Raw genomic sequence first — 49142 nt, forward strand, 5'->3', positions numbered from 1 at the left:
ACGCCTTGTGCGCCGGTTCGCGGTGCCTAGTCGAGCTTACAGAGGGCAGCCAGTCGCCCTTGGACCAGCCGGTGCGCCGGCCCAGGTGGGTCAGCTGGATCATCACTGCGCAGCCGTGTTCGTGGCAGGCGTCGGTCAGGTTCCTGATCCACGGCACGACCTCGTCCTTGTAGGCCAGGATGTTGTTGAACACCGGCGGGCTGTCACGGCTGACGGCGGCCGATCCTGCCGTCATCGCCAGCGCCACACCGGCGCGCGCCCGCTCGGCGTGATAGGCGGCGTAACGCTCTTTCGGCATCCCGTCCTCGGGGTAGGCGGGTTCGTGCGAGGTGGTCATGATCCGGTTGCGCAGCGTCAGGTGTTTCAGCTGATAGGGCTGCAACAGGGGGTCGTTGGACATTCTCTTTCTACCTTGCTCAAGTCTTGCTCAGTACCAGGCGTCGGGCATGCCGGCCTTTTTGCGGGCGATAAAATCCTTCAACGCCTCGTCGGTGGCCTCATTCATCGGCGGCGCCTCATAGGCGGCCAGAATACCCTTCCACCGCGCGTTGGCGCGTCTGGCACTGTCGATGCTGCCCTGTTCTTCCCATGTTTCATAGGGCTGATCGTCATTCAGTGCGCTGTCCCAATAGGCGGTTTGATAATGGCGCAGGGTGTGATCGGTGCCGAACAGGTGCTCGCCCGGTCCGTTCTGCGCCAGCGCCTCGATGCCGAGCGTGTCGTCGTTGACCTCGATCCCCGCCAGGTAGGCGTGCAGCGCCCCGGCCATGTCGCAATCCATCACGAATTTCTCGTAGGACATCGACAGCAGCCCGTCGAGGAAACCGGCGGTGTGCAGGATATAGTTCGCCCCGCCCTGGATGGCCGACATCATCGACATCATCGCCTGTTGCATTGCCTGCCCGTCGGGCCGTTTGGAGGTGCTGAAATTGCCCGCGCAGCGCAGCGGCAACTGCAGCCGCCGCGCCAGTTGGCCCATCACCAGCGACCCCAGCGCCGGTTCGGGCGTGCCGAATGTCGGGCTGCCCGAACGCAGCGACATCGACGACAGGAACCCCGCCAGGATCGCCGGTGCGCCGGGGCGGACCAGCTGCGTCAGCGCGGCCGAGGCCATCGATTCCGCCAGGCATTGCGCCACCGATCCGGCCATTGTCAGCGGCGACACCGCGCCGCCCAGCAGGAACGGCAGGTGGATAGAGCCCTGTCCCGCCCCGGCATAGGTGCGGATGCCGGCGGTGGTGACCCCGTCCAGGACCAGCGGCGAGGTGGTGTTGAAATTGCCCATGATCACGCAATTCTGGTCGACGAAATCCGCCCCGAACAGGATGCGGCACATCTCGATGCTGTCGGCGGCGCGTTCGGGCGCGGTGATCGAGCCCAGAAAGGCGCGGTCGGAATAGCGCATATGGGCATAGACCATGTCGAGGTGGCGTTTGTTCACCGCCACGTCGGTGGGTTCGCAGATGGTGCCGCCGGAATGATGCAGCCAGGGCGAGGATTGCGCCAGTTTCACCAGGTTCTGGAAATCCTCGATGGTGCCGTAACGGCGCCCCTTGTCGAGATCCATCACGAAGGGCGATCCGTAGGCGGGCGCGAACACCATCGCATCGCCGCCGATTTCGACATTGTTGGCGGGATTGCGTGCGCATTGGGTAAAGCGGGCCGGCGCGGTGCGCAGGATCTCGCGCAGCATGCCGGGTTCAAACCGGATGTTCCACGCCTCGCCCGATGCCGGGCGCACCTCGGCCCCGGCGTCGCGGTAAAGGCGCATCGCCTCGGCATCCTCGCGCAGCTCGATCCCGATCTCGGCAAGCATGCGGTCGGCGGCGGCCTCGATCCGGTCCAGTGCGTCTTCGCCCAGCAGGTCGTAGGGTGGGATCTTGCGGGTGATGAAGGGCACGCGCAGATGTGTGTTCTGACCGGGTGCGGCGCTGCGCATGCCCCGGGTCCGGCCCCGGCGGGTGCGGCGGGCGGCGCGCTGGGCCGTCTGGATTTCCGACATCGGCGGGGTCCTTTCAGGGGCGGGTCCTGGCCCGTGGTTTCCGGCGGCGCGGTGACCGCGAATGGGGCACGATCCCGCGCGAAGGGCGGTTTCGCAATTGCCAAAAAATTCATGATGGATTAGAAGAACTAATGCACAAAAATGCACTATGACGACAATAAAGCGCTGAAACCGACATCATGAGCGACTTGTAGTGAGGTCAGCTTGCCCCAACGTCCCTATGGCCTGCCCCCGATGAGCGCGCTCGTGGCGTTCGAGGCCGCTGCCCGGCATGTCGGCTTCAAGGCCGCCGCGCGCGAGTTGAACGTCACCCCCGCCGCGATCAGCCACCAGGTCAAGGCGCTGGAGACAGAGCTGCGCTGCCTGCTGTTTCACCGCAATCACCGCGGGGTCGAGCTGACCGAAACCGGGGCCTATCTGCTGGTGGCGCTGCAGCGGGGTTTCGAGGCGATGGGCGACGCGGTCGATCAGCTGCGCAAGCGGTCGAACCGCGCCTCGGTCACGATCGGGGTGACGACGGCGGTCAGTTCGCTGTGGCTGACGCCCAAGCTGGCCCAGTTCTGGAAGGCGCATGGCGACGTTTCGGTGGCGCAGATCGTCAGCGACACGGGCGGGCAGGTGCCGGCGGATTGCGATCTCAGCATCCATTACGGCGATATGGCGCGCGACAGCGGCGGGTGCAGCGTGCTGTTTCACGACCGGATCATGGCGCTGGGCAGCCCGCGCTTCGCCCGCGCGCATCCGGTGTCGGATGCCGCCGAACTTGCGGCGCTGCCGCTGATCCATTTCGATTCCGGCGTCACCGGCTGGACCGACTGGCCCGGCTGGTTTCGCGTGCGGGGGCATGATGGGCCCGTGAACAGCAGCCACCGCGTCAACAACTACGTCATCGCCCTGCAGGCGGCGCGTGACGATATGGGCGCGGTGCTGGGCTGGGTCGGGCTGACGCACAACTATATCGACAACGGGCAACTGGTGCCGCTCTTGCCCGACGAGGTGGAAACGGTCGAGGACTTTTATGTCAAGCTGCACCCGCACGCGTCAGAGCGGGCCAAGCTGGTGCATGACTGGCTGCTGGCCTCGGCCTGACGGGGGCGTGCGTGTGTCAGTTGCCCGGAACCTGCCGTTCGAACCGGCGAAAGATCAGCGCGATCACCCCGGCGATGACCATATAGACCAGCGCCAGCAGCAACAGCGGCTCGTAGACGATGAAGGTATCCGAGCGCACGCGTGGTGAGACCGAATAGATCTCGACCACGGTGATTGTCGCCACCAGCGGGGTCGCCTTTAACTGCAGGATCGTTTCGCCCCCCAGCGTCGGCAGGACATTGCGGATGGCCTGCGGCAGCCAGATAGGGCGAAAGATGGTAAGGCGCGGCATGCCAAAGGCGCGCGCTGCCGCCGGTCATGTCGTTCAGACCACGCCGAGGGCGCGCATCGCCTCGGCCACGCGCACGAAGCCGGTGATGTTGGCCCCAAGGACATAATCCCCGGGGGCGCCGTATTCCTCGGCTGTTCTGGCGCAGCGGTCATGGATGCCGTCCATGATCTCGGCCAGCCGCTCTTCCGTCCGCTCAAAGGTCCAGCTGTCGCGAGAGGCGTTTTGCTGCATTTCCAGCGCCGAGGTGGCCACGCCGCCGGCATTCGCCGCCTTGCCGGGCGCAAATAGTGTGCCGGCCTCGCGAAATGCCTGCACGGCCTCGGGGGTAGAGGGCATGTTCGCGCCCTCGCCCACGGCAACAACGCCGTTCTTGATCAGGGCTTTCGCATCCCTTCCGGACAGCTCGTTCTGGGTCGCGCAGGGCAGTGCCACCTCGCAGGGGACATCCCAGATGGAGCCGCCGTCGATGTAGTGCGCGCCTTTCCCCTTTAGCTGGGCGTATTCGGAAATGCGCGCGCGCCGGACCTCCTTGATCTGCTTGACCAGGTCCAGGTCGATGCCGTTTTCATCGACGACATAGCCGTTGGAATCGGAACAGGCGACGATCTTTGCGCCGAACTCCAGTGCCTTTTCCATGGCGTAGATGGCGACGTTGCCCGTGCCCGAAACGACGACGCGGCGCCCTTCAAAGCTTTCTGACCGGGTGCTCAGCATCCGCTGGACGAAATAGGCGGTGCCATAACCCGTTGCCTCTGTGCGGGCGCGCGAACCGCCGTGGACCAGCGCCTTGCCGGTCAGAACGGCGGCCTCGTAGCGGTTGGTCAGGCGTTTATACATGCCGAACATGTAGCCGATCTCGCGCCCGCCCACGCCGATATCACCGGCCGGAACGTCCGTGTATTCACCCACATGGCGGTGCAATTCGATCATGAAGGACTGGCAAAAGCGCATGATCTCGCGGTCCGAGCGCCCGCGCGGATCGAAGTCCGACCCACCCTTGCCGCCGCCGATCGGCAGGCCGGTGAGGGCGTTCTTGAATATCTGCTCGAAACCCAGAAACTTGACGATGCCCAGGTTGACGGAGGGGTGAAAGCGGATGCCGCCCTTGTAGGGACCCAGCGCCGAGTTGAACTGCACGCGGAAACCGCGGTTGATCTGCACCTGCCCGTTGTCGTCGATCCACGGCACGCGAAAGATGATCTGGCGTTCGGGTTCGCATATCCGTTCGATCAGCGCGTCTTCGGCATAGCCGGGGTGCTTGGCCACCACGTGGCCGAGGCTTTCCAGAACCTCCCTCACTGCCTGGTGAAACTCGGCCTCGCCGGCGTTGCGTTGCAGTACCACATTCAGGATCGGCTGCAGTTTCTCGTCAATCTGGTTCATCCCATCTCCTAAATTCTGTCCTATGGGTGTGCCTGGCTGGCGAACGGACACGCCGAAGGCCGGACGACCCCGCGTTGCTGACCGAAATGCCGGCCGCAAGTTATGAAATGTCCGTGTCACCATATTGCCGTCAAAAACCGGGGCGCGGGTGTTGCCAGACGCAGAGCACCTAATCCAGAGACGTCGGACCGCCAAGACCGGGTGGCCCGATATTCGCCGTTTGGACGTCAGTCAGAATGACGCAGGGCGGGCGCCTGGGAATAGTCCGTTCGTCACCCTGACGCGGTTGCCGACACGTGCGATCTAGTGCTTGGTGCCGGTGCCGATACGAAAGAGCCGGGTGACGATCATGAAGAAGAGCGGAACAAAGATCGTGCCCAGCACCGTGGCCGAGATCGTCCCGCCCAGCACGCCAGAGCCGATCGCGTTTCGCCCGCCAGAGCCCGCGCCGGTGCTCAGCACCAGCGGCAGAACGCCCAGAGAGAACGCCATCGACGTCATGACGATGGGCCGGAAACGCTGACGCGCGGCGGTAATCACCGCGTCGATCACCCGTTCGCCCGCCTCGTGGCGTTCGCGGGCGAATTCCACGATCAGGATCGCGTTCTTGCCGGTCAGCCCGATCACCGTCAGCAGGCCGACCTGAAAGAAGACGCCGTTCTCGAACCCGCCCAGCCAGGCGCCCAGCAGCGCGCCCAGCACGCCGATGGGCATCGCCAGCATCACGGCGAACGGGATTGACCAGCTTTCATACAGTGCGGCGAGGGACAGGAACACCACCGCCAGCGACAGCGCGTAGAGCAGCGGTGCCTGGTTGCTGGAGTCGCGCTCCTCCAGCGAAAGCCCGGTCCAGGCCACGTCGTAGCCGGGGCCGAGTTGGGCCGCCAGGCGTTCTATCTCGGCCATCGCCTCGCCAGAGGTGACGCCGGGGGCAGGCGAGCCCTGGATCTGCATCGAGGGCGTGCCGTTGTAACGGTAAAGCCCCTGGGCGCCGTATTCCCAACTGCCTTCGGCGAAGTTGGAGAACGGGACCAGCCCGCCGTTTGCGTTGCGCACGCGCCATTTGTCGATGTCCGATGGTGTGGCGCGGTCATCGGCCTCGCCCTGGACGTAGACGCGCTTGATGCGGCCCTGGTCGATAAAGTCGTTCACATAGGTGCCGGCCCAGGCGACCTGGAGCAGGTTGCCGACATCGGTCGGGGTCAGCCCCATCGCGCCGGCCTTGCGCCAGTCGATATCGAGATTGAACTGCGCTGCGTCCTCCAGCCCGCTGGGGCGGACAGAGCCGATCAGGGGGCTTTGGGATGCCATCCCCAGCAGCTGGTTGCGGGCCGTCAGCAGGTCGGCGTGGCTCTGACCGCCGCGCGCCTGCAGGAAGAAATCAAAGCCCGAGACGTTGCCCAGTTCGATCACCGAAGGCGGCACCACCGGAAAAACCATCGCATCCCGGATTCCCATGAAGGCGCCGAATGCCCGGCCCGCCAGCGCCTGAACGCTTTGCTGGGGCAGGGGGCGCTTGTCCCAGTCCTCGAGCTTGACAAAGGCGATGCCCATGTTCTGCCCCTGGCCGGAAAAGCTGAATCCGACGACGCTGAACATCGACTTTACCATGCCCTCTTCCTGGGTGAGGTAATAGTTTTCGACCTGCTTTACAGTCTCCCGCGTCCGCTCGGCGGTAGAGCCGGTGGGCGCCTGTATCAGGGTGAAGAGAATGCCCTGGTCCTCGTCTGGCAGAAAGCCGGTCGGGGTCCGGACGAACAGGAACGCCATCGCGGCCGCAAGCATCAGGTAGATGGCCACGACGCGGAAGGGGCGGCGCACGCTCCAGCGGACGGTGCCGGTATAGCCGTTGGTCAGCCCGGCGAAGAAGCGGTTGAACCAGCCGAACGGGCCGCGCCGCGTCTGCACGGTCTTGGGCTTGAGCAGCGAGGCGCACAACGCCGGTGTCAGGGTCAGCGCGACGACCACCGACAGCACCATGGCCGAGACGATGGCGATGGCGAATTGTCGATAGATTACACCGGTCGAGCCGGGAAAGAACGCCATCGGCACGAACACCGCCGACAGCACCATGGCGATGCCAATCAGCGCGCCGGTGATCTGGCCCATCGATTTGTGGGTGGCCTCGCGTGGCGAAAGACCCTCTTCCTCCATGATGCGTTCGACGTTCTCGACCACGACGATCGCGTCATCGACCAGCAGACCGATCGCCAGCACCATGGCCAGCATCGTCAGGGTGTTGATGGTAAAACCGGCCACGGCCAGCACGGCGAAGGTGCCCAGCAGAACCACCGGCACCGCCAGCGTGGGGATCAGCGTGGCGCGCAGGTTCTGCAGGAACAAGAGCATCACCAGAAAGACCAGAACGATGGCCTCGAACAGGGTCTTGACCACCTCCTTGATCGAGATCTCGATAAAAGGCGTGGTGTCGTAGGGGATCACGTATTCGACCCCCTCGGGGAAGAAGCGCGCGAAATCCGCCATCCGGTCCTTGACCACCTGGGCGGTGTTCAGTGCGTTGGCGCCGGGGGCCAGGCTGATGGCCATGCCCGCGGCCGGGTTGCCGTTGAACCGGGCGATGGTGGCATAGTTCTCGGCGCCGATCTCGACCCGGGCGACATCGTCCAGCAGAACCAGCCCGCCATCGGTTTCGGCGCGCAGGACGATCTGGCGAAAATCCTCGGGCGTTCTGAGCAGCGACTGCGCGGTGATCGTGGCGTTCAGTTGCTGGCCCTCGCTGGCGGGGCGGGCGCCGAACGAACCGGCGGTGATCTGGGCGTTCTGCGCCGATACCGAGGCGACCACGTCAGCCGGCGACAGCTTGAACGCGGCCAGCTTGGCCGGATCGAGCCAGATCCGCATCGCGTATTGCCCGCCAAAGACGTTGACCGACCCCACGCCCTGGATGCGGCTCAGCTCGTCCACGAGGTTCGAGACCATGTAGTCGGCCAGATCGACCTGTTCGAGCTTGCCGTCGCTGGAAATCAGACCAACCACCATCAGGAAGCCAGCCGATGATTTTTCGACCTGCAGCCCCTGACGCTGAACGATTTCCGGCAGCAGCGGCGTGGCCTGGCTCAGCTTGTTCTGAACCTGGACCTGCGCGATGTCCGGGTCGGTTCCGGTCTCGAATGTCAGCGTGATCTCGGCCCGTCCCGACGATGTGGAACTGGACGACAGGTAACGCAACCCGTCAAGCCCGGTCATCTGCTGTTCGACGACCTGGGTGACGGTGTTTGCCACGGTGTCGGCCGAGGCGCCAGGATAGGTGGCGCTGACCTTGACCGAGGGCGGTGCGATCTGCGGATACTGCGCCACCGGCAATAGCTGGATCGCCAGTGCGCCGATACCCATGATCAGGATCGAGATGACCCAGGCAAAGACGGGGCGGTCGATGAAAAAGCGGGCCATTTCAGACGCTCCGGTTTCTGGGTATCATTCCGACGCGTCCTGGTCAGAGGCCGGCGCGCTTTCCTGTGCGTTGACGGTCGCGCCGGGGGCGGTCTTTTGAAAGCCCTCGATCACGATCCGGTCTCCCGCCGACAGCCCATCGTTGATCACCCAGTCGGTGCCGCGATCCTGCAGGATCGACAGCGGCCGTTCCTCGATGACGCCATCGGCGTTCACGACCCAGGCGGTGGGCCGGTCGCGGCGGTCACGCACCAAACCCTGTTGCGGCAATAGGAACACGTCCCGGGCCACGCCCACGGGCATCTCGACCTGCACATACATGCCCGGCAGCAACAAGAGGTCGGGGTTGGCGAACTGCATTCGCAGGGTCACGACGCCGGTCAGCGGGTCGACATTGGGTTCCGCCGCCTGCAGGTGGCCGGTATGGCCGTAATCCGAGCCGTCCGCGAGCATCAGCCGCACGGTGCGGTCGGCGCCGGTCAGCAGTTCCTCGGTCTCACCGCGCCGCCAGCGCAGCAGGTCGGCGGCCGATTGGGTCACGTCGACATTGACCGAGTCGATGTTGCGGATCACCGCCAGCGGTGTTGCCTGGCTGGCAGTGACCAGCGCGCCCTGGCTGGTCTGCGACAGGCCGATCTGCCCGGACAGCCGGGCGCGGATGGTGGTGTGCGACAATTCGATTTCGGCCGAATTCAACTGCGCCTTTGCCAGTTGCAGCGCGGCAACGGCTGAATCCCGCGCCGACAGCGCATCGTCGAGCGCCTGCTGGCTGGCGACATTGCGGGCCTGCAGCTCTTTCAGGCGCTTTGCCTCGCGTTCGGCGGCGCGCAGCTGGGCTTCGGCCTGGGCGACGCCGGCGCGGGCCTGCTGAACCGCGGCCTCATAGCTGGCCGGGTCTATCTTGTATAGCGGGTCGTTCTCGGCCACCTGGGCGCCCTCTTCAAACAGCCGTTCGGTGATGATGCCGTTGACCTGGGGCCGCACCTCGGCCTGGGCCGAGGCCGCGACGCGCCCGGGCAGGGTGGTGGTCAGGGTGATCGTCTCGGGCTGGACCGTGACGACGGTGACGGTCGCGGGCGGCATTCCCTGCTGCTGGGCGGATGCAGCGGAAACGAGCCCGATGCTGGCGGCGAGGGCCAAAAAGATCCGTGCGGGGGATGTCATGGCGATGCTCTCCCAAAGCGTTAGGTGCGGGATGCCAGACGCCCTGGGACATCTCGCAATCATGTCGAGATAAAGAGGGCGTCATTGAATGGCAAGTTCCGAGTCGAAGCGATAGCGCCAAGATGAAACGACGTTCGTAACAGTTTCGTGAGGTGCCGCAGGCCCCGGCCGGATCGAAAGCCCGGTCATTGCGTCGTTCAGGCAGCCTTGTTCTGGCTGACTCATATTAATAGGAGGCCTATGGAAAACTCATGACCAATGAAACGTCACCTTCTCACCTTCTCACCTTCTCACCTTCTCACCTTGTTGCCGGCTTGTCGCCGGAGCTGTCCGTCGCGGGGTGGCCCAAAACGCCGCAACCTTTGTCGCTGCGGGGTCCGCCGGCGGCGGAGCATCAACCGGCGGTCAGTTCGGAGGCGGAAAGACTGACGTTCTCTTGACGGTGCTGTAGACGAAACTGGTGTCGATAGAGGCCACGCCCCCGATGGGATGGATGCGGTTTCGGATGAAATCCTCGTAGGCCTTCAGATCGGGCACCAGCACACGCAGCTGGTAATCCATCGCGCCGGTCAGGATGTGGCATTCGAGGACCTCGTCGATCATGCGCACCCTTTGTTCGAATTTCCTGACGTCGGGTTCGTTGTGGCGCTCCAGCCGGATGCGCACGAAGATGGTGATCGGCAGCCCGTAGGCGACGGGATCCACATCGGCGCTGTAGCCCTGGATGACACCCGACGCTTCGAGGTTTCTGACCCGGCGCAGGCAGGGCGACGGCGACAGGTTCACCGCCTCTGCCAGGTCCTGGTTGGTCATCCGCCCGTTGCGTTGCAAGGCGCGAACGATATCGCGGTCTTTCTGGTCCATGATTTCCTCCGATTGGCAGGATATGCCAAAATTGTAACTTCCACTGGCAAAGGTCGCAATTCAATGCCCAGAAGTCCGGCGTATTATGGCGCAAACCGAAAACAGGAGCTTGCCATGTCCCGTCCCACCGGCTTTGCCACCCGCGCCATTCACCACGCATATGACCCGCAGGACCACGAGGGCGCGCTGACGCCTCCCGTGCACCTGACCTCGACCTTTGCGTTCGACTCCGCCGAGGCCGGCGGAGAGATGTTTGCAGGCGAACGCCAGGGCCACATCTACAGCCGCATCTCGAACCCGACCTGCGACCTGCTGGAACAGCGCATCGCCACGCTGGAGGGGGCCGAGGCCGGGCTGGCCCTGTCCAGCGGCATGGGGGCGGTGACGGCGGTGTTGTGGACGCTGCTGTCGCCCGGCGATCAGGTCATCGTCGACATGACGCTATATGGCTGCACCTTTGCCTTCATGCAGCACGGACTGGCCAAGTGGGGCATCACCATCACCCATGTCGACATGACCGACCTGGACAATCTGCGCGCCGCCATGACGGACAAGACCCGCGTCGTCTATTTCGAAACCCCCGCCAACCCGAACATGCGGCTGGTCGATATCGCCGAGGCCGCGCAGATCGCTCATGAGGGGGGCGCGCAGGTGGTGGTCGACAACACCTATGCCACGCCCTACCTGACCCGGCCGATCGAGCTGGGCGCCGATATCGTCCTGCATTCGGCCACCAAGTACCTGGGTGGACATGGCGACGTGGTGGCAGGGCTGGTCGCGGGCCGGGCCGAACAGGTTGCCGAAATCCGGCTGGTCGGGATGAAGGACATGACCGGCGCGGTCATGGCCCCGTTCAACGCCATGCTGGTCCTGCGCGGGCTGAAGACGCTGAACCTGCGCATGGATCGCCACTGCGCCTCGGCCCGCACGGTGGCCGACTACCTGGCCGCCCATCCGGCGGTGCGCACGGTTTACTATCCGGGCCTTGCCGATTTTCCTCAGCGTGACATAGCCGAGCGGCAGATGGACCAGCCCGGCGCCATGATCGCCTTTGAGGTCGAAGGCGGCATGGCTGGCGGTATCGCCATGATGAACCGGCTGCGGATGATACACCGCGCCGTGTCGCTGGGGGATGCCGAAACGCTGATCCAGCACCCGGCGTCGATGACCCATTCGACCTATACCCCCGAGGAACGTGCCGAGCACGGTATCAGCGACGGCCTGATCCGCCTGTCGGTGGGGCTGGAAGATGTCGAGGATATCCTTTCTGATCTGGACCAGGCGCTGCCCGGCCCTGTACGGTACGCCGCAGAGTAAGGGAACCTGACCATGCGCGCGCAAACAGACCACCTCAAGACGATCGAACAGCGGCTCTTGTGGCTGTCGCACTGGATGATCCACCACGCCAACCATGTCCGCCCCAAGGTGGACGGGATCAAGATCGGCGGGCACCAAGCCAGCTCGGCCTCGATGGTGTCTATAATGACGGCGCTCTATTTCTCGGCGCTGCGGCCCGAGGATCGGGTGGCGGTCAAGCCGCACGCATCGCCCATCTTTCACGCGATGCAATACCTGATGGGGAACCAGACCCGCGAGCGCATGGAAAACTTTCGCGGCTATGGCGGGGTGCAGAGCTATCCGAGCCGCACCAAGGATATCGACGATGTCGATTTCTCGACCGGGTCGGTCGGGCTGGGGGTGGGCATCACCGCGTTGGCGTCGCTGGTGCAGGATTTCATTGCCGCCAAGGACTGGGGTCAGGACGTGCGCCAGGGCCGCATGGTGGCGCTGGTGGGCGATGCCGAACTGGACGAGGGCAATGTCTATGAGGTGTTGCAGGAGGGGTGGAAGAACAACCTGCGCAACACCTGGTGGATCATCGACTACAACCGCCAATCCCTTGACGGCATCGTGCGTGAGGGTTTGTTCGAACGGATCGAAAAGATATTTGCCGCCTTCGGCTGGGACGTGGTCCGCGTCAAGTACGGAGCCCTGCAGCGCGCCGCGTTCGAGGAACCGGGCGGCGCTGCCCTGCGTGACTGGATCGACGCCTGCCCCAACCAGGAATATTCCGCGCTGACCTACATGGGCGGGGCGGTCTGGCGGCAGCGGTTGATGGATGACCTTGGCGATCAGGGCGACGTCACCGCGCTGATCGAGCGGCGCAGCGATGCCGAGCTTGCCGCGCTGATGGAAAACCTTGGCGGCAACTGCGTCGAGACGATGGCCGACACGTTCGCCGCCATCGACCATGACCGCCCGACCTGTTTCCTGGCCTACACGATCAAGGGCTGGGGCACGCCGATCGCCGGGCACAAGGACAACCACGGCGGGCTGATGACCAAGGCGCAGATGGCCGAGTGGCAGGCGCATATGGGCGTGCCGGAGGGGCAGGAATGGGACCCATTCGCCACCGTCGAGGATGTCGAGGGCCTCAAGGCGTTTCTTGGCCAGGTGCCCTTCTTCGCCGAGGGCATACGCCGCTACACCGATGCCAGGCTGACGGTTCCCGCCATTGCCTTTTCCAGCGACCGCGAGATTTCGACCCAGGCGGCCTTTGGCAAGATCATGGATGAACTGGGCAAGAGCGACAGCGACCTGGCCGCGCGGATCATGACGACCTCGCCCGATGTGACGGGCACCACGGGGCTGGGCGCGTTCGTCAACCGGCGCAAGCTTTTCGCCCGCGACGCGCTGCGCGATGCGTTCATCGAGCACCGCATTCCCTCGACCGCCAAATGGGATTTCACGCCAGAGGGCCAGCATCTCGAACTGGGCATAGCCGAGATGAACCTCTTCTTGCTGCTGGGGGCGGCGGGCTTGGCGCACAGCCTGTGGGGCAAGCGGCTGATCCCCATCGGTACGGTCTATGATCCCTTCGTGCATCGCGGCCTCGATGCGCTGAACTATGCCTGCTACCAGGATGCGCGGTTCATGATCGTGGGTACGCCCTCGGGCGTGACGCTGGCGCCCGAGGGCGGCGCGCACCAGTCCATCGGCACGCCGCTGACCGGCATGGCGCAAGACGGGCTGGCCGCGTTCGAACCGGCGTTTGCCGACGAGTTGGCGGTGATCATGGAATGGGCGTTCGACTACATGCAGCGCGACGGCGAGGGCGACCCGGACGAACGCACATGGCTGCGCGATGAAACCGGCGGTTCGGTCTATCTGCGTCTGACCACCAAGCCATTGGAACAGCCGGGAAAACGCGTGGATGACGCGTTTCGCCAGGGGGCCATAGACGGCGCCTACTGGCTGCGCAAGCCGGGCCCGAACTGTTCGGTCGTGATCGCCTATCAGGGCGCCGTCGCGGACGAGGCCATTGCCGCCGCCGGCATGATCGGCGAGACCCGCCGCGACGTCGGCGTGCTGGCCGTGACTTCTGCCGACCGGCTGAACGCGGGCTGGACCGCGGCGCAGCGCGAACGCGCGCGCGGCAATACGAACGCCCGGTCGCATATAGAACGGCTGCTGGGCGATCTGCCCCGCCACTGTGCCATCGTGACGGTGATCGACGGACACCCCGCCACGCTGGCCTGGCTGGGGTCGGTCGCGGGCCACAGAACCATCTCGCACGGGGTCGAACATTTTGGCCAGACCGGCACCATCGGCGATCTTGCGCGGCACTTCGGCATCGACCGAAAGGCCCTGGTTCAGTCGGTAAGTCGCCTTACAGACGGCATGGTCATCGCCTGAGCATCGCGGCCGTCAGGCGGCACCCCGGACCCGGTCGAGAGACCGGGCCGGCGTGGCGATCAATGGCCGTTTTCATGTGAGTTGGTGAGGTTCCCAATAAAGTGACGGGCCAGGGCGAATCCGTTGCCCGTCGATTGGTCATCCTGACCGCGCTTTGTGTAAGTGTATGAATTAGTTGCCGCGGTGAACCAGAAATCCTCCGTTATGAGAACTTCAAATCTGTCCCACAGGCGCTGACGTCAGACTCATTCTCATGCGGCATCGCGGGATCACGGAAAGAGAGGCCTACGACCTGATACGAAAACAGGCGATGGCCAAGCGAACGACCACGACAGAGATCGCGCAGTCCATCATCAATGCCGAGAGCATTCTCAGCACCATGGGAGGGACCTGACCGCCGCGGCGGTCAGTCCCCGACCGGGCCCTGCGCCGAAATGGTGCAGTATTCCATCGCCTTGCTATCCGCCTCACAAGCGTCGGCCTCGACCGGGCGCAGCACAAAGCCGTCGCCCAGATCGGTGCCTTTCAGCGTGACGTGATAGTGCCAGCGCATGTCGGCGGTGCTGTGGCCGTGTTTATAGGGGGTCAGCGCCAGATCGGTTTCGCCGCAGCGCATCGCCTCGATGGTATAGCCGGCGCCGGTCAGGACCTGCCCCACGACGTCGGCCTTGGCCTCGCAATCCTCCATTGTCTCGGCCTCGCTCAGCGCCATGTGGATGGCGCCGCCATTGCCGAGCGTCAGGATAAGTAGTGCGGTCGTCAGCATGCCGTATCTCCGTTTCCGAATGTCTCAGAACCGGGCCGTGAGAACAACATCGACGCTGCGCCCGGCACCCGGCATCTGTCCATAGGGCTGATAGGGCTTGTCGAAGAGATTGTTAAGCTGAACCGTGACCGAGGCATGTTCATTCACCTCCAGCGATCCGCGCAGATTGATCGTGGTCCAGGCACCCGCCCCGGCCGTGACGGCGCCGGTGTTGTCGCGCAGCTTGGTCCCGGTTTCGCCCGTGGCATACAGATCGAACGATGCGGGCATCCCACGGAATTCAAAATCCCTGCGCACGCCGATGGTGCCGGAAAAGTCGGGTGTGCCGCTGTCAGAGGTGTTGAAACCATTGCCATATTGCAGTTCGCGGCGCATCAGCGCGGCTGAAACATAGGGAACCACGGCGTTGCCGAGATCGTGCTCGGCATAGAGTTCGATTCCCACCGTTTCGGCACCATCGACGTTCTGGTACTGGGCGCGCGGCGTCGGACCCAGCGGCGGCAGCGCCTGCCGGACGATGTAATCATCGGCCTTGGTATGGAACAGCGTGGCGTCCAGGACGGTCATGCCATTGTCGAACCGCGCGCCCAGCTCGAAATTGTCCGCCGTTTCGGGTTTCAGGTTTGGGTTCGGCAGCGTCAGCGCCCCGCCTGCGGTGGTTTGGGTGAACAACTGGTTGAGCGTCGGATAGTTGTAACCTTGCGAGAACAGGCCGCGCAGCGCCCAGTTGTCGGCAGGGGTCCAGACAACGCCGGCGCTGGCCAGGAAACGGTCGTCGGAATTTCTGCTGAGGGCTGCGGTGTTGCTGGCCTCAAGATCTGCCTCGACGTTGTAGTAACGCCCGCCGAAATGCAGTGCCAGTTGTGGCGACAGCGTGATCTCGTTCTGCATGAAGACCGAGGTCGTGACGATGCTGGCCTTGTCGAACCCGATTGTGGGCGTGGGGGGCGGTCCAAATGGTGGCGTGACCAGGCTGGTGGAATTTACCTCCAGCGCGTCATCCTCGTACTGCGCGCCTATGATCGTGCGGACATTGTCCCAGAACTGCAGCTCGGCCGAGATGTTCAGGCCGAATGTCTCTTGTTCGTCGTTGTTGCTAGTGTCGATTGTCGGTGCGAACGGTCCCAGCACGATATTGTTGACGAATTCCCGGTCGATGGTCTGGTGGAACGCGTCGATCTTGAGAGAGGTAAGCCACGGCGTAAGGTCGGTGCCCTCGTAAAAGGCGCCCAGCTTGCGCAGGTCGCGCTTGGGCAGGTCGATGGTGAAGCCGGGTATGCCGGTATAGACCTCGGATGACAGGTCGTATGCCTGTGCCTCGACCCCGAAATAGTGGTTGCCGGTCCCATAACCCATGTAGGCGGACCAGTTTTCGTCCTCCACGCCCGATGGCACCAGTTCGCCAAAGCCGGCGGCGTGGCGGTTGCCCAGGTCGGACTTGCCCTGGCTGAGCCGCCAGGTGAAACCGCCCTGCCGCCCGGCGATGGAATTCGACAGTCGCCAGCCCTCGGTCGCGCCGAAATAGGACAGGGTCGAGGTGGCCTCGAACGGCTCGTCGGTGGCGCGCTTGGTGATGATGTTGATGGTGCCGCCGATGGCGCGCTGGCCGCTGATCACCGAGGACGCACCGCGAACCACCTCGATGCGTTCGACGGTGGAGGGGTCGACCACCACCGGCGGGCCATAGGTGGTATGGTCGGTGATCGCCTGGCCGTTGATCAGGATGCGCACGCGCCGTGCCTCTTCGCCGCGGATCCGGATGCGGGTAATCCCCGCCTCTTCGATCATCACGCCGGGAATGTCCTTGAGAAAGTCGGCCACGCGCGCGGGTGGAACCTTGGAAATCTCTTCTTCGTCGATCACGGTCACCGCCGAGGGGTTCTCGAAAACCGTGGTTTCCAGCCCCGTCCCCAGCAGCGTGAGCGTGCCCAGGAAGGTGTCGTCGCTATCCGCCTGTTGCGCTGCTGCGCCATGGGCAATCGCAGCCATTGCCACGCCAGCCAACAGGCGGGCCAGCCGGCGGTTTCTACCGGTAAGTTTCGTCATTGCCTTTTCCCTCTGTCCGTTTCCACGGCACGCGCGGAAACTTGTGCGCAGGTGTCACGGCTGGCGCAGGGCTGGCATTGACTTAGTTTTTTAATCAGATTTGGGGTGAATGCCGAAACATGAATGCAAAGTCAAGCAATTCGCGGGTATTCCGGGCCTTACATCCGGCTGTTGTAACGGGACAACGGCTGTGACTGGTCTTGCTGGCATGGAGCAGGCTGGTGGGCCTATTCGGCGGCGGCGATATCGGGCGGGGGTGCGATGGGCGTGACCGCTTCGGGCACCGAATCGGGCTCTGACAGGGCTGTGCTGGCGGTCGCCGTGGCTGGTGCAGCGGTGAAATATGGCCAAAAGACCGCCAGCCAAGTCAGGTACCCCGCTGCCCAGGCCAGGGATGCACCCGCATGCACCGGCCCGGGTATGTCCAGGCCGAGGTCAGGCGCCAGCCGCAGCGCAACCGATCCGGCCAGCGCCAGCGCGCCCAGCCTTACGGCCCAGTTCAGGCCCAGCGGACGGTTGGTGTGCATCAGCCCGGCGATGCAGAAGATCGCGTAGATTCCCAGCCCCAGCCCGCCCATGAAGGCGGCGTGCAGGCCGGTGACCTGCGTCCAGGGGGCGCCCAGCGCGGCGGCGCCGGCCATCATCAGCCCGGTCCCGGCCAGCGTACTGGCCCCCGCCAGCAGCAGGATCTCGGCCCGCAGCGCATCGCGCCCGACAAAGGCCTCGGCGATGCGGTCCATGAAGGCGGCGCCGGCGGCGAGCATCAGATACCCCGTCACCGCCGGCGACAGGCCCGCCACCTGACCGGCCATCGCCACCAGCACAAGGCCGGGTGCCAGGTTCAGCCGCCCGGGGTGGGGCCGAAACGGAGAGCTTTTCTCGGTCGGGTCGAGGATGAGATTGGTCACCGGCACCGTGACCCGGGAAAGGACGATCCCCAAGAGGCCGAGAAAGGCAAAGCCGACCAGATGGACAGCCATCGCCGCGCGCGCCACGTCCCCGAGGACGAAGGAAACCCGTGTCGCGGCAGTGCAGGCCATCAGCACGCCGATCCAGAAGACGAAAACCAGCAACCGGTCGGTGCGTTTCGACCACGACAGGCGCAGCAGATAGGCAAACAGCACCCCCATCCATGCCAGATCGGCCAGTGCGCCCAGGGCGCTCATCCCGTCCCATCCCAGGAGGCCGACAACGCGCCCCGCGCCCCAGAGGGCGGCCAGCAGCCACAGCGGGCGGCCACGCAAGGGTTCGGTATCCGTCCATTCCGCCGCGGCAGTCGTCAGGAACCCGATCAGTGCCGCGCCGAAGGCCCCGATCAGCATTTCGTGCGCGTGCCAGATCGAGGGCGGCACCGTGCGCGCCAGCGGCAGGTCGAACCCCATCGCCAGCACCCAGAACAGCGGAAAGACGGCCGCGTAAACCGCCGCGAGCGGAAAGAACAGCCTGAATCCCTCGTCGGCCAGCATCCCGGCGCGGGTCGTCGGCAGCGCCCGTTCGGGCCCGGATGCGGGGGCGCAGCTCATGCGATCTGCCTTTCGTCGACGTCGTGGATATGGCGAAACAGAGGATCGCGGCTTAGCGCGGCGGCGACCCATTCCTGTACCTGCGTGTCGCTGCGGCTGCCGGGGCGGCCGGGCAGGGAGCGGTCGCCCAGGATGCCGGCGCCGTAGGTGTCCAGCACCATGACGCGATGGGCGATGCGGGCCGCCTCGTGCAGGTCATGGGTGATAAAGAGGCCCGACAGCCCGGCATCGGCACAGTTCGAGATCGCCACGTCTTGCATCCGGCGGCGCAGGGCTACGTCGAGCGCGGTAAAGGGTTCGTCAAAATAGATGAAATCGGGCCGTACCGCCAACGCCCGCGCGATGGCGACGCGCTGGCGCATGCCGCCAGACAGTTCCACCGGGTACTTGGCCAGGTCGCCGGGTTCCAGCTCTGCCCGTGCCGCGGCCTCTGCAACACAATCTGCCCGCTGCCGCCGGGGCAGGCGGGACAGCCGCAGGCCAAAGGCGATGTTCTGCGCCGCCGTGGCCCAAGGCAGCAGCGACGGGTCCTGAAAGATCATCGCGTGGCGGCGATAGCGTCGCTCGATGCGGCCAGATTTCGGTTCCAACAGCCCGGCTGCGACGTGGGCCAGCGTTGACTTGCCGCATCCCGAGGGGCCGACCAGCGCGACGATTTCCTGCGCACCGACGGTCAGATCAACGGCCTTGAGCACCGACCGGCCCAGATAGGCGTGCTCGACGCCTGCAAGGGACAGCACGCTCATCGTTTCACCCCCCAGGGCTGTGCCGCGCGGCGCCAGCGGTCGATCTCGCCCTTGACGGGATGGACCAGCGTGTATTCCACCGCGATCAGCAGCAGAACGGCGATCAATACCCAAGCCAGCGCGGTGGCGATGTCCAAGTTGATCCGGGCATTGGCCAGCGCCCCGCCGATCCCGCCGGCATTTGCCAGTAGCTCGGCCATGACGGCAACCTTGAAGGCGGTGCCAAGTGCCAGCACCTGCGCCGGAAACAGCGTCGTCGTGGTCTGCCGCAACCCCACCGTCAGGAAACGCCGCACCGGCCCGGCGCCGAATGCCTGCGCCATACGGTCAAGGCCGCGGTCGCGGGTGGCGATGCCCTGCGCCGCGCCAAGGAACACCACCGGCAGGGCCGAGACCACGATCACAGTGCGTACCGTGGCGTCGGACCCGCCGAACCAGATCATCGCCAGCACGATCCAGGCGATGGGCGGCACCCCCATCAATACCGTGATCAGCGGCTGCGCCAGGCGCATCGTCGCGGGCGAATACCCGGCGATCAGACCGATGGTGATGCCCGCGCCGCTGACTAGGGCAAAGCCCGTCACCGCGCGCTGCAGGGTCAGCCCCGCCACCGCCCAGGCCGCCGGATCGCCCGCCAGCCGCCAGACTGCCGCGACCGTTTCCTGTGGCGAGGTCAGGATGAAGGGGCCATAGGCCTCGTGCCCGGCCTGCCAGATCGCCGCCAGCAGAAAAAGCGCCGCCAGCCCGGCCCAGCCCGACCACAGGAATTCCAGCACGCGCCCGGCGCGCTCAGTCAGGCGGGTCGTGATGGGGGGGCTGAGGCGGGCGGTCATTGCTGGCACCTTCGGGCTGGCCGGGCCGGGGCGTTTTCGGCAGGTCGGGTCATAGATAGAAACCGTCATCGGGCAATCGGCCGTTGATCGCGGCCATGTCGGCACCGGTCATCGCGGTCAGCATCCGCTCAATATCGGCGCGGGCCTGGGTCGCGGTCCGCGCGACAAGGTTGCAATGGGGGATCGACGCGGCCAGCAGCGGCGCGGGCATGCTCAGCGCCCCGGTGGCGTGGCTGGCGGCTGTGGCGGGGTCGGCCAGCACCTCTGCCGTTGCGGTCTCGATCCCCGCCATGATCAGCGGCAGGGCGTCGCCATGCTGGTCCAGCCAATCGCCGGTGATCGCCAGTCCGGCCTGCGGCAACACCCCGGCGGCGCCTGTCATCTCGCCCCAGGCGGCCTGCATGTCGATGGCGCGGCGGATGTTCCGGCCGGCCTGCCGCCCCTGGATGACGGCGGCGGTGGTCGCCGGTTCGGCATTCAGCGCCGCCTCGACCCGGCCGGCGAGCAGCAATTGCATCGCCTCTATAGGCGAGCCGGCATAGGTGATCTGCATATCTGTCGCGGCGTCCAGCCCGTGATGGGTCAGCAATTGGCCGAACAGGATCTCGGGCGTGTCGCCGCGAAATGGGACGGCGATGGTGCGCCCCTTCAGATCGGGGATCGTGTTGATGGTGTCGTCGCCGGTGGCAACATACAGCAACCCGTCGGTCATGACGTTGGCCAGCCGGATCGGAAAGCCACGGTTGTAGAGGTTCGCCGCCGCCTGAACCGGCACGATGGACAGGCTGATATTGCCCGAGGTCAGCCCGGCGCGCAGCTCATCCGGTGTGCGCCAGGCGCTCATGCTGGCCGCTTCGGCGATATCGGCAAAGCGGTCCGTCGCCACAGCATGCGCCAGCGTGACAGAGGGGCCGGCGGGCGGGCCGGAAAATGCCAGCGCGCCGATGCGGGGCTGTGCCCGCAGCAGGCCGGGCGCCGCCAGAACTGGCGCGCAGGCAAGCGCCCCCAGCAGCAGGGCACGGCGGTTGGGCGGCTGGTGGGGTGTCATGGCGAACTCCTTTCAACGGGGGCGGTGGGGCGGAAAAATGCCTCGCGCAGCGCCGAACCACCAAGGATCGGCAGAGCAGTCGGGATTGCGTATAGGGCCACAGCGCCCCAAACCCCGAGCGTATCAAGCGGTACGAACCCCAGGCCGGGGCCGAATGCCCCATGCAGCGCAGTCATGGCCAGCACGGCCACTGGCCAGAACACCAGCCGCAAGCGCGCCCGTGGCAGAAACACGGCGAACAGGCCCAGCGCCAGCACAGCCGGCCACCATGCGATGGCCAGCACCGCGATTCCGCCCAGGGCAATCAGTACTGAAAAGCGCAAATCAAACGGCCACAGGCCGCCCGCGAACGTGGCCTGCACGATGGCGGCAACCAACAGCACCACAAGGACCAAGAGGTGCAGCACAAGGCGCGTTCCACGGCTTTGCTTGCCCGATGTGGTCGTTGTGCGGCTCATGACAGCGCCCTGAATATGTATTTTGAATATGGATACGACGAAGGGTTTTGCCGTGCAACGCATTATTGACAGAAATGCTCGGAAATATTGTCGCGGTGGATTCCACGATCTTGCGCAGGTTACGATGATTGCGCGCCCTGCAATGTCGCGGCATGGGGCAGCACCCAGGTGCCGCCCGACGGCGGCTGATGATTGACGCGCAGGTTGCAGCCATAGGCGTGCGACAGCGTGGTATCGGTCAGCACCGCCGCCGGGGCGCCGTTGGCGATGATCCGGCCGCCATGCACCATCGTGACGGCATCGGCGAACATCGCGGTCAGGTTCAAATCGTGCATCACCGCGATCACCCCGCCGCCGCGTTCGGCATAGCCGCGCACCAGCTCCATCACCACCAGCTGGTGACCAATGTCGAGGCTGGAAACGGGTTCATCCAGCAACAGCCAGCGGGGTTCGCCCCCCTCGACCGGGTCCCACACCTGCGTCAGCACGCGGGCCAGTTGCACGCGCTGCTGTTCGCCGCCCGAAAGCTCGTGATAAAGCCGCCCACCATATCCTGACAGGCCGACCGCATCGAGTGCACGCAGGGGCAGGTGGTCGCGCCCGGCCGAGATGCCCGCGCTCAGGCCGAGGCGGACGACCTCGATCACCGTAAAGGAAAAGGCGAGCGTGGCCGATTGCGGCAACACCGCGCGCATGGCAGCCAGTTCCCACGCTTTCAGATGCGCAGTATCATGGCCGTTGATCGTGACGCGGCCCGAAAAGGGCACCTCGCCGCAAAGTGCGCGCAAGAGCGTGCTCTTGCCCGACCCGTTCGGCCCGACGATGGCAGTCAACCGCCCGGCCTCGGCGGTGAAATCGACGCCGTGCAGGATGGCGCGGCGGCCAAGGCTTACGCCTATGTCATGGGCGCGAAAGCTCATGACTCCACCACCATCCGGTTGCGCAGCAGGATCCACAGAAAGACCGGTGCGCCGAGGATGGCCGTGACGATACCGATGGGCAGCTCGGCCGGGGCGATCACCACGCGGCTGATCATGTCTGCCCCCAACAGCAGGCCGGCCCCCAGCAGCGCGGCATTAGGCAGCAGCATCCGGTGGTCGGGCCCTGACGCCAGCCGCAGCAGGTGCGGCACCACGATGCCGACAAAGCCGATGCCACCCGACACCGCGACCGCCGCGCCGGTGGCGGCGGCGACGGCCAGAACCGACAAGTTCTTGACCCGCTGGACGGGAACGCCCAGGTGCCCGGCCGCCGCCTCGCCCAGTGCCAGCGCGTTCAGTCCGCGCGCCAGGAACGGTGCGCCCAGCAACGCCACCACGATGATCGGCGCGGCGGCCATCAGCTTGGCCCATGTCGCACCGGAGAGCGATCCGAGCCCCCAGAATGTCAGGTCGCGCAGTTGCTGGTCGTCGGCGGCATAGACCAGCAGGCCCGAGAGCGCCGCCGCCAGTGCCCCCAGCGCGATACCGGCCAGCAGCATGGTCGCGACCGAGGTACGCCCGCCGCGCGTCGAGACGCGGTAAAGCAGCAGCGTCGTGGCCCAACTGCCGGCAAAGGCGGCCAGCGGCACCAGGTGCGCGCCAACCAGCGCCATTGCCCCCGCCGGCAGGGCAGAGCCCAGGACGATGGCGCTGATCGCGCCCAGCCCGGCCCCGGCACTGACCCCGACCAGCCCCGGATCAGCCAGCGGGTTGCGGAAAAGCCCCTGCATCACCGCGCCCGACACTGCCAGCGCCGCCCCCACCAGCACGCCCATCAGCGTGCGCGGCAGGCGGATGTTCCACAGGATCGTTTCGTCCACGGATGACAGCGGCCGACCCAGCGCCAGGTCGGCCAGGGTCGACCACAGCGACGTGCCTGCAGCACCGATGGCCAGGCTTGCCGTCATTGCCGCGATCAGCCCCAGCGCCAGCCACAAGGTCAGTCGCCTTGCGGCCGCGGCGCGGTCGGGCAGCGCGGCATCGGCGATCTCGTTACAGGCTGCCAGGGTCATCGTCCCGTTCACCGTAAAGCGCATCCGCCAGGTCCTGCACCGCCAGCGCCGTGCGCGGGCCAAAACCCAGCAGGTACTGCCCGCCCATACGGATCACTGTGCGGGACTTGCCCGCCGGCGTGGCCGCGATGGCGGGCATGGCGAAAAGCGTGTCGTCGTCGATCAGCGCCTGCCCGCCGCGCGTCATCATAAGGATGGCGTCCGGCGCTGCCGCGACGATGGCTTCGTCGCTGACAGGCTTGTAGCCGTCGAACCCCTCCAGCGCGTTGACCGCACCGGCCATTTCGATCACGGCGGCGGCCTCGGTGCCCTTGCCGGCGGCCAGAATCCGCCCGCCCTGACCGCTGAGCACGAACAGCACACGCTTTCTGTCCTCGTCCGCAATCGCGGTGGCGCGGGTGGCGGCATGGTCAAGCTGGGCGGAAGTCTCTGCCTCCAGCGCGCTTGTATCGACCTTCAGCGCCGCACCCACGGCGCGGACCTTGTCGAGGATGCCGGTGCCTGACGGCGCATCCGGGATCAGCACCAGCGGCACCTGCGCCTCGTGTAACAAGTCCAGCGTTTCGGGTGGGCCGACATCGGCCTCGGCCAGGATCAGGCCGGGGTCCAGCGACAGAACGCCCTCGGGCGACAGCGCGCGGACATAACCCACGTCGGGCAGGTCAAGCGCCGCGTCGGGATAGTTCGACGTCGTGTCGCGGGCGACCAGCCGGTCCTGCTGGCCAAGCGCATAGACGATTTCGGTGATCGACCCGCCGACCGAGATGACGCGCTCGCCCGGGTCCGGGAACACGGGCGAGGCGATGGTCATCAGGGCCGCGAAGGCCGCGATACCCGCGCGGCGAATGCCCCCCATCAGGCGACCCCTTCACCGGCGAGGTCGGGCAGGGCATCGACCACCTTCTGCCAGTCGTCGCGGCTGTCGGGCATGTCGCGCCCGGCGGGCACCGGGAAAATCTGAAAGATCAGCCCGCCCTCGGCGTCGAATGCCTCGACCGAAACTGCCGGCCCGCGCTTGGTGGGTTTGGTCACTTCCCAGACTTCGGCGATATGATCGAGCCGCAGGTGCAGGTTGAAGCCGGGATCAAGGATGTTCTGCCACGGCCCCATTGGCTTGAGCGTCTCGATGGTGCCGGAACGGATCTGGATGCAACCCTGGTTGCCCACGAAGATCATGATCGGAAAGCCGCCATCGCGCACGGCATGCAGCATCTGGTCGACCGCGTCGGTCTGCAAGGCGCGGGCATAGGGTGCACCGACGATCCGGTAGGCGCCCAGTCGGTTCATCTTAAGCCGGTTGGCCATCGCATAGAACTGGTGCGTGTCGGTCATCGCCGCCCACCCCTCGCGCAGGGCGTCCAGCTTGGCCGGGTTGGACTTGGCCGGTTCCACCGGCTCGCGCGGCTGAACGTCCTGCCCGTCGGACTGGTCTTCGTGGCGCAGCGTCTCGACCGCGCGCGCCCAGGCGTCGAGGTCGGACCCATCGCGCAGGAAGATCTTGTTCACGGCGTCACCCGCCTTGTCGAAAACCTGCAGGCTGCGGCGGATGCCGTTCGCGGTGGGTTTCTCGACGGCAAAGGCGCTGGCCCACCGGCCCGGAAAGATGCGCAGGTCGATGGGGTCGTTCAGCACCATCGCGGCATGTTTGCCGGGCTTGTAGTTGCCGTAGGTGCCGACCACCTCGCTCACGCACGACTCGTTGCGGGTCAGGGCCATTACCTCGCCCAGGGTGCAGGCGGCAGTATTGATGCCGTCAGGGTGGGGGTTCAGCCTGGTGGCGCCTGCGCCGACATGGGCGGCGACAAGCTGTGCCTCGGTAATGCCCAGCCCGTCGGCCAGGTCGCGTTCGCGCAAATCGGGGCTGTCTGCCCGTGCTGCGCGGATGTCGTTGGGTGAAAGAGGGGTGTCCAGGGCCATATGAGCCACCTTTGCTTCAGTAAATCGTTTTTGGGGGCGGTATCTGGCTTGGGCGCGGTGGCGCCTGTCGCTGGATAATGCGCGGCATCAGGTCGCGCGCATGTTGTTGACATTTTTAGTCGGAATCAATATCGACTGCAAGCAATAAGGCGGAGCGGGCAACGCCCCGATCCGCAGACAGCCAGCCTAGTGCCAGCCGGAAAATCGCAGGATTTCGTGCCGACCGGGGGTTGACCGGCGTCGTGCCGGGCTGTCGTCAGAACGCCCAGCCGCCATCGCCTCGCAAACCGGCACACCGACAGGAGGCCTGGCCCGTGCGTTCACTTTCCTTGTCCCTTGGTGCGTTTGTGCTGGCTGGTCTGGCCTGCATGGCCGCGGCCCAGGAACAGCCCGGCGATACAAATACCGGCCTGAAGATCGAGTTGAACTCCGCCACCGACACAGACGGCGCCTGCCGCATCAGTTTCGTGGTGGAAAACGCGCTGGGCGCGGACCTGAGCGAAGCGGTGTTCGAAACCGTGCTGTTCGATACAGCGGGCTCGGTCGAGCGGCTGACGCTTTTCGACATGCGCGACCTGCCTGACGGGCGCCCGCGCGTGCGCCAGTTCCAGATAGACGGCATTGCCTGCGACGGCATCGGGCGCATCCTGTTCAACGGCGTTCAGGCCTGCACCGGCGAGGGGCTGGATGATGGCGCCTGCATGGACGGGCTGGGCCTGAGTTCGCGCACTGAAATTGAGGTGTTGGGATGATCGGGGAATTGCAGGCGGCGCTGGCGAACATCCTTGACCTGGGTGGCCCGGTCGTCGCGGTTCTGGTCGTGACATCGGTGCTGACACTGGCGCTGGTTCTTTACAAGTTGTGGCAGTTCCACGCCGCCGGGGTGGGACGACACCGGGCGCTGTCGGCGGCGATCGACAGCTGGGACGAGGGCGAGCGCGCGCAGGCGGCCCGCCACCTTGCGGAAAGCACCAGCTACCTGGCGCCGGTGATCGACCGGGCCATGACCCAGGCCGATGCCGGCAACGCGCTGGTGTCCCAACGGCTGGATGCCGAGGCCGAGGCGCGGTTTGCCCGGCTCGAGGCCGGGTTCAAGGTGCTGGACATGGTCGCGCAACTGGCACCGCTGCTGGGGCTGTTCGGCACCGTTCTAGGCATGATCGAGGCCTTCCGAGCCCTGCAGGATGCGGGCAGCGCGGTTGATCCGTCGCTGTTGGCCGGGGGCATCTGGGTGGCGCTGCTGACCACCGCTGCCGGGTTGGCGGTGGCAATGCCCGCGGCGCTGGTGCTGTCGTGGTTCGAGGGGCGGATGCATGGCGAGCGGGTGTTCGCGGAACGCGGCCTGCGGATCATTCTCGCCCCGGCGGGGCAATCGGATACGGGCACGCGGGCCCATGCCGCTTGAGATATCCAAACCCCGGCGCAGGTCGCTTTCGCTGACGTCGCTGATCGACGTCATCTTTCTGCTGCTGCTCTTTTTCATGCTGACCTCGACCTTTTCCCGCTTTGGCGAGGTGGAGCTGTCGGGCGCCGCGCGAGGGCAGGGCGCGGCACAGGATGCACCGCTGTTCCTGTCGGTGGACGAGGACACGCTGCGCCTGAACGGCGACGGAATAGGCCTGGATCGGTTGGCAGACGCGATCGAGGGGCGCGACGCGGCGCGCCTGCTGGTCAGCCTGGCGGGCGATGTTCAATCGCAGCGGCTGGTCGATGTGCTGGCGGTGCTGCGCGGCATCGACGGGCTGACGGTAACGGTCCTGCAATGAGCCGCCTTTCGCGTCAGAAACCCGGCCAGGTTCGGGAACCAACCATCGCGCTGATCAACGTGGTGTTCCTGATGCTGATATTTTTCATGATCGCCGGCACGCTGGCGGCCCCCATGGATGGCGATCTGAACCTCGTGCAGACCGAAGCGCTGGAAGGGCGCGAGCCCCCCGATACGCTGGTGGTTCACGCCGATGGGCGGCTTAGCTGGCGGGGCGAACCTGTCGCCTCGGTCGCGGATTTCGTGGCGGAACAGGCCGAGCGCGGGCAAGGCCAGACCCTGCGCATCGTGCCTGACCGGGCGCTGCCGGCGAAAACGCTGGTGCGTCTGTCGGGCGAGATGCGCACCGCCGGCGCGGCGCGGGTGATGGTTGTGACCGAAAGGGCGCTGCAATGATCCCCCGCTCGCCATATGTCGCCGTTGTCAGCCTTGGCCTGGCCGGGGCGCTGCACGCGGCCATCGCGGTGGTGCCGGGCGGGCAGGTCGAGGTGACGGCGATCGAGGGCGGGGGCGGGGCGACCATTTCGACCCTGGGCGACAGCTTTGCCGACATGGCCGCGGGGGCGGAGGTGCCGGAACCCGAAACGGCAATGCCCGCAGAGGTCGCGGAAGCCCCGCCGCCGCCTGTCAGTGAGACGCCCCCGGCCGAAACCACGGCCGCAGCGCCCTCGCCGGAGACCACGCAATCGCCGCCGCCACAGGCGAAAAGGCTGGCCGCCCTTGCCCCGATGCAGGACAGCGCGCCGCCCGTGCCCGAGCGCGCCGCGCCGGTCGAACAGGCCCCGGCCCCGACGCCCGAGCCCGCAGAGCGGATCGTGGCTGAGCCCGAAACCCCCGCCCCGCAGGTTCCCGCCCGCCCGAAGGCGCGGCCCGAGCGGCCCCAGCCGGAACAGCCCCGGCAGCAGGCGACGCCGCCGCCGCAAAGGACGGTCCAGCAGCAGCCCGGCAATAGCAAACGCGATGCCCGCGCTGGCGATGCAAGCGGTCGGGAAACCGCGCAACAACAACAGGCCGGCCCGGCGCGCACCGCCGCTGCGCGTTCGGGCAATGCAGCGGTCACGAATTATCCCGGCCAGGTCATGCGCCGCATTCAGCGCACCCGGCGCGAACGCGTCAACGTGCGGAGGGCGGCGCAGGTCAGCTTTACCATTGCCCCGAATGGCGGGTTGGCGGCTGTCGGGATCGCCCGCAGTTCCGGGTCGGCGCAACTGGACCGGGTCGCGTTGCAGCAGATCCGCCGGGCAGCCCCCTTTCCACCGCCCCCCGCCGGGGCGCAGCGCAGTTTTACGCTAAGGATCGCGGGCAGATGATTTTGAAGCCGCTCCTGTGCGCCTGCCGTGTATGGCGCTTTGGTCCGCATGTATCTTCGGGACAGGCCGAGCATCGCGCCGGTCCGTGCCGGGCGCAGGATGTCGAGGCGCTGGAACAGGCGTGCCGCTGCGGGGATGCGGCCGGTGTCGGGCTGGAAACACTGCTGGATCATGTGAGGTGCAGACGATGAAATGCCCTCTTTGTGGCAGCCCGGCCAAGCCGGATACGCAGGATGGATTCCCGCTTTACGATGTGCGGGCCCTGATCGCGGAGGGGATCATGGCGAAACTCGTGCTCGACGGCCAGGTTTACACCCTGCGGATCACCCGGGCCGGCAAGCTGATCCTGACCAAGTGAGCCGGCGTATGCCCCTGAATTGACGACCTGAAAACCGCCAGTCTGCGGAGATGGGCGTTGGGTGCGGCAAGATGCGTCAAAGTTGACAGTTTTAATTGGTATAATTTATGCTAAATCAGGCGCGCGACGGGACCATCTGATGATTCCATCGGGATAAACGCCAGCCTCGCGGTTTTCGCGTCTCGCCAGCCTCAACAACAACAAGATCAGCCCAGTCCAGTTTCGGCTGTGGTTTCGTGCGTCGGCAGTGCCTGACGCATGGGGCCGCCGGGCGGAAAGGGGCTGCGTTCTGCCGGGCGATTCGTCCGGTCCAAACGCGAGAGGAAAAGGGACATGACACACCGACCGAGGGCCTTTTGGCCCATTGCCGCGGCGCTGATTGCGGGCGGCACCGCTTTATCCGGCGCGGCGGCGCTGGCGCAGTCCGCGCAGCCTGGCAGCGGCAGCTATTTCGACCTTGGCACGCTGGAGCTGGACCTCGGCGGGCTGGCCGAACGCCTGCGCGAACGCATCGCACAGTCGGGCGAGGCGGCCAGCGTCGTCGGCAAGCAGGATTTCGACCAGGTTCCCAGCCCGACCGTGGCCGATGCCGTGGCCACCGAACCCGGCGTGATCGTGCAGGAGTTCTTTGGCAGCAACGACCAGCCGCGCATCCAGATCCGCGGCTCCGGCCTGCAGCAAAGCCCGACCGAACGTGGGCTGTTGGTGCTCAAGAACGGGATGCCGGTGAACCGCGCGGACGGGTCATATATCGTCGGGCTGGCGGCCCCCGGCACCGCAGAGGCGATCGAGATATGGCGCGGCGCGGCGGCCAACCGGCTGGGCGCCTCGGTGCTGGGTGGAGCGGTCAATTTCATCTCACCCCTCGCCGCGACCGCCCCGGGATCGCGGCTAAGCTTCAACGCCAGCAGCTTCGGGCAGTACGGCGTTTCAGGCCAGACCGCGTTCGAGGGCGAAAGCGTGGGCACGCTCTTGCAGTTCGAGCTGAGCCGCAAGGATGGCTTTCGCGACATCAACAACGACTCGCGGCGCGAATTCATCGAGGCGAATACCGAGATACGCCACCGCAATGGCGCGACGACGCAGTTGTTCCTGTCGGCCACCAACCTGGAATTTGACGTGCCCGGCCCGCTGACCAAGGCGGCGCTGTCGTTCGATCCCGGCCAGAACCATGCCGGACCGGTGGTGGTCGGTCCCGGGGTGGTCGCCAATCCCGGCCCGAATGTTTATCGCGACCGGCCACAGCGCAGCTCGTCGCAGGTGCTGGCGGGGGCGCGCACCGTCTTTGACGTGGGCGAGGGGCGTTTCGACCTTGGGTTCAGCCTCAGTCAGACCGATGACAGCTTTCGCTTTCCCATCGCCGCCGGCGAACGGGTGACGAACGGCTGGGATACCAACTTGTCGGCGCGCTATGCGTATCAGCCGGACACGGTAAACGGGTTGCCGAAATTCGAGGTGACGTTGAACACCGCGTTCGGCCGTGCCGACCGCAGCTATTATCACAATGTTGGCGGCGTGCGCGGGCCGCAGTTCGGCGCCAACGATCTGGAGGCATCGACGACATCGCTGCATCTCGGCGCCAACCTGCCGCTGAGCGACAGCTTGGTGCTGTCGCCATCGCTGTCCTACACCTATGCCACGCGCAAGAATGCCGATGAATGGGCATTGGCGACGCGACCGACGGTGGCGTTCAACCCGGGTGCCCCTTTTGCACCGCTGCCGGCCGGGGCCGTGCCGACGGTTTCCAACAGCTATGACCGCGATTACTCGGGCTGGAGCCCGCGCATTGCGCTGACCTGGATGCCGAGCGAGCGGCAAACCGCCTGGATCGCCTATTCCCACGGGTTTGAGCCGCCCACCCATGACGACCTGCTGGCAACCACCGGCGGCACGCCCAATTCCGGCCCCGGCCGCCCCAATCCGGGTGCGCCGGGGCTGGCTGCGCCCGCATTCGCCGTCGCCAACCTGAGCGCGCAAGAGGCCGACACGATCGAGATCGGCTGGCGCGGCACCGCGATGTCGGGGTTCAACTGGGATGTCACCGCCTATCATTCGCGCATCAGCAACGAGATCCTGTCGCTGCGCGACGTCACTGGTTCGCCGCGCGGGTCAGTCAATGCCGACAAGACCATTCACAACGGGCTGGAGGCCGGCATCGGCGGGCCGCTTTCCGGCAGCCTTTATGGGCGACTGGCCTGGACATGGCAGGATTTCCGTTTCGACAATGACCCGCTGCGTGGCAACAACCGGCTGGGCGGCGCGCCCCGGCACCTGATCAACACCACGCTGGCATGGAACGCGACCGAGCGGCTGACGCTCTTTGGTTCGGCCCGCTGGGTGCCGGAACGCATCCCGGTGGACAACATGAACACGCTTTACGCCGACCCCTACGTGGTGGCCGATCTGCGGGCAGAATACCGGCTGAACGACACGGTCAGCTTTCAGGCCGGGGTGACCAACCTGTTTGACGAGAAATACGCCTCATCGACGCTGGTCGTCGATGTTGCCCGCCCCGATCAGGCGGCGTTCATCCCGGGCGAAGAGCGGGCGTTCTATTTCGGCACCACCTTCGATTTCTGAAGGTGCTGGCAGGGCATCATGTCGATGCCCTGCCGCTGTTATCTGTAGACAAGCTCCGGCAGCTAGGTGATGACCTGCGGCGCCAGCATGCAAATCGTCAGCCCGACAACCTGCAACAGCAGGAACGGGATTGCTGCGCGGAAGATGTCTGACATCGGGATCGATTCAGGCGCCACCCCGCGCAGGTGGAAAAGCGCATAACCGAACGGCGGTGACAGAAAGCTCATCTGCATGTTGACGAGGTAGAGCACCCCGAAGGACAGCAGCAGATCGTCAGGATTGTCAAAGCTGAACACCGCGGCACCGAGCAACTTGATCAAGATGTCGAGACCCATGTATCAGGCTCCCCTTGCGATGGTTCGGATGTCTTTCGGCAGCTACGACACGCCCTGCAGGACCAGCAGCATGCCACCGGCGAACATCATCCATTTTATCGGCTAAAGCGGAACTTCCCATTCGTTGAGGCTGATTTCGCCCCAGCGGATTGCCGGATCGGTCCAGTCTTTCAACGACAACCCGCGCAGCATCTCGCCAAATCCCACCTGGCCGCGGACCCGGTCGGAGATGATCGAGTTGCCGGACGGCATCGCCACCTCGGTGATCAGTTCGACGTGGTCCTGGCTCAGCCGGGTGGCCTCGGTCCCATCGGCCTCGAACTTTTTCCAGGCGTCATGGTCGGCCTTATGGATTTCCGCGTAGTGATGGACCGAATAAGATTTCGTCTCTATCTCCACGAATTTCTGCATTTGCGGGCTCAGCGCGTTCCAGGGCGACATCCCGACGGTGATATCCATGAGGTCGACCGCCGGGCCGACATATCCGCCGCGCGATCGAATGCGAACTGGTCTGGATCGGCAGCCACATTGAGAAGCCCGAACCACAGCCGATGGCCCCTATCTTGCGAGAGGCACCGCCGAGCTGGGCGCAGGCTGGCGCGCGCCGGCCCTGGTATCATTGACAGTGCGTGGTCCGCTGCTGTCCGGATCGTGCCTTCAAAGGCACGCCTCGAGCAGCTTCCTGGTGTTCTCCGGCGTCATTTCGATCGGATTGCCGCCTGTCGAAGGGTCGCGCAGCGCGGCCTCTACCAGGGTGTCGATGTCGGGGTTCGTGACGCCCAGATCGGTCAGCGTCTTGGGAATGCCAAGGCTGTTGTTGAACTGGTCCACGAAGGCGCAGAAGCCATCGAACCCGCCCTCGATCCCCAGATATGCAGCCGCCGGGCCAAAGCGGTCGCGGATTGCGGGCGCGTTGAACTTCAGCACGGCGGGCATGCAGACAGCATTGGTGGTGCCGTGGTGGGTGTGGTGATGCGCGCCGATCGGGTGCGACAGGGCGTGAATGGCGCCCAGCCCCTTTTGAAAGGCCGTCGCACCCATGGCGGCCGCGCTCATCATGTTGGCGCGGGCCTCGATATCGGTGCCATCGGCATAGGCGCGCGGCAGGTGGTCCTTGACCAGGCGCATCCCTTCCAGCGCGATGCCTTGGCTCATGGGGTGGTAATGCGGGCTGGAGAAGGCCTCGACACAATGCGCAAAGGCATCGAGCCCGGTGCCGGCCGTGATGTGCCTGGGCATACCGACCGTCAGTTCCGGATCGCAGATCACGACCGAGGGCAGAATCTTGGGGTGAAAGATGATCTTTTTCTCGTGGGTCTGCGAATTGGTGATGACCGATGCGCGCCCCACCTCGGAGCCGGTGCCGGCGGTCGTGGGGACGGCCACGATGGGCAGAATTCCATCGGGGTCCGCGCGGGTCCACCAATCGCCGATATCCTCGAAATCCCAGATCGGGCGGGTCTGACCGGCCATGAAGGCGAGCGTTTTCGCCAGATCGAGGCCCGACCCGCCGCCAAAGGCGATGACGCCGTCATAGCCGCCGTCGCGGCAGACCTTCAGCCCCTCTTCGACATTCACGTCCGAGGGGTTGGGGTCGACCTCGGCAAAGAGCGCGCGGCCAAGACCGGCCTCTTCCATCAGGTCCAGCGTTCTGGTGGTGATGTCCATCGACTTCAGGCCACGGTCGGTAACCAGAAGCGGCTTGGACATGCCCGCAGCGCGGCAGGCATCGCCGATCTCTTTGATGCGCCCGGCACCGAAGCGAATGGATGTGGGATAGGACCAGTTGCCTGTAAGAGCCATGTCAGACCTTCTTGAGATGATAGGATTTCGGCCGGGTAAGGGCCTGATAAGCGAGCTTTGACAGCCCCGCCCCGCGACCGGTGTCCTTGCAGCCGGTCCAGCACAATGCCGGGTCGAGATAGTCACAGCGGTTCATGAAAACCGTGCCGGTTTCAAGCTGGTCGCCGATGCGTTCGGCGGCGGCGATGTCGCGTGTCCAGACCGAGGCGGTCAGGCCAAAGCGGCTGTCGTTCATCAGGCGGATCGCGGTGCCGTCATCGGCCACGGGCATGATGCCGACCACGGGGCCAAAGGATTCGTCCCGCATCACCCGCATGTCATGGGTGACATTCGTCAGAACCTGCGGTGTCACATAGGTGTTTTCGCCGTCATCGGCGTCCATGCGTTCGATATGGGCGGTCGCCCCGTCTGCCATGGCCTCGGCGATCTGGGCGCGCACCTCGCGGGCGAAACGGATATTGGCCATCGGTCCGAGGGTGGTTTCCGGATCCAGCGGATTGCCGAGCTTCTGGGCCTTGGTCCAGGCCACGGCCCTTTCGACGAAGGCGTCGAACAGGCTTTCGGCGACATAGATCCGTTCGATCCCGCAGCAGCACTGGCCGGCGTTGAAGATTGCGCCGTCCATCAGCGTGTCGACGGCTGCATCCAGGTCGGCATCGGCGCGCACATAGCCCGGATCCTTGCCGCCCAGTTCCGTGGATACGGGAATGAAGGTTCCCGCCGCGGCGCGTTCCATCGCCTGGCCCCCGCCGACCGAGCCGGTGAAATTCACGAAGTTCACCCGGCGCTCGGAGATCAGCGTGTTGGTGGTATCGTGGTCGATCACCAGGTTCTGGAAGACGTCCTCTGGCACGCCGGCCTCGTGGAATGCCTCGGCCAACCGTTCCCCGACCTGCAGCGTCTGGCTGGCGTGTTTCAGGATCACGCTGTTGCCGGCGATCAGGGCCGGCGCCACCGTGTTGATGGCCGTCATGTAGGGATAGTTCCATGGCGCCACGACCAGGACGACACCCCAGGGCACGCGTTTGATTATGCGCTGAAAGGCGTCGCTGTCCTCGATCACGTCGGGTGCGAGGCCTTCGGCCGCGATGTCGGCCATGTGGGTCAGGCGTTCACTGAAACCGCCGAATTCCCCGCCATAGCGCACCGGGCGCCCCATCTGGTGCGCCAGCTCGACCGCCATGCGGTCGGTATCACGCCCGACGATCTCGTTGGCCTTGCGCACGATGGCGATGCGTTCATCAAGCGGCTTTGCGGCCCAGTCGGCCTGTGCGCGGCGCGCCTTTTCGGCGGCCTTGATTGCCTCGTCGCGTGAAAGAACCTTGCGCGAAAGATAAACCGATCCGTCGATCGGAGATATGAGGTCGATAGTCTTGGTCATGGTCAGGCCCTTTCAAATCCCCGCGCGATTTCCCAGTCGGTCACGACGGCATCGAACGCCTCCTGTTCGACTTCGGCGGCGCGGGTGTAGTGATCGACCACCCAATTGCCCATGGTCTTTCGCAGCATTTCCGAGTTGCGCAAGGTTTCGGTCGCCGCCCGCAGCGTATGGGGCAGCACGGGGATATCGTCCATCTTGTAGATGTCCCCGGTGACGGGCGGCGTCAGTTCCAGCCCTTCCTCGATACCCGAAAGACCGGCAGCCAGTTGCGACGCGCAGGCGAGGTAGGGGTTGATGTCTGAACCCGGCGTGCGGCACTCGATCCGCACGCCCTTGGTTCCGTCGCCGACCAGGCGATAGCACGCGGTGCGGTTGTCGATGCTCCAGGCGATCCTAGTGGGGGCAAAGGTGCCCGGCATGAGCCGCTTGTAGCTGTTGATGTAGGGGGCGAGGAAATAGGTGATGTCGGTGGAATATTTCAGCAGGCCCGCGACATAGCTTTTCATCGTGTCCGACATGGTCAGGTCCGCGTCGGGGTCGTGGAAAGCGGGCGCATCCCCCTTGAGAAGCGATTGGTGAATATGCGCGGCAGAGCCGACCTTGTCGTGGTGCCACTTCGGCAGGAAGGTCGCCGCGTGCCCGTGCTGGTTTGAAATCTCCTTGATCGCCTGTTTCGCGATGGTGTGATGATCGGCGCAAAGCAGGGCATCGGCATAGCGGATGTTCAGCTCTTCCTGTCCGGTCTCGGCCTCGCCCTTGGAGTTTTCCACCGGCACGCCCGCCTCGACCAACAGATTGCGGATCGGGCGCATCACGTGTTCTTCCTTCGTGGTCTGAAGGATGTTGTAGTCTTCGTTGTAGCCGCTGATGGGGGTGAGGGGCCTGTACCCGTCGCGGCGAATTTCATCGTATGTCTTTTCGAACAGAAAGAATTCGAGCTCGGTCGCCATCACGGGGTCGAACCCCATGGCGCGGGCGCGCGCGACCTGCGCCTTCAGGATCTGGCGCGGGCTGTGCGGGACGGGTTCGTGGGTGTGGTGATCCATGATGTCGCACAGCACCAGCGCGGTGCCTTCGAGCCAGGGAATGCGGCGCAGCGTCGAAAGATCGGGCTTCATCACATAGTCGCCGTATCCCTGTTCCCACGATGTTGCGGCGAAACCGTCCGGTGTTGCCATCTCGAGATCCGTGGCCAGCAGGTAGTTGCAGCAATGCGTTTCTTCGTGTCCGGACTCGATGAAGTTCGTCACATGGAACCGCTTGCCCATGAGCCTGCCCTGCATGTCGACAAGGCAGACAAGAACCGTGTCGATCTCGCCCCTGGCGGCAAGTTCCTTGAGGGCGGCGAAGCTGAGATTGGCGGTCATTTGTGGTCTCCGTGACAGAATTGGAGCGCCCCGTTGCGGGGCGCTCCGGCTCTTTTGGGTGTGGCTTATTCGAAGTTGTAGGGAACCCCGGCCTGGTTGATGACCGAGTTGTAGTCGCGGAAGATGCCGATGATCTTTTCGTGCACCTCGCCCTCTTGCGCGACCTCGTTCCAGAACTCCTTGGCGGCGTTTTCCACCTCGGCCCATTCGCCCGGCGGCACCGAGCGCAGCTCCAGCTGGTCGCCATTGGCGCGCAGCGCGGCCTCGCCGCCCCAATACCACTGGTTGCGATAGGTGTGGCTGGCCTCGATCCCGGCCATCACCACGGATTTCAGGTGATCGGGCAGTTCGGCCCACCGTTCCTGGTTGGCGAACCAAGATCCGATCCATGCGCCCGAGATGTTGTTGGTCAGGAAGTAGTCGGTGACGTTCGCCCACCCCACGGTGTAATCCTCGGTGATGCCCGACCATGCCATGCCATCCAGTTCACCGGTCTGAACGGCGACCTCGGCATCCTCGTAGGGAATGTTCACCGGGATGACGCCGAACTTGGCAAGGAAACGTCCCGCGGTCGGGAAGGTATAGAGCTTGAGACCGTCCAGGTCGGCGACCGAGGTGATTTCCTTTTTGGTGTTGAAGTTGCACGGGTCCTGCCCGGCGGCCGAAAGCCATTGCACGCCGACCTTGGCGTATTCATCGCGCCAGATATCAGCCAGCCCGTACTGGTTGAACAGCACCGGCACATCCAGGATGTGCTTGGTGGCAAAGGGGAAATAACCGCCAAAGACCCGCAGCGGCGTGGGTGAGGCCATCGAGTCGTCGTCCGAGTGAACACCGTCGATCGTGCCGCGCTGAAGCGCCTGGAACAGCTCGCCTGTCGGTACGATCTGATCGGCATAAAACAGCTCGATCTCGAGTTCGCCATTGGCATTGGCGTTGATGTAGTCGATCGCAGGCTTGGTCACATGCTCGCCCAGCGCGCCGCCGGCATAGGTCTGAAAGCGCCACTTGATTGCGCTTTGCGCCTTGACGATGGCGGGACTGGCCAGGGTTGCGGCCCCGGCAACGCCGGCCGTTCTCAGAAAATTGCGTCGTGTCGTCATTTTCGTACCCTCTCTGTTAGGTTCGGATGCTCGACTGCCTTTTGACCGAGGTCTTTTTTTCTAGTTTCCATAGACATACCCCGGCAACCAAAGCGCGATCTCGGGGAAGACCATGATTATGGTCAACGCGACCACCATCACCAGCACGAAGGGCAGGATGGAGGTATAGATATCCCTCAGCGTAATCTCTGGCGGCGCCATGGCGCGCATCAGGAACAGGTTATAGCCGAAGGGCGGTGTCATGTAGGCAATCTGCGTGGTGATCGTGTAGAGCACACCATACCATATCAGGTCGAAACCCAGTGCCCCGACCAGAGGCACATAGAGCGGCGCCACGATGACCAGCATGGCTGTATCGTCCAGGAAGGTGCCCATGACGATAAAGGAAAGCTGCATCAGGATCAGGATGACCCAGGGGCTGAAACCCAGCTGTTCGGTGAACAGGCTTTCGATTGCCTTGACCGCGCCCAGCCCGTCGAACACCGCGCCAAAGGCGAGGGCGGCCAGGATGATCCACATGAACATGCACGATATGCCAAGCGTCTTGCGCACCGAGGCTTCGAACACCCGGCGTGTCATGCGCCCCTTGAAGACGGCAGCCAGGAATGCCGCGATCGCGCCGATGGACGACGATTCAACCAGCGATGTCCAGCCATTCACGAAGGGCACCATCATCGTAAAGAAGATGAACAGCGGCAAAAGCCCGGCGCGAAGCAGCCTGAGCTTTTCGGCCATCGGAATGTCGCGCTCTTCCTTGGGCAGGATCGGGCCGAGTTGCGGGTTCAGCCGGCAACGGATGACGATGTAGAGAACGAACAGCCCCGCCATCATCAGCCCCGGCAGCACCCCTGCCAGCCAGAGCTGGCCAACCGGCTGGCGGGCGATCATGGCGTAAAGCACCAGCACGACCGAGGGTGGAACCAGGATGCCAAGGGACGACCCGGCCTGTATCACGCCGGTGACCATTCGCTTGTCATAGCCCCGTTTCAAAAGCTCGGGCAACGCGATGGTCGCACCGATGGCCATGCCTGCGACCGACAGCCCGTTCATGGCTGAAATCAGCACCATCAGCCCGATCGTGCCGACGGCCAGCCCGCCGGACAGCCCGCCCATCCAGACATGGAACATGCGGTATAGATCGTCGGCGATGCGGCTTTCGGACAGGACATAGCCCATGAAGATGAACATCGGCAGCGTCAGCAGCGGATACCATTTCATCAGCTTGATCGCCGCCGCGAAGCCCAAGTCATAACCGCCCCGGTCCCCCCAGAGGAAAAAGGCCGCCATCACGGCCACAAAACCGATGGCGCCGAACACGCGTTGCCCGGTCAGCAGCATCAGCATCATTGATGCAAACATCAGCGCGGCGATAGCTTCATAAGGCATCAGGCGTCGTTCCCCGTGGTCTCGATTTCGCCGTGATCGACGTCCTTCGGCCCCATGTCATATCCCCTTATCCTGAGGATATCCTTGAAGAATTCGCTGACCGCCTGGAGGAGCATCAGGAAAATGCCGATGACCATGATCGTCTTGATCGGCCACAGATAGGGCCGCCAGACGCTTGAACTGCGCTCGCCGCCGTATTTGAAGGAATACATCAGGCTGTCCCAGCCGCCCCAGAGCAGAAAGAAGAGGTAAACGACCAGGAACAGAACGGTGATGGCATCGACCTGCGCCTTGCGCCGTTCGCTCCATTCGCCGTAAAGCAGGTCCATGCGCACGTTCGACCCCATCTGGATCGAATAGGGGCCGCCGAGAATGTAATAGGCGACCATCGCGAACTGCGCCATCTCCAGCGTCCAGAGTGAGGGGTTGATGCCAAAGCCCATGTCGCTGCCGACTTTGGTAAGGGACGACCAAAGCAGGATCGCCATCATCACGAAGATGCCGTACATCACGATGCGCCCGATCCATCGGTTGATGCGGTCGATCACCGCGACGTATTTCAGCATCAATCGGGTCATGCTGCCGTGGCTTCCAGGTCAAGTGATGTGACCAGCATTTCGGCGAGGAGCGAAGAGGTTTGCGTCACCTCGGCCTCGCTGCCAAGAAGGTCGTTGCGCACCTCGATCATCACGTTGTCCAGCCCACGGGCTATGGCATGACGTCTGAGGGTATGGGTCACCCCGTCGCTGGCCGAATAGGGTTCGTTCAGCTCGGTCAAGAGCGGGGTATCGGCATTCTCCAGCATTGCCTCGGCAAGGCGGGCGTCGGCATCGTGCAAAAGCCCGATCTGCGTCTTGCGGTCCTTTCCGTCCCAGACGGGCGTAAAGCTGTGAACCGTGACGAGGGTCGGCGGTGCATCGAACCCATCAAGCACGTCGGAAACCGTCGCATGAAACGGCTCATAGACCTCGGCCGTGCGTGCGGCCCTGTCGGATTCTGACAGATCGCGGTTTCCCGGCACCGGGATTTCGCCACTCTGGACGGGCATCGAACCGGGCGCTTCGGGCGGGCGGTTCAGGTCATAGACCAGCCGTGAGACCCTTGCGACGACAAGGGGGGCGTCCAGCCTTCGAGACAGGTCCCGGGCCAGCAACTCGGCCCCGATGTCCCACACGGCATGGGAAAACCGATGCTCTTCGGCCAGCCCGAGCGTGCCCAGAGAGGGCGGGATAAAGGCGCTGGCGTGTTCGCAGACAAGACAGATCGGAGCCCGGCCGCCGGCGTTGACGATTTCGGCGGGGTGTCCGTCTTCGGGCGTCAGAATCTGGCCTGCGTTTGCTTCGGTCATGACGTGACATTAGTGGCGTCCACCCAAAGGCTGTCAAGAATTTTTGGTAGATGTTTTTACGATGGCGATCTACTTTGTAGCAAATGCTTCAAAAAGGGGCGAATGTGAAACGCACCGTGGTCGTCAAGGACAGGCTCAAGGATCAGGCGGGCGCGCTGACACCCGCCGAGCGCCTGCTGTCGGACGTGCTGTTGCGCGACTATCCGATGTCGGGGTTGCAATCGATCACCAAACTGGCGGACGCGGCCAATGTTTCGACACCCACCGTTATCCGGCTGGCGCGCAAGCTGGGATTCGATGGTTTCCCCGAGATGCAGGAGGCCCTGCGCGAAGAGGCGTCGGCCCAGATCAAGAGACCGATCCTGAAGCGCGAAGGCTGGCCGCAGGGGCGCAAGGATTCCCCGGCGTTCCGCAGCTTTGCCGAAGCCGTGTTCGACAATCTCAACCAGACCATCGAACGCCTGGACCCCGCGACATTCGACGCCGTGGCCAGGATCCTGGCCGACACGAGGCGCAACCTGTTCCTGCTGGGCGGGCGTATCACGCGCTCGAACGCGGATTATTTCTTCAACCATCTTCAGATCGTCCGCCCCGGCGTGACGTTGTTGTCGCAATCTCCGAACGTCTGGCCGCAATACCTTATCGACATGGGGCCGCGTTCGGTTCTCGTGATTTTCGATATTCGCCGCTACGAGGCGGATCTGGCGCGGCTTGCGGGTCTGGCCAAGGAACGGGGCGTTGTCATCATCCTGTTCACCGATCAATGGGGGTCGCCGATCTCGAAAACGGCCGATCACGTGATCAATGCGCTGGTCGAGGTGCCGTCAAGCTGGGACTCGACCCTCGGGATCAACCTGATCGTGGAGGCGCTGATCGCCGCCATCCAGACAAAGCGTCTGGAAAAAGCGCGCGACCGGATCGAAGCGCTGGAAGACATGTTCCGCTCTACCCGGATATTCCGAAAGTGAACTTGCGGATGTTGCGCGCAGAGCCTGCGCGCACCCATGCCGCTATGCACTGGCAGGCATGATGCTCAGCGCAGCGCGGCAAGCGCCTCGTGATGGAGTTCGGCACTCGCCGCGGCGATCACATGGCCGTCGGATTGCAGGGTCAGGTCCTGCCCGTTCCAGTCGGTGATCACGCCCCCGGCGCCCTTGACCACCGGAACAAGCGCCATGAAGTCGTATGGGTAAAGGTCCATCTCGAACACGATGTCCACATGGCCCGACGCCAGCAGCCCGTAGGCGTAGCAGTCCCCCCCGAATCGGCGCATGCCGGCCTTGCGGGAAAGCAGCTCGAACCGGTCCAGCCCCGCCGCGTCGAAGATGTCGGGCGATGTCGTATACAGTATTGCCTCGTCCAGCCGGGTCTTGCCGCTGGTGCGGCAGGGTGCGCCGTTGAATGTGGACGGGTTGCCGCGCACCCCCATCCAGCGGTCGCCCGTCGCGGGTATCGATATGGTGCCAAGTTCGGGCACCCCGTCGGTCAGGCAGGCGATCAGCGTGCCGAATGTTGGCATCCCGGAAACGAAGCTCTTGGTGCCGTCGATCGGGTCGAGCACCCAGACATGCGAGGCATCCAGACGGGCGTTTTCGTATTCTTCCCCCAGAATGCCGTGGGTCGGAAATTGCCGGGTAATTCTTTCACGCATGGCCGTTTCGATGGCGCGATCGGCCTGCGTGACCGGCGACTGGTCCGCCTTGTGTTCGACGTTCAGCGGCTTGCGGAAATAGCTCATCGCCATGGCATCGGTCGCATCCGCCATCTCATCGGCAAATCGGGCCAGCATCGCGATGTCGTCTGACGTCGTGGGGCTCTGCATGATCATTCCTTATCTCGGGCGGCAGCGTGCCACGGCGATCTGTTCGAAAATTAATCGTAGACAAAACACACAAAAGTGCAAGACTACACAAATATCCCCATGCTGCGCCGCATGCGGCGTGGCAATGAGAGCGGGCCGTGCAAGGGCCGCACCCATCCGAGGCAGGCACTGATTCAGGAATACCTGGACCAACAAGGAGAGATGAAAATGAAAACATGGACCAAGTTTACAGCGGTTTCACTGGCCGCCCTTGGCGTGGCCGCGATGGCCAGCGCCGATGAGATCACCGTCTACACCGCGCTCGAGGAAGAAGAGATCGGCGCCTATATCGAGGCCGCGCAGCAGGCGATGCCCGATACTGAGATCAACGTGCTGCGCCTGTCCACCGGCAAGCTGGGCGCACGGCTGCTGGCCGAGGCGGGCAACCCGCAGGCCGACGTGATCTGGGGCTGGGCCGTCAGCGCCATGATGGATCCGCAAATCCTGGAAATGGTCGAACCCTACGAGGCCAAGGGTGTCGAGGTTCTTCCGGCCAAGTTCCGCGATGAGGACGGCAAGTGGTTTGCGCCCATCGGTTACATGGGCGCCTTCTGCGTGAACACCGCGCGGCTGGAGGAAAAGGGCCTTCCCATGCCCGCCAGTTGGAAGGACCTGGAAGACCCGGCATTCAAGGACGAGATCCTCATGCCCGATCCCAATTCCTCGGGCACCGGTTATCTGCATGTGAACGCCGTGCTGCAAAGCATGGGCGAAGAGGCCGGCTGGGCACAGCTTGCGGCTGTTGACCCCAACATGGCGCAGTATACCTCGTCGGGGTCCAAGCCGTGCAAGTCCGCGCGCGTCGGGGAATACACCGTCGGGATTTCGCTTGCCTTCACCGCGATGCAGTCCATCGAAGAAGGCTATCCGCTGGCGATGGTCTTTCCCGAGGGCGGCGTGGGGTATGAACTCGAAGCCTCTGCCCTGATGGCCAGCTCCGACGACAAGGAAGGGGCGAAAGCGTTCCTCGACTGGACGATGTCGGAAGAGGCGATCCAGCTTTACCAGCAGTACAAGGCGCTCATCACCGTGCCGGGCGTCGATGCCTCTGCCGCGGCCGAGGCCGCAGGGCTGCCGGCCGACATCTCGACCGTTCTGGCGGACATAGATTTCGTCGAGGCGGCCGAGAACCAGACCGCCGTCAAGGAAGCCTGGAAAGAAAAGTTCGGCCGCTGACAACGGCCCGGGCGGCGCCGGTGGCGCCGCCCTGTGCGTCTGGCCCTTCGCGGGCCGGCGCGACCATGACGGGAGATCTGAACGACATGTACCTGAGCGTCAGCAACGCCACCAAGACCTATGGTACCTTCAAGGCCCTCGACAGTGTGTCGATCGAAATTGAGCAGGGCGAATTCGTCTGCCTGCTGGGGCCTTCGGGATGTGGCAAGACAACGCTCTTGCGGCTGATTGCCGGGCTGTCAGAGCTGGATGGCGGCGATATCCTGCTGGAGGGCAGGGCGCTGTCGGACCAGCCGGCGCGCAAGCGCGGCTTTGGAATCGTGTTCCAGTCCTATTCTCTCTTTCCCAACATGACCGTGGCTGAAAACATCGGCTACGGGCTAAAGATACGCGGCACCCCCCGCGCGGAGGTGTCGAAACGGGTGGCGGAACTGCTGGCGCTGGTAAAGCTGCCGCATGTCGCCGACAGTTTTCCCGGCCAGCTTTCCGGCGGCCAGCAGCAGCGGATCGCGCTGGCGCGGGCCATTGCTGTCGATCCGCGCGTGCTGTTGCTGGACGAGCCGCTTTCGGCGCTGGATGCCAAGGTGCGTGCCGAACTGCGCAGCGAGATCCGTCATGTGCAAAGGACGCTGGGCATTCCCACGCTGATGGTGACCCACGACCAGGAAGAGGCGCTGGCCCTGGCGGACAAGATCATCTGCATGAACCACGGCGTTGTCGTTCAGTCCGGCACGCCCGAAGACCTGTATCACCGTCCGGCGACGCGTTTCGTGGCCGACTTCATGGGGATCAGCAACCTTGTCCCGGCCGAGCCCATCAGCCGCGAATACCCGGATCTGATGAACACCCGGCCGGCGGGGGCGGATGACAGCCACGTCGCCTGCATCCGGCCCGAACAGATCGGCATGACCCCGGACCCCGAGGGGAACGCCACCGTGCGCAGCATCAGCTTTCTGGGTAACCTGCGCCGGCTGGAGGTCGACAGCCCGATCGGGCCGCTGGTGGTCGAAACCCACGGGGGCAATCCCTGCCGCGAGGGCGAGCGGGTCAGCCTGAACATCGCGCCCGAGGCCTGTATCTGGGTCGAGGATGATATGCCCGGCAAACCGGTCGGGGCCGCGGCATGAGCGTGACGCAGACGACCACCACGCCCACGCGCCGGTGGGCGGATGCCGACCGCCTGCTGACGATCGTCTGCGTCGGGTTGCCGCTGCTTGGTCTTGTGCTGTTCTTCCTCTACCCGATGCTGATCGTCTTCATGCGGTCCGTGGCGGTCGGGGATGGCTACGGGCTGGGGAATTACAGCAAGGTCCTTGGCTCTGCCGGGTTCTGGCGCGCGACATGGCATTCGCTGTTCATGGGCAGCGCCACCACCGCCCTGAGCGTCTTTCTGGGCTTCATCATCGCGCACGGGCTTTATCGCTGCGCGTTCCCCGGCAAGTGGCTGATCCGCAGCGTGATCGTCCTGCCGCTGCTGGCGCCCTCGCTGGTGCAGGCGCTGGGGCTGATATTCCTGCTGGGGCGCAATGGCGTCATCAGCCGCGCGCTGGGCATCGAGATCGACATCTACGGGTTCTGGGGGCTGCTGATCGCCAACACGCTTTACGCACTGCCGCAGGCGGTGATGATCATCGGGGCGGCGCTGGTGCTGCTGGATGCGCGAACCTATGAGGCGGCAGAGGTCATGGGCGCCTCGCCGACGCGGCAGTTCCGCGACCTGACCCTGCCGGCGGCGCGCTTCGGCATCCTGAACGCGGCCTTTGTCTGTTTCACCATCACCATCACAGATTTCGGCAACGCGGCGGTGATCGGGGGTGACTATTCGGTGCTCGCGACCGAGATCTATTCCCAGGTGGTCGGGCAGCGGAATTTCAACATGGGGGCCGTGGTCGGCATCATGCTGTTGCTGCCCACCGTGGTGTCCTATGCCATCGAGCGTCAGGCGATGAAACGCCAGGAGACGGGGCAACAAGTCGGGCAGGTGCGTTTCCAGCCGGCATTCACGCCGGCACGCGACCTGCCGATGGCGCTGCTGTCGCTGCTGATCTGTGCCGGCATCGTCGCGGTGATCGGCATCGTGGTCTATGCCAGCTTCGTCACGCTCTGGCCCTACAACATGGCGCTGTCGGTCAAGCATTACGACATTACCCTGGCGGGGGGTTATTCCTCGCTCTGGATGACCATCGTGATCTCGCTCATGGCGGCGGCGGGCGGCACGCTGGCGGTGTTCCTGCTGGCGCTGGGGCTGCGGCGGCTTCCGCGGGCGGTGGCACAACCGATCCAGATCCTGGCTGCCATGCCGGCGGCGGTGCCGGGAATGGTGCTGGGCCTGGCCTATATCCTGACCTTCAACTCTACGGCGACGCCGCTTTATCTGCTTTACGGCACGGCCGCGCTGATCGCGATCGTGAACTTCTACCATTACCACACGCAGGCCTTCCTGACCCTGATGACGGGTTTCCGCCAGCTGCCCCGCGCATTCGAAGAGGCGGCCGGCTGTCTTGGCGCGGGGCTGGCGCGAACGGCGGTCGACATCGTCGCCCCGTTCGTCGCGCCAATGTTGATATCGGTGTTTTTCTTCCTGTTCATGCGCTCCATGGTCACGTTGTCGGCGGTCGTCTTTCTCACGACCCCGCATCTGAGCGTCGCTGCCGTCACGATCATGCGGCTGGATGACGCCGGGCTGACATCTCAGGCGGCGGCCTTTTCGACCTGCGTGATGGCGGTTGTCTGCCTCGCCCTGCTGGGGATGAAGGCGACACTGGCCATGATGGGGCGGCGCAACCGGATGAATGGCGCGTCATGATGTGGGCAAAGGAACGCCACCAACGGATACTGTCCATGCTGGCGGCGAACCGGCAGGTGCGTGCCAATGACCTTGCGGAACTGCTGAACGTCTCGCGGGAAACCATTCGGCGCGACTTGCTCGACCTTGAGAAGTCCGGCCAGGTCAACCGTGTTCACGGCGGCGCGGTCGTGCCCGAGCGCCGCACCGAAGAACCGTTTCGCCAGCGTATGACCGCCCGGTTGCGCGCCAAGTCCGAAATCGCGCGCAAGGCAGTCGGGCTGATCGAGCCGGGGCAGACGGTGCTGGTGGACGCGGGCACGACGACGACCATCTTTGCGCAAGAACTGGCGAAACTCACCGGTGTCTCGGTCGTCACCAATTCACTGGACATTGCGACGACGCTTCAGGGCGCAGGCAAGGAGGTGCTGTTGCTCGGCGGCAGGATGGCCACGGAGGTGCCGTCGACGGTGGGGGAGCTCACCTTGTCCGAGATCCGCCGGTTTCGCGCCGACATCTGCTTTTCGGCGCCGGTGGCGGTGCATCCGCGGATGGGCGTGTTCTTTTACGACCTGCAGGAGGCCGAGATCGCCGTGGCGATGGCGGCACAGGCCCCAAAAAGGGTGATCCTGGCCGACCACAGCAAGCTTGGCGAAACCAGCCGGGTGCGCTCATGGCTGATGGAGGAGATCGACACCCTGGTGACGAGCTCGGCCGCGCCGAAAGATCTGATCGCATCCTTCCGCGAGGCGGGCGTTGAGGTCCTGGTCTGATCAGGCGGGTGATCTCGGGCCTGGGTTTGGCGTGACCGGCCCCGCAAGGTTGATCAGGTTGAAGGCGGCAAACAATGCGTCAGAGACACGTTTCCGCTAAGCGCCACTTCATGACACTGGCTGTTCTTCGGTCTCGATCGGTGGGATTTCCGTGCGCTCCTCTTCGGCGCCGCCGCAAAGCATGTCCACTGCGCGGTCGGCGGCATCCTGGAACGGTTCAAGAACCAGATCAGCCCCCGAGGCGAACAATTCCTCGGTGTCGTGCTTGTGGTGCGAAGTGACCCCGATCCGGCCGCGGAAACCGGTGGAGTTGTGGGTCAGCTGGATAAGCGTCATGCGGGTATCCTCATAGCTGAGCCCGGTGGGATGGATCGGCACCGTCGAGACGATCCATTGCGCGTGCGACAAGGGCAGTTCGGCCAGAAACTCCGCGTCGGTTGCGTCACCATATTCTGCCTCGAGGCCGAGCTCGCCCCAGCGTCGCACGGCCAGCGGGTTGAAATCGACCCCGAGCACCCTGACACCGCGCTTTTGCAGGCGTATGCCGATGGCGGTGCCGAACCGCCCGAGGCCAAAGATGATCACCTTGTAGCCGTCGCCAGGATGCGTGCTGGCCTCGGAGGGCTCGCGCGGGGTGTCCTTGCGTTCGAAGATGCCGAGTACCGGCTCGAACAGCGCGTATAGCCGGTGTGAATAGGTGATCATGTAGGTCGAGGCGGCGATCGTCACCAGCCCGACCATGGTCACCAAGCCAAGCGTATCTTCCTGCACATGGCCGAGCGACACCCCCATGGCGACGAAAATAAGTGAGAATTCGCTGATCTGCGCGACGGTCAGCCCGGCAAGGAACCCGGTGCGTTTGCGAAAACCCAACGCCCCCATGATCACCAGCACGATCAGCGGGTTGCCAATCAGCACGAAGAGCGAGAAGAGAACCGCGCCAGTGACATGCGCACCCAGCAGCGACAGGTCGAGCGCGGAACCGAGCGCGATGAAAAAGAACAAGAGCAGGAAATCCCGCAGCGGGGCAAGACGGGCCGCTATGGTTTCGCGGTAGGGCGTCGAGGCCAGGGAAACGCTCGCCAGAAGGCCGCCCACCTCCTTGCCGAGACCGACGAAATCGGCGACGGCAGCGAATATCGCGGCCTGCGCAATGGCGAAGATCACCAGTAGTTCGGGCGCCCGCGCCAGCCGTTCGGTCAGCGGGTTGGCAACATAGCGCACGAACAGGATGACCAGTGTCACCATGGCCACGCCCGATGCGAGAACGGTCAGAACCGATCCGCCCCCATGCCCGGCGCCACCCTCGGTGGCGGCGCCGATGCCGATGGCCGACAGCACGATCATCGCCAGCACCACGACCAGATCCTGCACGATCAGAAACCCAAGCGCGATCTGCCCATGCAACGAGTCGATCTCGCGCTTGTCGGACAGCAGTTTCACGATGATGATGGTCGAGGAAAACGTCAGCGCAACAGCAACATAAAGGCTGGTGATATGCCCCAGGCCTAGGGCCAGACCAATCAGGTAGCCGAATATAGACGTAAAAGCGACCTGCCCGAGCCCCGTCAGCAATGACACCGCCCCGAGCGAGCGGATCAGTTTTACATCAAGCTTTATGCCGACAAGAAAGAGCAGCACGGCGATGCCGAGTTCCGACAAAAGGCTGATCTCGTCGGCCGAACGCACCACGTCCAGTACCGATGGCCCCGCGATCAGGCCGACGGCGATGAAGCTGACGATCAGCGGCTGACGCAGGATGATCCCAAGGAAGCCAATCATTGCAGCCATGACCAGCAGTGCGGCGATTTCGCCAAAGGCGGTGTGAAAGAATACGTCCATTAATCCCACTGTTTCCCGGTTATCTTCATGCCCCACTGGGCGGACCCGGTCTTCCCTACGGCATTGTCTGTTTCGGCGGCTTGTGCGCGATCCCTATCGGCAAGGGGGGCAGATCAGTTCTGATGATCTTGACGGTCCGACATTCATTACTCGACATTTCGACGTCTTTTCACAGGGTTTGCCTTGCTATAGCCTGATATAGTTTAGTTTGACGATTTCGGACATGCCTTGACGCGGTTTGGCGAGCATTTTCTTGCCCCGATGGGCTTGCCGCAAGGGAATGCAATGCAATGAAGAAAATCATGGTTGCCACGGATTTCTCGGAGCGGTCGGACCGATCCCTGATGCGTTCCAAGCTGTTGGCCAGACAGTTCGGGGCCACCATCACGCTTCTTCATGTTGTCGATGACGATCAGCCGCGCCGAATCGTCGAGACCGAGCGTGACGAGGCCGCAACGCTGCTGCGGCAGATCGCTCTGACATGCAGACAGAACGATGGCGTCAGTTGCGAGACGCGAGTCATTCTGGCGTCACCCTTCGCCGGTATCCTTCAGGGGGTCGAAGAGGCCGCCCCCGACCTGCTGGTGATCGGCCCGCACCGCCGACAGATGCTAGAGCGGGTTGCGTCTAATCGGTTTCATAGCCTGCAGCCTTGAAGAAGTTGTAGCATTCCTCGTCAGTGAAGAGATCACAGACGTGACCGACCGCGCGCCAGAGGTCATCGTAGGTCCGCGCGGC

The 49142-nt window shown here is 64.5% G+C and carries 46 protein-coding genes and 1 pseudogene (1 of these 47 running past the window's edge); 18 read left to right on the forward strand and 29 right to left on the reverse strand.

All coding sequences use genetic code 11. From position 1 onward, the window contains the following. Both DL899_RS11715 and DL899_RS11720 read right to left on the reverse strand, forming a co-directional pair. Positions 1–400, reverse strand: the beginning of a protein-coding gene (locus tag DL899_RS11715; RefSeq protein WP_111734548.1) for an NADH:flavin oxidoreductase. Its footprint begins 1646 nt before the window's first position; the window shows 400 of its 2046 coding nt (coding positions 1–400); it begins with the start codon at positions 398–400; its stop codon lies off the left edge, out of view. Positions 401–427: 27 nt separating this feature from the next. Further along, the gene (locus DL899_RS11720) at positions 428–2002 is read right to left on the reverse strand and encodes a trimethylamine methyltransferase family protein (RefSeq protein ID WP_111734549.1); all 1575 of its coding nucleotides are present in this window, start codon (positions 2000–2002) and stop codon (positions 428–430) included. A 204-nt stretch (positions 2003–2206) separates the two neighbouring features. On the opposite strand from DL899_RS11720, the gene DL899_RS11725 reads away from it, so the two are divergent. Beyond that, on the forward strand, positions 2207–3091 hold the full coding sequence (locus DL899_RS11725) for a LysR substrate-binding domain-containing protein (protein WP_111734550.1): 885 nt from the start codon (positions 2207–2209) through the stop codon (positions 3089–3091). 16 nt (positions 3092–3107) lie between these two features. On the opposite strand, the pseudogene DL899_RS11730 reads toward DL899_RS11725, so the two are convergent. The 5 genes and pseudogenes from DL899_RS11730 to DL899_RS11750 all read right to left on the reverse strand — a co-directional run. Further along, positions 3108–3401: pseudogene (locus tag DL899_RS11730) on the reverse strand (ABC transporter permease subunit); the annotation flags it as partial. Between the two features lie 15 nt (positions 3402–3416). After that, positions 3417–4766 (reverse strand): NADP-specific glutamate dehydrogenase, encoded by a 1350-nt coding sequence (gene gdhA / locus DL899_RS11735; protein ID WP_111734551.1) that lies wholly within the window; start codon positions 4764–4766, stop codon positions 3417–3419. Positions 4767–5069: 303 nt separating this feature from the next. Then, positions 5070–8177 carry an efflux RND transporter permease subunit gene (locus tag DL899_RS11740; RefSeq protein ID WP_111734552.1) on the reverse strand — a complete coding sequence of 1036 codons (3108 nt, stop codon included), beginning with the start codon at positions 8175–8177 and terminating at the stop codon, positions 5070–5072. 24 nt (positions 8178–8201) lie between these two features. Beyond that, a complete protein-coding gene (locus tag DL899_RS11745; protein ID WP_111734553.1) occupies positions 8202–9341 on the reverse strand; it encodes an efflux RND transporter periplasmic adaptor subunit in 1140 nt (379 codons plus the stop codon). A 405-nt stretch (positions 9342–9746) separates the two neighbouring features. Continuing rightward, entirely contained in the window at positions 9747–10205 is a 459-nt protein-coding gene (locus DL899_RS11750; protein ID WP_111734554.1) for an Lrp/AsnC family transcriptional regulator, read from the reverse strand. Positions 10206–10319: 114 nt separating this feature from the next. Between DL899_RS11750 and DL899_RS11755 the strand changes: the two genes are divergently transcribed. The 3 genes from DL899_RS11755 (at position 10320) to DL899_RS11765 (ending at position 14295) form a co-directional block, all read left to right on the forward strand. Next, a complete protein-coding gene (locus DL899_RS11755; RefSeq protein ID WP_111734555.1) occupies positions 10320–11522 on the forward strand; it encodes a methionine gamma-lyase in 1203 nt (400 codons plus the stop codon). 12 nt (positions 11523–11534) lie between these two features. After that, complete coding sequence (locus DL899_RS11760) at positions 11535–13901, forward strand: 1-deoxy-D-xylulose-5-phosphate synthase N-terminal domain-containing protein (protein WP_111734556.1); 2367 nt, start codon at positions 11535–11537, stop codon at positions 13899–13901. Between the two features lie 253 nt (positions 13902–14154). After that, positions 14155–14295, forward strand: coding sequence for an ANTAR domain-containing protein (locus DL899_RS11765; protein WP_111734557.1), 141 nt, complete (start codon positions 14155–14157; stop codon positions 14293–14295). 12 nt (positions 14296–14307) lie between these two features. Here the strand turns inward: DL899_RS11765 and DL899_RS11770 are convergent, their stop codons facing one another. The 11 genes from DL899_RS11770 to DL899_RS11820 form a co-directional block, all read right to left on the reverse strand. Beyond that, positions 14308–14667: a hypothetical protein gene (locus DL899_RS11770; protein WP_111734558.1), complete on the reverse strand. Its 360-nt coding sequence runs from the start codon at positions 14665–14667 to the stop codon at positions 14308–14310. 24 nt (positions 14668–14691) lie between these two features. Further along, entirely contained in the window at positions 14692–16713 is a 2022-nt protein-coding gene (locus DL899_RS11775; RefSeq protein ID WP_111734559.1) for a TonB-dependent receptor plug domain-containing protein, read from the reverse strand. A gap of 227 nt (positions 16714–16940) precedes the next feature. Next, positions 16941–18236: an NnrS family protein gene (locus tag DL899_RS11780; RefSeq protein WP_111734560.1), complete on the reverse strand. Its 1296-nt coding sequence runs from the start codon at positions 18234–18236 to the stop codon at positions 16941–16943. After that, on the reverse strand, positions 18233–18982 hold the full coding sequence (locus DL899_RS11785) for an ABC transporter ATP-binding protein (RefSeq protein ID WP_111734561.1): 750 nt from the start codon (positions 18980–18982) through the stop codon (positions 18233–18235). The genes DL899_RS11780 and DL899_RS11785 overlap by 4 nt, the downstream gene beginning before the upstream one ends. Then, positions 18979–19815, reverse strand: coding sequence for an ABC transporter permease (locus tag DL899_RS11790; RefSeq protein WP_111734590.1), 837 nt, complete (start codon positions 19813–19815; stop codon positions 18979–18981). Before DL899_RS11790 ends, DL899_RS11785 begins: the two co-directional genes overlap by 4 nt. 49 nt (positions 19816–19864) lie before the next feature. Continuing rightward, positions 19865–20863, reverse strand: coding sequence for an ABC transporter substrate-binding protein (locus DL899_RS11795; RefSeq protein ID WP_111734562.1), 999 nt, complete (start codon positions 20861–20863; stop codon positions 19865–19867). Then, positions 20860–21321 (reverse strand): hypothetical protein, encoded by a 462-nt coding sequence (locus DL899_RS11800; protein ID WP_111734563.1) that lies wholly within the window; start codon positions 21319–21321, stop codon positions 20860–20862. Before DL899_RS11800 ends, DL899_RS11795 begins: the two co-directional genes overlap by 4 nt. A 119-nt stretch (positions 21322–21440) precedes the next feature. Further along, on the reverse strand, positions 21441–22241 hold the full coding sequence (locus tag DL899_RS11805; RefSeq protein ID WP_111734564.1) for a heme ABC transporter ATP-binding protein: 801 nt from the start codon (positions 22239–22241) through the stop codon (positions 21441–21443). Continuing rightward, positions 22238–23314, reverse strand: coding sequence for a FecCD family ABC transporter permease (locus DL899_RS11810; RefSeq protein WP_111734565.1), 1077 nt, complete (start codon positions 23312–23314; stop codon positions 22238–22240). Before DL899_RS11810 ends, DL899_RS11805 begins: the two co-directional genes overlap by 4 nt. Further along, entirely contained in the window at positions 23295–24170 is an 876-nt protein-coding gene (locus DL899_RS11815; RefSeq protein WP_111734566.1) for a heme/hemin ABC transporter substrate-binding protein, read from the reverse strand. Before DL899_RS11815 ends, DL899_RS11810 begins: the two co-directional genes overlap by 20 nt. Next, entirely contained in the window at positions 24170–25231 is a 1062-nt protein-coding gene (locus DL899_RS11820; RefSeq protein ID WP_111734567.1) for a hemin-degrading factor, read from the reverse strand. The genes DL899_RS11815 and DL899_RS11820 overlap by 1 nt, the downstream gene beginning before the upstream one ends. Positions 25232–25545: 314 nt before the next feature. Between DL899_RS11820 and DL899_RS11825 the strand changes: the two genes are divergently transcribed. From DL899_RS11825 to DL899_RS11855, 8 genes are all read left to right on the forward strand, one after another. Further along, the gene (locus DL899_RS11825; RefSeq protein WP_111734591.1) at positions 25546–25983 is read left to right on the forward strand and encodes a hypothetical protein; all 438 of its coding nucleotides are present in this window, start codon (positions 25546–25548) and stop codon (positions 25981–25983) included. Beyond that, positions 25980–26636: a MotA/TolQ/ExbB proton channel family protein gene (locus DL899_RS11830; protein ID WP_111734568.1), complete on the forward strand. Its 657-nt coding sequence runs from the start codon at positions 25980–25982 to the stop codon at positions 26634–26636. Before DL899_RS11825 ends, DL899_RS11830 begins: the two co-directional genes overlap by 4 nt. Continuing rightward, positions 26626–26997, forward strand: coding sequence for an ExbD/TolR family protein (locus DL899_RS11835; RefSeq protein WP_111734569.1), 372 nt, complete (start codon positions 26626–26628; stop codon positions 26995–26997). Before DL899_RS11830 ends, DL899_RS11835 begins: the two co-directional genes overlap by 11 nt. Next, positions 26994–27392 carry an ExbD/TolR family protein gene (locus DL899_RS11840; RefSeq protein ID WP_111734570.1) on the forward strand — a complete coding sequence of 133 codons (399 nt, stop codon included), beginning with the start codon at positions 26994–26996 and terminating at the stop codon, positions 27390–27392. The genes DL899_RS11835 and DL899_RS11840 overlap by 4 nt, the downstream gene beginning before the upstream one ends. Continuing rightward, positions 27389–28306 (forward strand): energy transducer TonB family protein, encoded by a 918-nt coding sequence (locus tag DL899_RS11845; protein ID WP_111734571.1) that lies wholly within the window; start codon positions 27389–27391, stop codon positions 28304–28306. Before DL899_RS11840 ends, DL899_RS11845 begins: the two co-directional genes overlap by 4 nt. Beyond that, positions 28303–28497 carry a hypothetical protein gene (locus DL899_RS19400; protein ID WP_162685565.1) on the forward strand — a complete coding sequence of 65 codons (195 nt, stop codon included), beginning with the start codon at positions 28303–28305 and terminating at the stop codon, positions 28495–28497. Before DL899_RS11845 ends, DL899_RS19400 begins: the two co-directional genes overlap by 4 nt. Continuing rightward, positions 28494–28664 carry a hemin uptake protein HemP gene (gene hemP / locus DL899_RS11850; RefSeq protein WP_111734572.1) on the forward strand — a complete coding sequence of 57 codons (171 nt, stop codon included), beginning with the start codon at positions 28494–28496 and terminating at the stop codon, positions 28662–28664. The genes DL899_RS19400 and hemP overlap by 4 nt, the downstream gene beginning before the upstream one ends. 333 nt (positions 28665–28997) lie before the next feature. Beyond that, positions 28998–31244 carry a TonB-dependent receptor family protein gene (locus tag DL899_RS11855; protein ID WP_111734573.1) on the forward strand — a complete coding sequence of 749 codons (2247 nt, stop codon included), beginning with the start codon at positions 28998–29000 and terminating at the stop codon, positions 31242–31244. A 62-nt stretch (positions 31245–31306) separates the two neighbouring features. Here DL899_RS11855 and DL899_RS11860 read toward each other — a convergent pair whose 3' ends face one another. The 9 genes from DL899_RS11860 to DL899_RS11900 form a co-directional block, all read right to left on the reverse strand. Continuing rightward, complete coding sequence (locus DL899_RS11860) at positions 31307–31579, reverse strand: TRAP transporter large permease subunit (RefSeq protein ID WP_111734574.1); 273 nt, start codon at positions 31577–31579, stop codon at positions 31307–31309. Between the two features lie 102 nt (positions 31580–31681). Beyond that, positions 31682–32038, reverse strand: a complete 357-nt coding sequence (locus DL899_RS19655; protein ID WP_204355301.1) for a type 2 periplasmic-binding domain-containing protein — start codon at positions 32036–32038, stop codon at positions 31682–31684. 198 nt (positions 32039–32236) lie between these two features. Beyond that, positions 32237–33382, reverse strand: a complete 1146-nt coding sequence (locus tag DL899_RS11870) for an iron-containing alcohol dehydrogenase (protein ID WP_111734575.1) — start codon at positions 33380–33382, stop codon at positions 32237–32239. Position 33383: 1 nt separating this feature from the next. Continuing rightward, on the reverse strand, positions 33384–34763 hold the full coding sequence (locus DL899_RS11875) for an aldehyde dehydrogenase family protein (protein ID WP_111734576.1): 1380 nt from the start codon (positions 34761–34763) through the stop codon (positions 33384–33386). A gap of 2 nt (positions 34764–34765) precedes the next feature. Next, a complete protein-coding gene (locus DL899_RS11880) occupies positions 34766–36130 on the reverse strand; it encodes a glutamine synthetase family protein (protein WP_111734577.1) in 1365 nt (454 codons plus the stop codon). Between the two features lie 65 nt (positions 36131–36195). Next, positions 36196–37233: a TRAP transporter substrate-binding protein DctP gene (gene dctP, locus DL899_RS11885; RefSeq protein WP_111734578.1), complete on the reverse strand. Its 1038-nt coding sequence runs from the start codon at positions 37231–37233 to the stop codon at positions 36196–36198. A 60-nt stretch (positions 37234–37293) separates the two neighbouring features. Then, a complete protein-coding gene (locus DL899_RS11890; RefSeq protein WP_111734579.1) occupies positions 37294–38619 on the reverse strand; it encodes a TRAP transporter large permease in 1326 nt (441 codons plus the stop codon). Beyond that, positions 38619–39197 (reverse strand): TRAP transporter small permease subunit, encoded by a 579-nt coding sequence (locus DL899_RS11895; protein WP_111734580.1) that lies wholly within the window; start codon positions 39195–39197, stop codon positions 38619–38621. The genes DL899_RS11890 and DL899_RS11895 overlap by 1 nt, the downstream gene beginning before the upstream one ends. Beyond that, the gene (locus DL899_RS11900) at positions 39194–39967 is read right to left on the reverse strand and encodes an N-formylglutamate amidohydrolase (RefSeq protein WP_111734581.1); all 774 of its coding nucleotides are present in this window, start codon (positions 39965–39967) and stop codon (positions 39194–39196) included. Before DL899_RS11900 ends, DL899_RS11895 begins: the two co-directional genes overlap by 4 nt. Before the next feature lie 104 nt (positions 39968–40071). Between DL899_RS11900 and DL899_RS11905 the strand changes: the two genes are divergently transcribed. Continuing rightward, positions 40072–40935 (forward strand): MurR/RpiR family transcriptional regulator, encoded by an 864-nt coding sequence (locus tag DL899_RS11905; RefSeq protein ID WP_162685566.1) that lies wholly within the window; start codon positions 40072–40074, stop codon positions 40933–40935. A 65-nt stretch (positions 40936–41000) separates the two neighbouring features. On the opposite strand, the gene hisN is transcribed toward DL899_RS11905, so the two are convergent. Next, positions 41001–41789: a histidinol-phosphatase gene (gene hisN, locus DL899_RS11910; RefSeq protein WP_111734592.1), complete on the reverse strand. Its 789-nt coding sequence runs from the start codon at positions 41787–41789 to the stop codon at positions 41001–41003. A gap of 207 nt (positions 41790–41996) precedes the next feature. Between hisN and DL899_RS11915 the strand changes: the two genes are divergently transcribed. From DL899_RS11915 to DL899_RS11930, 4 genes are all read left to right on the forward strand, one after another. Further along, on the forward strand, positions 41997–43004 hold the full coding sequence (locus tag DL899_RS11915; protein ID WP_111734593.1) for an ABC transporter substrate-binding protein: 1008 nt from the start codon (positions 41997–41999) through the stop codon (positions 43002–43004). Positions 43005–43069: 65 nt separating this feature from the next. Then, positions 43070–44131 (forward strand): ABC transporter ATP-binding protein, encoded by a 1062-nt coding sequence (locus tag DL899_RS11920; protein WP_239494687.1) that lies wholly within the window; start codon positions 43070–43072, stop codon positions 44129–44131. Next, positions 44128–45810, forward strand: a complete 1683-nt coding sequence (locus tag DL899_RS11925) for an ABC transporter permease subunit (protein ID WP_111734584.1) — start codon at positions 44128–44130, stop codon at positions 45808–45810. The genes DL899_RS11920 and DL899_RS11925 overlap by 4 nt, the downstream gene beginning before the upstream one ends. Then, positions 45810–46562 carry a DeoR/GlpR family DNA-binding transcription regulator gene (locus tag DL899_RS11930; RefSeq protein ID WP_111734585.1) on the forward strand — a complete coding sequence of 251 codons (753 nt, stop codon included), beginning with the start codon at positions 45810–45812 and terminating at the stop codon, positions 46560–46562. Before DL899_RS11925 ends, DL899_RS11930 begins: the two co-directional genes overlap by 1 nt. 108 nt (positions 46563–46670) lie before the next feature. On the opposite strand, the gene DL899_RS11935 is transcribed toward DL899_RS11930, so the two are convergent. Next, positions 46671–48404 carry a cation:proton antiporter gene (locus DL899_RS11935; protein WP_204355302.1) on the reverse strand — a complete coding sequence of 578 codons (1734 nt, stop codon included), beginning with the start codon at positions 48402–48404 and terminating at the stop codon, positions 46671–46673. Positions 48405–48694: 290 nt separating this feature from the next. Between DL899_RS11935 and DL899_RS11940 the strand changes: the two genes are divergently transcribed. Next, positions 48695–49060: a universal stress protein gene (locus DL899_RS11940; protein ID WP_111734586.1), complete on the forward strand. Its 366-nt coding sequence runs from the start codon at positions 48695–48697 to the stop codon at positions 49058–49060. The last annotated feature ends 82 nt before the right edge of the window (positions 49061–49142 follow it).

The sequence above is a fragment of the Roseovarius amoyensis genome (assembly GCF_003260265.1).
GTDB lineage: Bacteria > Pseudomonadota > Alphaproteobacteria > Rhodobacterales > Rhodobacteraceae > Roseovarius > Roseovarius amoyensis.

Excerpts from the sequence above, each read along its gene's own strand:
- DL899_RS11765 (WP_111734557.1), top strand. The coding sequence starts at position 14,155 with ATGCGGCATCGCGGGATCACGGAAAGAGAGGCCTACGACCTGATACGA.
- DL899_RS11895 (WP_111734580.1), bottom strand. The coding sequence starts at position 39,197 with ATGACCCGATTGATGCTGAAATACGTCGCGGTGATCGACCGCATCAAC.
- DL899_RS11890 (WP_111734579.1), bottom strand. The coding sequence starts at position 38,619 with ATGCCTTATGAAGCTATCGCCGCGCTGATGTTTGCATCAATGATGCTG.
- DL899_RS11805 (WP_111734564.1), bottom strand. The coding sequence starts at position 22,241 with ATGAGCTTTCGCGCCCATGACATAGGCGTAAGCCTTGGCCGCCGCGCC.
- DL899_RS11740 (WP_111734552.1), bottom strand. The coding sequence starts at position 8,177 with ATGGCCCGCTTTTTCATCGACCGCCCCGTCTTTGCCTGGGTCATCTCG.
- DL899_RS11870 (WP_111734575.1), bottom strand. The coding sequence starts at position 33,382 with ATGGCTCTTACAGGCAACTGGTCCTATCCCACATCCATTCGCTTCGGT.
- DL899_RS11840 (WP_111734570.1), top strand. The coding sequence starts at position 26,994 with ATGAGCCGCCTTTCGCGTCAGAAACCCGGCCAGGTTCGGGAACCAACC.
- DL899_RS19655 (WP_204355301.1), bottom strand. The coding sequence starts at position 32,038 with ATGGATATCACCGTCGGGATGTCGCCCTGGAACGCGCTGAGCCCGCAA.
- gdhA (WP_111734551.1), bottom strand. The coding sequence starts at position 4,766 with ATGAACCAGATTGACGAGAAACTGCAGCCGATCCTGAATGTGGTACTG.
- DL899_RS11835 (WP_111734569.1), top strand. The coding sequence starts at position 26,626 with ATGCCGCTTGAGATATCCAAACCCCGGCGCAGGTCGCTTTCGCTGACG.
- DL899_RS11875 (WP_111734576.1), bottom strand. The coding sequence starts at position 34,763 with ATGACCAAGACTATCGACCTCATATCTCCGATCGACGGATCGGTTTAT.
- dctP (WP_111734578.1), bottom strand. The coding sequence starts at position 37,233 with ATGACGACACGACGCAATTTTCTGAGAACGGCCGGCGTTGCCGGGGCC.
- DL899_RS11760 (WP_111734556.1), top strand. The coding sequence starts at position 11,535 with ATGCGCGCGCAAACAGACCACCTCAAGACGATCGAACAGCGGCTCTTG.
- DL899_RS11940 (WP_111734586.1), top strand. The coding sequence starts at position 48,695 with ATGAAGAAAATCATGGTTGCCACGGATTTCTCGGAGCGGTCGGACCGA.
- DL899_RS11785 (WP_111734561.1), bottom strand. The coding sequence starts at position 18,982 with ATGAGCGTGCTGTCCCTTGCAGGCGTCGAGCACGCCTATCTGGGCCGG.
- DL899_RS11810 (WP_111734565.1), bottom strand. The coding sequence starts at position 23,314 with ATGACCCTGGCAGCCTGTAACGAGATCGCCGATGCCGCGCTGCCCGAC.
- DL899_RS11845 (WP_111734571.1), top strand. The coding sequence starts at position 27,389 with ATGATCCCCCGCTCGCCATATGTCGCCGTTGTCAGCCTTGGCCTGGCC.
- DL899_RS11790 (WP_111734590.1), bottom strand. The coding sequence starts at position 19,815 with ATGACCGCCCGCCTCAGCCCCCCCATCACGACCCGCCTGACTGAGCGC.
- hisN (WP_111734592.1), bottom strand. The coding sequence starts at position 41,789 with ATGCAGAGCCCCACGACGTCAGACGACATCGCGATGCTGGCCCGATTT.
- DL899_RS11920 (WP_239494687.1), top strand. The coding sequence starts at position 43,070 with ATGACGGGAGATCTGAACGACATGTACCTGAGCGTCAGCAACGCCACC.
- DL899_RS11900 (WP_111734581.1), bottom strand. The coding sequence starts at position 39,967 with ATGACCGAAGCAAACGCAGGCCAGATTCTGACGCCCGAAGACGGACAC.
- DL899_RS11880 (WP_111734577.1), bottom strand. The coding sequence starts at position 36,130 with ATGACCGCCAATCTCAGCTTCGCCGCCCTCAAGGAACTTGCCGCCAGG.
- DL899_RS11925 (WP_111734584.1), top strand. The coding sequence starts at position 44,128 with ATGAGCGTGACGCAGACGACCACCACGCCCACGCGCCGGTGGGCGGAT.
- DL899_RS11935 (WP_204355302.1), bottom strand. The coding sequence starts at position 48,404 with ATGGACGTATTCTTTCACACCGCCTTTGGCGAAATCGCCGCACTGCTG.
- DL899_RS11795 (WP_111734562.1), bottom strand. The coding sequence starts at position 20,863 with ATGACACCCCACCAGCCGCCCAACCGCCGTGCCCTGCTGCTGGGGGCG.
- hemP (WP_111734572.1), top strand. The coding sequence starts at position 28,494 with ATGAAATGCCCTCTTTGTGGCAGCCCGGCCAAGCCGGATACGCAGGAT.
- DL899_RS11745 (WP_111734553.1), bottom strand. The coding sequence starts at position 9,341 with ATGACATCCCCCGCACGGATCTTTTTGGCCCTCGCCGCCAGCATCGGG.
- DL899_RS11820 (WP_111734567.1), bottom strand. The coding sequence starts at position 25,231 with ATGGCCCTGGACACCCCTCTTTCACCCAACGACATCCGCGCAGCACGG.
- DL899_RS11800 (WP_111734563.1), bottom strand. The coding sequence starts at position 21,321 with ATGAGCCGCACAACGACCACATCGGGCAAGCAAAGCCGTGGAACGCGC.
- DL899_RS11775 (WP_111734559.1), bottom strand. The coding sequence starts at position 16,713 with ATGACGAAACTTACCGGTAGAAACCGCCGGCTGGCCCGCCTGTTGGCT.
- DL899_RS11930 (WP_111734585.1), top strand. The coding sequence starts at position 45,810 with ATGTGGGCAAAGGAACGCCACCAACGGATACTGTCCATGCTGGCGGCG.
- DL899_RS11780 (WP_111734560.1), bottom strand. The coding sequence starts at position 18,236 with ATGAGCTGCGCCCCCGCATCCGGGCCCGAACGGGCGCTGCCGACGACC.
- DL899_RS11915 (WP_111734593.1), top strand. The coding sequence starts at position 41,997 with ATGAAAACATGGACCAAGTTTACAGCGGTTTCACTGGCCGCCCTTGGC.
- DL899_RS11860 (WP_111734574.1), bottom strand. The coding sequence starts at position 31,579 with ATGGGTCTCGACATCTTGATCAAGTTGCTCGGTGCCGCGGTGTTCAGC.
- DL899_RS11855 (WP_111734573.1), top strand. The coding sequence starts at position 28,998 with ATGACACACCGACCGAGGGCCTTTTGGCCCATTGCCGCGGCGCTGATT.
- DL899_RS11815 (WP_111734566.1), bottom strand. The coding sequence starts at position 24,170 with ATGGGGGGCATTCGCCGCGCGGGTATCGCGGCCTTCGCGGCCCTGATG.
- DL899_RS11750 (WP_111734554.1), bottom strand. The coding sequence starts at position 10,205 with ATGGACCAGAAAGACCGCGATATCGTTCGCGCCTTGCAACGCAACGGG.
- DL899_RS19400 (WP_162685565.1), top strand. The coding sequence starts at position 28,303 with ATGATTTTGAAGCCGCTCCTGTGCGCCTGCCGTGTATGGCGCTTTGGT.
- DL899_RS11770 (WP_111734558.1), bottom strand. The coding sequence starts at position 14,667 with ATGCTGACGACCGCACTACTTATCCTGACGCTCGGCAATGGCGGCGCC.
- DL899_RS11720 (WP_111734549.1), bottom strand. The coding sequence starts at position 2,002 with ATGTCGGAAATCCAGACGGCCCAGCGCGCCGCCCGCCGCACCCGCCGG.
- DL899_RS11755 (WP_111734555.1), top strand. The coding sequence starts at position 10,320 with ATGTCCCGTCCCACCGGCTTTGCCACCCGCGCCATTCACCACGCATAT.
- DL899_RS11830 (WP_111734568.1), top strand. The coding sequence starts at position 25,980 with ATGATCGGGGAATTGCAGGCGGCGCTGGCGAACATCCTTGACCTGGGT.